Source organism: Spongiactinospora sp. 9N601 (assembly GCF_044326295.1).
Taxonomy (GTDB): domain Bacteria; phylum Actinomycetota; class Actinomycetes; order Streptosporangiales; family Streptosporangiaceae; genus Spongiactinospora; species Spongiactinospora gelatinilytica.
This window is the reverse complement of record NZ_JBIRBB010000031.1, coordinates 1-54,677: the sequence shown is the minus strand read 5'-3', so window position 1 is coordinate 54,677 and position 54,677 is coordinate 1. Positions and strand designations below refer to the sequence as shown.

Annotated in this window: 28 protein-coding genes; 20 read left to right on the top strand and 8 right to left on the bottom strand. The window is 72.6% G+C overall.

Annotated features, from left to right (window positions below):
• Window positions 1–32 precede the first annotated feature (32 nt).
• From ACH34R_RS42120 to ACH34R_RS42090, 7 genes are all read left to right on the top strand, one after another.
• Window positions 33–7,070 carry an SDR family NAD(P)-dependent oxidoreductase gene (locus ACH34R_RS42120; RefSeq protein WP_397567224.1) on the top strand — a complete coding sequence of 2,346 codons (7,038 nt, stop codon included), beginning with the start codon at window positions 33–35 and terminating at the stop codon, window positions 7,068–7,070.
• Window positions 7,071–7,098: 28 nt separating this feature from the next.
• Complete coding sequence (locus ACH34R_RS42115) at window positions 7,099–12,441, top strand: type I polyketide synthase (RefSeq protein ID WP_397567223.1); 5,343 nt, start codon at window positions 7,099–7,101, stop codon at window positions 12,439–12,441.
• Window positions 12,442–12,487: 46 nt separating this feature from the next.
• Entirely contained in the window at window positions 12,488–13,753 is a 1,266-nt protein-coding gene (locus tag ACH34R_RS42110; RefSeq protein ID WP_397567222.1) for an activator-dependent family glycosyltransferase, read from the top strand.
• Window positions 13,750–14,964 (top strand): glycosyltransferase, encoded by a 1,215-nt coding sequence (locus ACH34R_RS42105; protein ID WP_397567221.1) that lies wholly within the window; start codon window positions 13,750–13,752, stop codon window positions 14,962–14,964. The genes ACH34R_RS42110 and ACH34R_RS42105 overlap by 4 nt, the downstream gene beginning before the upstream one ends.
• Before the next feature lie 101 nt (window positions 14,965–15,065).
• Complete coding sequence (locus ACH34R_RS42100) at window positions 15,066–15,899, top strand: glycosyltransferase family 8 protein (RefSeq protein WP_397567220.1); 834 nt, start codon at window positions 15,066–15,068, stop codon at window positions 15,897–15,899.
• 30 nt (window positions 15,900–15,929) lie between these two features.
• Window positions 15,930–17,153 carry a cysteine desulfurase-like protein gene (locus ACH34R_RS42095; RefSeq protein ID WP_397567219.1) on the top strand — a complete coding sequence of 408 codons (1,224 nt, stop codon included), beginning with the start codon at window positions 15,930–15,932 and terminating at the stop codon, window positions 17,151–17,153.
• 48 nt (window positions 17,154–17,201) lie between these two features.
• Complete coding sequence (locus ACH34R_RS42090) at window positions 17,202–17,957, top strand: thioesterase II family protein (protein ID WP_397567218.1); 756 nt, start codon at window positions 17,202–17,204, stop codon at window positions 17,955–17,957.
• A gap of 42 nt (window positions 17,958–17,999) precedes the next feature.
• Here ACH34R_RS42090 and ACH34R_RS42085 read toward each other — a convergent pair whose 3' ends face one another.
• Both ACH34R_RS42085 and ACH34R_RS42080 read right to left on the bottom strand, forming a co-directional pair.
• Window positions 18,000–20,087: an MMPL family transporter gene (locus ACH34R_RS42085; protein ID WP_397567217.1), complete on the bottom strand. Its 2,088-nt coding sequence runs from the start codon at window positions 20,085–20,087 to the stop codon at window positions 18,000–18,002.
• 14 nt (window positions 20,088–20,101) lie between these two features.
• Complete coding sequence (locus ACH34R_RS42080) at window positions 20,102–21,280, bottom strand: aromatic ring-hydroxylating dioxygenase subunit alpha (protein ID WP_397567216.1); 1,179 nt, start codon at window positions 21,278–21,280, stop codon at window positions 20,102–20,104.
• Window positions 21,281–21,594: 314 nt separating this feature from the next.
• Here ACH34R_RS42080 and ACH34R_RS42075 point away from each other — a divergent pair, with 314 nt between their 5' ends.
• From ACH34R_RS42075 to ACH34R_RS42050, 6 genes are read left to right on the top strand one after another with little or no spacing between them, the layout of a single operon-like run.
• Window positions 21,595–27,117, top strand: coding sequence for an SDR family NAD(P)-dependent oxidoreductase (locus ACH34R_RS42075; RefSeq protein WP_397567215.1), 5,523 nt, complete (start codon window positions 21,595–21,597; stop codon window positions 27,115–27,117).
• Between the two features lie 15 nt (window positions 27,118–27,132).
• Window positions 27,133–36,018 carry an amino acid adenylation domain-containing protein gene (locus tag ACH34R_RS42070; RefSeq protein ID WP_397567214.1) on the top strand — a complete coding sequence of 2,962 codons (8,886 nt, stop codon included), beginning with the start codon at window positions 27,133–27,135 and terminating at the stop codon, window positions 36,016–36,018.
• Between the two features lie 10 nt (window positions 36,019–36,028).
• Window positions 36,029–37,366 (top strand): crotonyl-CoA carboxylase/reductase, encoded by a 1,338-nt coding sequence (gene ccrA, locus ACH34R_RS42065; RefSeq protein WP_397567213.1) that lies wholly within the window; start codon window positions 36,029–36,031, stop codon window positions 37,364–37,366.
• 45 nt (window positions 37,367–37,411) lie between these two features.
• Window positions 37,412–37,996 carry a DUF308 domain-containing protein gene (locus tag ACH34R_RS42060; RefSeq protein WP_397567212.1) on the top strand — a complete coding sequence of 195 codons (585 nt, stop codon included), beginning with the start codon at window positions 37,412–37,414 and terminating at the stop codon, window positions 37,994–37,996.
• Between the two features lie 3 nt (window positions 37,997–37,999).
• Entirely contained in the window at window positions 38,000–39,082 is a 1,083-nt protein-coding gene (gene pdhA / locus ACH34R_RS42055) for a pyruvate dehydrogenase (acetyl-transferring) E1 component subunit alpha (protein ID WP_397567211.1), read from the top strand.
• Entirely contained in the window at window positions 39,079–40,050 is a 972-nt protein-coding gene (locus tag ACH34R_RS42050) for an alpha-ketoacid dehydrogenase subunit beta (protein WP_397567210.1), read from the top strand. Before pdhA ends, ACH34R_RS42050 begins: the two co-directional genes overlap by 4 nt.
• Before the next feature lie 134 nt (window positions 40,051–40,184).
• Here ACH34R_RS42050 and ACH34R_RS42045 read toward each other — a convergent pair whose 3' ends face one another.
• A complete protein-coding gene (locus ACH34R_RS42045) occupies window positions 40,185–40,343 on the bottom strand; it encodes a hypothetical protein (protein WP_397567209.1) in 159 nt (52 codons plus the stop codon).
• Between the two features lie 515 nt (window positions 40,344–40,858).
• Between ACH34R_RS42045 and ACH34R_RS42040 the strand changes: the two genes are divergently transcribed.
• Window positions 40,859–41,077, top strand: a complete 219-nt coding sequence (locus tag ACH34R_RS42040; protein ID WP_397567208.1) for a hypothetical protein — start codon at window positions 40,859–40,861, stop codon at window positions 41,075–41,077.
• Here the strand turns inward: ACH34R_RS42040 and ACH34R_RS42035 are convergent.
• Together ACH34R_RS42035 and ACH34R_RS42030 are read right to left on the bottom strand one after the other, a co-directional pair.
• On the bottom strand, window positions 41,064–45,590 hold the full coding sequence (locus ACH34R_RS42035) for an AAA family ATPase (protein WP_397567207.1): 4,527 nt from the start codon (window positions 45,588–45,590) through the stop codon (window positions 41,064–41,066). The two genes, ACH34R_RS42040 and ACH34R_RS42035, sit on opposite strands and share 14 nt — an antisense overlap.
• Before the next feature lie 14 nt (window positions 45,591–45,604).
• Window positions 45,605–45,910: a trypco2 family protein gene (locus tag ACH34R_RS42030; protein ID WP_397567206.1), complete on the bottom strand. Its 306-nt coding sequence runs from the start codon at window positions 45,908–45,910 to the stop codon at window positions 45,605–45,607.
• A 626-nt stretch (window positions 45,911–46,536) separates the two neighbouring features.
• Here ACH34R_RS42030 and ACH34R_RS42025 point away from each other — a divergent pair.
• From ACH34R_RS42025 to ACH34R_RS42015, 3 genes are all read left to right on the top strand, one after another.
• Window positions 46,537–46,938, top strand: a complete 402-nt coding sequence (locus ACH34R_RS42025; protein ID WP_397567205.1) for a hypothetical protein — start codon at window positions 46,537–46,539, stop codon at window positions 46,936–46,938.
• A gap of 301 nt (window positions 46,939–47,239) precedes the next feature.
• Window positions 47,240–47,419, top strand: coding sequence for a PspC domain-containing protein (locus ACH34R_RS42020; RefSeq protein WP_111168830.1), 180 nt, complete (start codon window positions 47,240–47,242; stop codon window positions 47,417–47,419).
• A gap of 274 nt (window positions 47,420–47,693) precedes the next feature.
• The gene (locus ACH34R_RS42015; protein WP_397567204.1) at window positions 47,694–48,092 is read left to right on the top strand and encodes a transposase; all 399 of its coding nucleotides are present in this window, start codon (window positions 47,694–47,696) and stop codon (window positions 48,090–48,092) included.
• Between the two features lies 1 nt (window position 48,093).
• Here ACH34R_RS42015 and ACH34R_RS42010 read toward each other — a convergent pair whose 3' ends face one another.
• Together ACH34R_RS42010 and ACH34R_RS42005 are read right to left on the bottom strand one after the other, a co-directional pair.
• Entirely contained in the window at window positions 48,094–48,312 is a 219-nt protein-coding gene (locus ACH34R_RS42010; RefSeq protein WP_397567203.1) for a DUF4240 domain-containing protein, read from the bottom strand.
• Between the two features lie 195 nt (window positions 48,313–48,507).
• A complete protein-coding gene (locus ACH34R_RS42005) occupies window positions 48,508–49,101 on the bottom strand; it encodes a TetR/AcrR family transcriptional regulator (RefSeq protein ID WP_397567202.1) in 594 nt (197 codons plus the stop codon).
• An 83-nt stretch (window positions 49,102–49,184) separates the two neighbouring features.
• Here ACH34R_RS42005 and ACH34R_RS42000 point away from each other — a divergent pair, with 83 nt between their 5' ends.
• The 3 genes from ACH34R_RS42000 to ACH34R_RS41990 all read left to right on the top strand — a co-directional run bounded on the left by ACH34R_RS42000 (window position 49,185) and on the right by ACH34R_RS41990 (window position 52,532).
• Complete coding sequence (locus ACH34R_RS42000; protein ID WP_397567201.1) at window positions 49,185–50,135, top strand: NADP-dependent oxidoreductase; 951 nt, start codon at window positions 49,185–49,187, stop codon at window positions 50,133–50,135.
• A gap of 531 nt (window positions 50,136–50,666) precedes the next feature.
• A complete protein-coding gene (locus ACH34R_RS41995; RefSeq protein ID WP_397567200.1) occupies window positions 50,667–51,140 on the top strand; it encodes a MarR family winged helix-turn-helix transcriptional regulator in 474 nt (157 codons plus the stop codon).
• A gap of 129 nt (window positions 51,141–51,269) precedes the next feature.
• A complete protein-coding gene (locus tag ACH34R_RS41990; protein ID WP_397567199.1) occupies window positions 51,270–52,532 on the top strand; it encodes an amidohydrolase family protein in 1,263 nt (420 codons plus the stop codon).
• Between the two features lie 880 nt (window positions 52,533–53,412).
• On the opposite strand, the gene ACH34R_RS41985 is transcribed toward ACH34R_RS41990, so the two are convergent.
• Entirely contained in the window at window positions 53,413–54,006 is a 594-nt protein-coding gene (locus ACH34R_RS41985; protein ID WP_397567198.1) for a YdcF family protein, read from the bottom strand.
• Window positions 54,007–54,677: the final 671 nt, after the last annotated feature.

The window sequence follows — 54,677 nt, the reverse complement described above, 5'->3', positions numbered from 1 at the left end:
TGGAGGTGTCGGGTCCGGCGCGGTTGCCGTTCGTGTGGGAGCGGGTGTCGGTGGTGGCGTCGGGGGCGACGTCGGTGCGGGTGTGGTTGCGGCCGTCGGCGGATGGGTTCTCGGTGGTGCTGGCCGACGGTGAGGGCGCCCCCGTGCTGTCGGCGGGATCGGTGGTCTTGCGGCCGATGCCACGCGACTTCGAGATGGCTGACGTGCCGTTGCTCCAGGTGGAGCCGGTCGCGGTCGAGCTGCCGCAGGCCGTCCCGCTGTCCGTGGTCAGGGTCGGCGAGGTCGCCGACCTGGCTCTGGCGGGCGAGATCGCGCCCGATGCCGTGCTGCTGACCGGCGTCGCGGACGTCACCGCCGCGCTGGGTGTCATCCAGGCGTGGCTGGACGACGAGCGGTTCGCATCGTCGCGGCTGGTCGTGGTGACCGCGAACGCCGAGCTGGATCCGGGGCAGGCGGCGGTGTCCGGGCTGGTGCGCTCGGCCCGGTCCGAGCACCCCGGACGGCTGCTGTTGGTGGACACCGAGATCGACCCGGCCTCCGACGCCGACCTGAGTGTGCAGCTCCACGGCGACACCGCGGGCGGGCTGATCGCCGGCCTGCTGGCCCTCGATGACCCGGAGGTGGTGCTGCGCGGGGGTGAGGTGCTGGTTCCCCGGTTGCGGCGGGTGTCGGTGGGCGGGTCGGTGTGGTCGCCGGACGACGTGGTGTTGATCACGGGTGGGACGGGTGCGCTGGGTGGGGTGGTGGCCCGTCATCTGGTGGTGGCGCATGGGGTGCGTCACTTGGTGTTGGCCGGTCGGCGGGGCGGGTCGGCTCCGGGCGTGGACGGGCTGGTGGCGGAGCTCGCGGATGCGGGTGCGCGGGTGGATGTGGTGGCGGCTGATCTGTCGGTGCGGGAGGCGGTCGCGGGGCTGCTGGATGCGTATCCGGTGACGGCGGTGGTGCATGCGGCGGGGGTTTTGGACGACGGGGTGGTCGGTTCGCTGGATGCGGATCGGCTGGCGGGGGTGTTCGGGCCGAAGGTGGATGCGGCGCGGCATCTGGATGAGTTGACGCGGGGCCGGGGGTTGTCGGCGTTCGTGTTGTTCTCCTCGGCGGCGGGGGTGTTGGGGACGGCGGGGCAGGGCAGTTACGCGGCGGCGAACGCGGCGTTGGATGCGGTGGCGCGGTCGCGCCGGGCGGCTGGGTTGGCTGCGACGTCGATCGCGTGGGGGGTGTGGGGTGCGGCCGGGGGGATGGCCGGTGAGTTGTCGGCGGTGGATCGGGCACGGCTGGCCCGTTCGGGGCTGGCGGCGTTGGACACGGCGGACGCGCTGGCCATGCTCGACGCCGCGACGACCGCCGAAGCGCCCGCCGTCGTGGCGGTCCAGTGGGACAACGCGGCGCTGCGCGCCCGTGCCGCGTCAGGAGACCTGCCCCGGCTGCTGTCCGGTCTCGTCCGGACGCCCGTCAGGCGCGCCGCGGCGGAAGGGGCCACGGCCGGCGGGTCGTTCGCCGACCGGCTCGCGCGGTTGCCCGTCGAAGAGCGCAGGGGCGCGCTGACGAAGCTGGTGACCGAGCAGGTGGCCGGGGTGCTCGGGCACCAGAATCCACAGGCTGTGGACACCGGCAAGGCGTTCCAGGACCTCGGCTTCGACTCGCTCACCGCGGTCGAGCTGCGCAACCGGCTGAACACCGCGCTCGACCTGCGGCTCCCGGCGACCCTGGTGTTCGACCACCCGACCGCCGACGCGCTCGCCGCCCACCTGCTGGAGCGGATGTTCGACGACGTGGCCCGGCCCGCCGCCGCGCCGGTCCCCGTGGCGCCGTCCGCAGACGAGCCGATCGCGATCGTGGGGATGAGCTGCCGTTATCCGGGCGGGGTGGAATCGCCGGACGATCTGTGGCGGCTGCTCGCCGAGGGCCGCGAGGGGATCACCGGCTTCCCCGACGACCGGGGCTGGGACCTGGCGAACCTGTTCGACGACGACCCCGACAGCCACGGCCACAGCTACGTCCGCTCCGGCGGCTTCCTGCACGACGCCGACCTGTTCGACGCGGAGTTCTTCGGCGTCTCGCCGCGCGAGGCCGTGGCGATGGACCCGCAGCAGCGGCTGCTGCTGGAGGCCACCTGGGAGGCGGCGGAGCGGGCCGGGCTGGACCCGGCGGCGCTGCGCGGCAGCCAGACCGGCGTGTTCGTCGGCGTGATGTACGGCGACTACGGCTCGCGGCTGCGGCAGGTCCCCAAGGACATGGAGGGCTATCTCGGCAACGGCAGCGCGGCCAGCGTCGCGTCCGGCCGCGTGTCCTACACCTTCGGCTTCGAGGGCCCCGCGCTCACCGTGGACACCGCGTGCTCGTCGTCGCTGGTGGCCATGCACCTCGCCGTCCAGGCGCTGCGCCGGGGCGAGTGCACGATGGCCGTGGCCGGCGGCGTGACGGTCATGTCCACGCCGGGTGTCTTCATCGAGTTCTCCCGGCAGCGGGCGGTCGCGGCGGACGGCCGGTGCAAGTCGTTCGCGGCGGCGGCGGACGGCACCGGCTGGTCGGAAGGCGTCGGCATCCTGATGCTGGAGAAGCTGTCCGACGCCCGGCGCAACGGTCATCAGGTGCTCGCGGTGATCCGGGGCAGCGCGGTGAACCAGGACGGCGCGTCGAACGGGCTGACCGCGCCGAATGGTCCCTCCCAGCAGCGGGTGATCCGGGCGGCGCTGGCGGACGCGGGGCTGTCTCCGGCCGAAGTGGACGTGGTGGAGGCGCACGGCACCGGCACCAGGCTGGGCGACCCGATCGAGGCGCAGGCGTTGCTGGCGACTTATGGCCAGGGTCGTGAGACGCCGCTGCTGCTCGGTTCGTTGAAGTCCAACATCGGTCACACGCAGGCCGCCGCCGGGGTGGGTGGTGTGATCAAGATGGTGCAGGCGATGCGGCACGGGGTGTTGCCGAAGACCCTGCACGTCGATGAGCCGACGCCGCACGTGGATTGGTCGGCGGGTGCGGTTTCGCTGTTGACCGAGGCGACGGTGTGGCCGTCGGTGGACCGGCCCCGCCGTGCGGGCGTGTCGTCGTTCGGGGTGAGCGGCACTAACGCGCACGTGGTGCTGGAGCAGGCCCCCGACCAGCCCGTGACCGAACCCGAGCCGGTGGACGGCCCGCTGCCGGTGGTGCTCTCGGCGCGGGATGCGGCGGGTTTGGCGGGGCAGGCGGCGCGGTTGCGGTCGCTGCTGGATGAGCGGCCGGAACTTTCCGTCCGGGATGTGGCCTGGTCGCTGGTCGCCCATCGTTCGGTGATGGACCACCGCGCGGTCGTGGTGGCCGCCGATCGTGATGAGCTGCTGGCCGCCCTGGAGGATCTGGCCGCGGGCACCCCGGGTGCGGGTGTGGTGCGGGGAACCGCCACCGCGTCCAGGCCCGTGTTCGTGTTCCCCGGTCAGGGTTCGCAGTGGCCGGGGATGGCCGTCGAGCTGCTGGCGTCCTCTCCGGTGTTCCGGGCGCGGATGGAGGAGTGTGCCCGGGCGCTGGGCGTTTTCGTGGACTGGGACCTGTTCGCCGTGTTGGAGGACGCCGAGGCGTTGGAGCGGGTGGATGTGGTGCAGCCGGCGTTGTTCGCGGTGATGGTGTCGCTGGCCGGGTTGTGGCGGGCGCACGGGGTGGAGCCTGCGGCGGTGGTCGGCCACTCCCAGGGCGAGATCGCCGCCGCCTGCGTGGCGGGGGCGTTGAGTCTGGAGGATGCGGCGCGGGTGGTGGCGCTGCGCAGCCAGGCGATCGGCCGGTCGCTGGCCGGGCGGGGTGGGATGGTGTCGGTTCCGCTGCCGGTGGCCGAGGTGGAGGCCGAGCTTGCCCGGTGGGAGGGGCGGGTGTGTGTGGCGGCGGTGAACGGGCCCTCTTCGGTGGTGGTGGCGGGTGATCCGGCGGCGCTGGATGAGGTGCTCGTGTTGTGGGAGCGGGCGCGGCGGGTGGCGGTGGATTACGCGTCGCATTCGCCGCAGGTGGACGCCATCGCCGAGGAACTGGCCGGCCTGCTGGCGCCGGTCCGCCCCCGCGCGGGGAGCGTGCCGTTCTTCTCCACCGTCCGTGGCGGGTTCGTGGACGGGACGGAGTTGGAGGGGGGGTATTGGTTTGCGAATCTGCGGCGTCCGGTGCGGTTCGATGTGGCGTTGGAGGCGTTCGCGGATGCGGTGTTGATCGAGTGCAGTGCGCATCCGGTTGTGGTGGTGGGGGTGGACGGCCCGGTGGCGGGGTCGTTGCGGCGGGGTGAGGGGGATCGGCGCCGGTTCCTGACGTCGCTGGGGGAGGCGTTCACCGCTGGGGTCGGGGTGGATTGGGCGGGGGTGATCGGTGGCGGCGGCCGGGTGGATCTGCCGACGTATGCCTTCCAACGCCGCCGTTACTGGCTGCGGGACGGCGCCGCCACCGACGTCTCCGCGGCCGGGCTCGACTCCGCCGAGCACGCCATGCTGGGCGCGGCGGTGTCCCTCGCCGCCTCCGACGGATACGTCTTCACTGCGCGACTGTCCACGCACACCCACCCGTGGCTGGCCGACCACGTCGTACGCGACACGGTGCTCGTGCCCGGCACGGCGTTCGTCGAGTGGGCGATCCGCGCGGGTGATGAGACCGGCTGTCCCGTGGTCGAGGAGCTCACGATCGTGGCGCCGCTGGCCGTACCGGGCTCCGGAGCCGTGCAGGTGCAGGTCACAGTGGAGGACCCCGACGCCTCCGGCCGCCGGCCGATCGCGGTGCACGCGCGCGGCGACGGGGGCGGCGAATGGCGGCTGCACGCCACCGGGGTGATCGGCCCCGAGGCATCCGGACGGACCGGCGACCTCACCCAGTGGCCGCCCCCGGGCGGCGAGCCGGTGGACGTCACCGGCCTGTACGGCGAGCTGGCCGCCACCGGCCTGCGCTACGGCCCCGCGTTCCAGGGCGTCCGAGCCGCCTGGCGGCACGGTGCGGAGATCTACGCGGAGATCGAGCCGCAGGTGGATCTCCCGGCCGCCGGATTCGGCCTGCACCCCGCCCTCCTGGACGCTGCCGTCCACGCGGCGGCGCTCACCGGCGAGCTGGGCGACCCCAAGCTCCCGTTCTCCTGGAACGGCGTCTCGCTGCACGCGTCCGGCGCGTCCGCGCTGCGGATCCGGGTCACCCCGGCCGGGACCGACACCTTCGCGATCCTCGTCGCCGACCCGGCCGGCGCGCTCGTGGCGACGGTCGAATCCCTCCAGGTACGGCCCGCCGCCGCGATCGCCCCCGTCCGTGACCACCTGTACCTCGCGGAGTGGACCGAGATCCCGCTTCCGGACGCTCCGCGCCGCCCCGGCGCGACGGCGGTCGTGGGCGGCGCGCTCTGGCCGGACGTTCCGTCCTTCGCGGACCTCACCGCCCTGGGCGCGGCGATCGGCGGCGGAACCCCCGTCCCTGAGACGGTGTTCGCCGTGCTGCCGCCCCGGCCGGAGCCGGATCTCGCGGCGGCGGCGAACGCGGCCACCCGGCACGCGCTGGAACTGGTCCAGACCTGGCTGGCGGACGCCCGTTACGAGTCGTCGCGGCTGGTGCTCGTCAGCTCGGGAGCCGCCGGAGAACGACCGGACGACCTCGCCAACGCCGCCGCCTGGGGGCTGGTCCGGTCGGCCCAGGCCGAGCACCCCGGACGCTTCCAGCTCGTGGACCTCGACACCGCCGAGCCGCCGACGGGACTGCTGCGGGTCGCGTCGGACGTGGACGAGCCACAGCTCCTCCTGCGCTCGGGCACCGCGTTCGCGCAGCGGGTGGTGCCCGTGCAGGCATCGGCGGAAGAGGCCGGGTGGCGTCCGGGCGAGACCGTGCTCATTACCGGGGGCACCGGGGCGCTGGGCGGGCTCGTCGCCCGGCACCTGGCGGCCGAGCACGGGGTACGGCGGTTCGTGCTGGCGAGCAGGCGTGGCCCCGGCGCGCCGGACGCCGGCCGGATCGTGGCCGAGCTGACCGCACTCGGCGCCGAGGCGACGGTGGTCGCGGCCGACCTGTCCGACCGGACGGCGGTGGCCGCCCTCCTGGACGCCCACCCGGTGACCGCGGTGGTGCACAGCGCGGGCGTGCTCGACGACGGGCCGGTCGCCTCGCTCACCCCGGAGCAGATCGACGGCGTGTTCGCCGCCAAGGTGGCCGCCGCCGTCCATCTGCACGAGCTGACCCGGGACCGGGGGCTCGACGCGTTCGTGCTGTTCTCGTCGGCGGCCGGGCTCTTCGGCACGCCGGGGCAGGGCAACTACGCCGCGGCCAACGCCTTCCTGGACGCGCTGTCCGCGCACCGCCGGGCCGCCGGGCTGCCCGCCGTCTCGGTGGCGTGGGGGCTGTGGGCGGAGACCAGCGAACTGACCGGCCGGATGAGCGGCCAGGACCTGCGGCGCATGGCGGGCGTCTCACCGTTGACCGCGGCGCAGGGGCTCGGCCTGTTCGACGCCGCCGTGGCGCTGGACGAGCCCGCGCCGCTCGCCGTCCGGCTCGACCCGGGCGGACTGCGCCGCCGCGCCGAGGCCGGGACGCTGCCCGCGTCGCTGCGCGGCCTGGTGCGCGCCACGACCCGCCGGACGGCGGGCACCGCCGCCGCCCAGGACGGCCTGCCCCGGCGGCTCGCCCGGATTCCCGCCGAGCAGCGCAGGCAGGTGGTGGTGACGGCGGTGCTCGCCGAGACGGCGGCCGTACTCGGTCACCGGGCGGGTGACTCGATCAAGGCCGGGCGCGACTTCAAGGAACTGGGCTTCGACTCGCTCACCGCAGTGGAGCTGCGCAACCGGCTGGCCGAGGTCACCGGCCTGCGGCTGCCCGCCAGCCTGGTGTTCGACTACCCGAACCCGGCCGCGCTCGCCGACTTCCTGCTGACCGAGACGGCCCCCGCCGAGGCCGCGCCCGAGACCTCGGACGCGGCGCTGCGGGAGACGCTGGCCGCGATCCCGCTGGCCGTACTGCGCGAGAACGGCCTGCTCGACCGGCTGCTGCGGCTCGCCGGACAGGCGGACGGCGGCACCCCCGCCGCGAGCGCCGACGACACGATCGACGCGATGGACGCCGAGGCGTTGATCGCCAAGGCGCTCGGCACCACAGATCTCTGACCGACTGCCGCTGGTGGAGGACACGTACATGACTAACTCGGACAGCCGCGTCCTGGAGGCGCTGCGGGTGTCGGTCAAGGAGACCGAGCGGCTGCGGGCGCAGCTCGCGGCGGCCCGCGAGCCGATCGCGATCATCGCGATGAGCTGCCGCTACCCCGGCGATGCCGGCTCGCCCGAGGACCTGTGGCGGCTGGTGGAGACCGGGACGGACGCCGTCGGCGAGTTTCCCGGCGACCGGGGCTGGGACCTGGCGAACCTGTTCGACGACGACCCGGAGAGCCTGGGCCACAGCTACGTGCGGCGGGCGGGCCTGCTGCCCGCCGTGGCCGACTTCGACGCCGGGTTCTTCGGGATCTCGCCGCGCGAGGCGGTGACCATCGACCCCCAGCAACGGCTGCTGCTGGAGACCGCGTGGGAGCTGTTCGAGCGGGCCGGGATCGTCCCGGCGTCGCTGCGCGGCAGCCGTACCGGCGTGTTCGCGGGCGTCATGGCGGGCGGCTACGGCGTCCGGCAGATGATCACCCCCGGCGCTGCGGGCGAGCACGAGGGGTACCTGCTGTCCGGCAACGCGGTGGCGGTCGCCTCCGGCCGGGTCTCCTACACGTTCGGGCTGGAGGGCCCGGCGATGACGGTGGACACGGCCTGCTCCTCCTCCCTGGTGGCGATCCACCTGGCGGTGCAGGCGCTGCGCCGGGGCGAGTGCGCGCTGGCGCTCGCGGGCGGTGTCACGGTCATGTCCAATCCATCGTTCTTCACCGAGTTCAGCAGGCAGCGCGGGCTCGCCCCGGACGGCCGGGTCAAGGCGTTCGGCGCCGCCGCGGACGGCACCGTCGGGTCCGAGGGCGCCGGGCTGCTGCTGCTGGAGAAGCTGTCCGACGCGCGGCGCAACGGCCACCAGGTGCTCGCGGTGATCCGCGGCAGCGCGGTGAACCAGGACGGCGCGTCGAACGGCCTCACCGCGCCGAACGGTCCCTCCCAGCAGCGGGTGATCCGGGCGGCGCTGGCGGACGCGGGGCTGTCTCCGGCCGAGGTGGACGCGGTGGAGGCGCACGGTACCGGTACCCGGCTGGGTGATCCGATCGAGGCACAGGCGCTGCTGGCCACCTACGGCCAGGACCGCGACCGGCCCCTGTGGCTGGGCGCCCTCAAGTCGAACATCGGCCACGCCCAGGCGGCGGCGGGCGTCGGCGGTGTGATCAAGATGGTGCAGGCGATGCGGCGCGGGGTGCTGCCGAAGACCCTGCACGTGGACGAGCCGACGCCGCACGTGGACTGGTCGGCGGGCGACGTGTCGCTGCTGCTGGAACAGACCGCCTGGCCTCCGGTGGACCGGCCGCGCCGGGCGGGGGTGTCCTCGTTCGGGATCAGCGGCACCAACGCGCATCTGATCCTGGAACAGGAGCCCGAGCCCGAGCCGCCCGCCCCGTCGCCGGTGACCGGTCCGCTCGCGTGGCCGGTGTCGGCACGCGACGAGGCCGCGCTGCGCGCGCAGGCCGGGCGGCTGGCGGCCTTCGTGCGGGAGACGGACGCCTCGCCGGTCGATGTCGGCTGGTCGCTGGCCACCACCCGGGCGGCGCTCGACCACCGGGCGGTGGTGCTCGGCGACGACCGGGACGAGCTGCTGACCGGCCTCGCCGCGCTGGCCGGCGGCGAGCCCGCCGCGAACGTCGTGCAGGGCCGCGCCGTCGAGGGCGGCGTCGCCTTCGTCTTTCCCGGCCAGGGCGCGCAGTGGCCGGGGATGGCGGTGCGCCTGATGGACACGCCGGTCTTCGCGGCCCGGGTGCGGGAGTGCGTGGCGGCGTTCGAGCCGTACCTGGACTGGTCGCTGATGGACGTGCTGCTCGACCGGCCCGGCGCCCGCGACCTCACGCCCCTGGACGTGGCCCAGCCGGCGCTGTTCACCGTGATGGTCTCGCTCGCGGAGCTGTGGCGGGCGCACGGTGTGCGCCCGGCGGCGGTGATCGGGCACTCCCAGGGCGAGGTGGCCGCCGCCTGCGTGGCCGGCGGCCTGTCGCTGGAGGACGCGGCGCGGGTGATCGCCCTGCGCAGCCGCCTGATCGAGGAGGAGCTGGCCGGGCGGGGTTCGATCGCCTCGGTCGTGCTGTCCCCGGACGAGGTCGCCGGACGGCTCGCCCCGTGGGGCGGCGCGCTGTCGATCGGCGGCCTGAACGGCCCGCAGGCCACCGCCGTCGCGGGCCCCACGGAAGCGATCGGCGAGTTCATGGCGGCGTGCGCGGCCGACGGCGTCCGGGCCAAGGTGGTGTCGCCGCGGGCGGCGACCCACTGCGCGCTGGTGGACCCGCTGCGCGAACCCCTCCTGGCCCGGCTGGGAACGTTGACGCCCCGGACCGGGCACGTGCCGTTCTACTCCACTGTCACGGCGGGCCTGCTGGACACGGCCGAACTCACCGCCGAGTACTGGTTCGACAACGCGCGGCGGCCGGTGGACTTCGCGGGCGCGGTCGGCGCCCTGCTGGCCGACGGATACCGGTTGTTCGTCGAGTCCAGCCCGCACCCGGTGCTGGGGATGGCGGTGCAGGGCATCGCCGAACAGGCCGGGGCCGAGGCGGTGACGGTCGGCACGTTGCACCGCGACCGGGGCGACCGCTTCCCGGTATCGCTGGCCGAGGCCCACGCCCGCGGTGCCGCCGTGGACTGGGGCGCGCTGTCCGGCGGCGCGGGCAACCGCGTGGACCTGCCGACGTACGCCTTCCAGCGGCGGCGTCACTGGCTGGACTCGGCCGACTCGGCGGCCCAGGACGCCTCGGCGCTCGGGCTGACACCGGCCGGGCACCCGATGCTCGGCGCGGCGGTGGCGACGCCGGAGAACGGCGGCTTCCTGTTCACCTCCCGGCTGTCGGCGGACACCCATCCCTGGCTCGCCGACCACGCCTTCCACGACACGGTGCTGCTTCCCGGCACGGCGTACGTCGAGCTGGCGCTGCGCGCGGGCGACCAGGCCGGCTGCGCGCTGCTGGAGGAGCTGACGATCCAGGCGCCGCTGATCTTCCTGGAGGGCCGCGGGGTGCGGGTGCAGGTGGTCGTCGGCGGAGCCGGCGAGCGGGGGTCGCGCCCGGTGAGCGTGTACTCCCAGGACGAGCAGGCGTCCGGCGACGACGGCTGGACGCTGCACGCGACGGGCGTGCTGCTGCCCGGCGCGCGTTCCGCGGGCGTGTCCCTGGCCGAGTGGCCGCCACGGGCCGCGGAAGTGGACCTCACCGGCGTCTACGAGACGCTGGGCGACCGGGGCTTCCACTACGGGCCTGCCTTCCAGGGGCTGCGGCGGCTGTGGCGGTCGGGGGAGGAGGTCTTCGCCGAGGCGGTGCTGCCGGAGGACGCCGACCCGCGCGGCTACGGGCTGCACCCCGCGCTGTTCGACGCGGCATTGCAGGCCGCGGTCGCCGCCGACGCGGCGGACGGTACGGCCGCGCCCCGCCTGCCGTTCGCCTGGACCGGGGTCGCGCTGCACGCCGTTGACGCCCGGGCGGTCAGGGTCCGCATCGCCCCCGCCGGGCCGGATGCCCGCTCGGTGGACGTCTGCGACACCAACGGCGCGCCGGTCGCGTCGGCGGCGGCCGTCGTGACCCGGCCGGTCACCGGCGACCAGCTCGGCACCTCCCGCGCCCCGGCCGCCGCCGCGCTGTTCCGGCTCACCTGGACCCGGTTGCCCGCCCAGCCGTCCGGCGCGGCCCTCGTTGTCGGCGACCTCGCTGACGTGCCCGAGGAGGTGCCGGAGATGGTCGCGGTGGAGCCGCCCGCCCCGGCGGGCGACGGCCCGGCGGCGGCGCGGATCCACACCCGCCGCGTGCTGGACCTGCTCCAGCGGTGGCTGGCCGACGAGCGGTTCGAGGCCGCCCGGCTCGCCGTCGTCACCCGCGACGCGGAGGCCGATCCGGCGCAGGCGGCGGTGTGGGGCCTGGTGCGGGCGGCGCAGGCCGAGCATCCCGGCCGGTTCGTGCTGGTGGACGTGGACGACGACACCGCGCTCGTCGGGGCCGCGGCGGCGACCGGGGAACCGCAGGTCGCGGTCCGCGCCGGCGAACTGTACGGCCTGCGCCTGGCCAAGGCCGCCGCGGAGCCGGCCGGCCCGCCGCCGGCCATCGACCCCGAGGGGACCGTGCTGATCACCGGCGGCAGCGGCGGGATCGGCCGGGTCATCGCCCGCCACCTGGCCACCGCGTACGGCGCGCGGCACCTGATGATCCTCTCCCGGCGCGGCGCGGAGGCCCCCGGAGCCGGCGAACTCGCCGACGACCTGTCCCGGACCGGCGTCCACGTGACATTCCAGGCGTGCGACGTGTCGGACCGCGTGGCGCTGGCCGGGGTGCTGTCCCGGCTCGACCGCCCGCTGACCGCCGTGGTGCACGCCGCCGGGGTGCTCGACGACGGCTTGGTGGAGACGCTGACCCCGGAGCGGTTCGAGAAGGTGTTCGCCGCCAAGGTGGACGCCGCCGCGCATCTCCACGAGCTGACCCAGGACGACGACCTGGCCGCGTTCGTGCTGTTCTCCTCCGCCTCCGGGACGTTCGGCGCACCCGGCCAGGCCAACTACGCGGCGGCGAACGCCTACCTCGACGCGCTGGCCCGGCGGCGGCGCGCGGCCGGGCTCACCGCGACGTCGCTGGCCTGGGGGGCGTGGACGCTGGACAGCGAGATGGCCGGGCACTTCGACGACGAGGCCCGGCGCGGGCGGCTGGCCCGCGGCGGCATCCTGCCGATCTCCCCCGAGCTGGGCGTGGCGCTGTTCGACGCGGCGCTGACCCGCGAGGAGCCCGTGCTGGTGACCGCCCGGCTGGACCTCGGAGTCATGCGCTCACCGCTGCTGGGCGGCCTGACCCGTCGCCGCGCCGCCGCAGCGGCCGACGGTGTCCCGCTGGCCGACCGGCTGGCCGCGATGCCCGCCGCGCGCCGCGACAACGCGCTCGCCGAGGCGGTGTACGCGCAGGTGGCGGTGGTGCTGGGGCACGAGTCGGCGGCGTCGCTGGAGCCCGCGCGGCCGTTCAAGGAACTCGGGATCGACTCGCTCACCGCGGTGGAGCTGCGTAACCGGCTGGCCGCGGCGACCGGGCTGCGGCTGCCCGCGACGATGGTCTTCGACCATCCCACCCCGGCCGCGCTGCTGGCCTTCGTGCGCGGGCGGCTGCTCGGCGCGGAGCCCACCACGGCCGAACGGATCATGGACGGCCTGACGCGGCTGGACGAGGAGTTCGGCCTGCTCGACCTGCCGGACGCCGAACGGGCGGCGCTGGTCGCCCGGCTGCGGGCGGTCCTGGCCAGGCACACCGGCGAGCCGTCCGGGCGGGACCGGATCGAGGAGGCCACCGACGACGAGATGTTCGCGCTCATCGACCGGGAGATCGGCGTCCAATGACCCGATCGGACCACGTCACCGACCGGGAGGCTTGATCACCTTGCGGGTGCTCTTCACATCGTTCGCCATGGAGTCCCACTTTCTCAGCATGGTCCCGCTGGCCTGGGCCATGCGTACGGCCGGCCACGAGGTCAGGGTGGCCGGTCAGCCCGCCCTGACCCGCGCCGTCACCGCCGCCGGGCTGACCGCCGTGCCGGTGGGCGAGGACCACAGGCTGCTGGCCGCGATGGAGGGGGCCGACGTCGGCGGGGACGGGACGCCCTGGCACTCCGTGGACCTCGACCCGGCGCGCCCCGAGGCGGACAGCTGGGAGTTCCTGAAAACCGTCAATGGCCTGCTGCCCGAGACGTTCTACACCCACGCCAACAACGACTCCATGATCGACGACCTGGTGGCGTTCGCCCGCTGGTGGCGGCCCGACCTGGTGATCTGGGAGCCGTTCACGCTGGCGGGCGCGGTCGCGGCGCGGGCCGTCGGCGCGGCACACGCCCGCCTGCTGTGGGGCGCGGACCTGCTGCTCGACCTGCGGACGCGGTTCTTGCGCCAGCTCGCCGACCGGCCGCCCGGCGCGGCGAGCGACGCCCTCGCCGACTGGCTCGGCGGCGTCCTGGACCGGCACGGGCTGTCCTTCGACGAGACCACGGTGCGGGGCCAGTGGACGATCGACACGCTGCCCGCCAGCATCCGGATGGACCTGGGCGAGCCCACGGTCGCGATGCGCTACGTGCCCTACAACGGCACCGCCGTGGTGCCCGCGTGGCTGCGCGAGCCCCCGGAACGCACCCGGGTGTGCCTCACCATGGGCCTGACCGCCCGCAGTGGCGCCGACTACCTCCTCGGCTCCCTGGACGGCATGCTCGACGCCGTCGGCGACCTCGACGTCGAGATCGTCGCCACGCTCAACGCCGCGCAGCGCGCCCAGGTCTCCCGGCTGCCGGGCAACGTCCGCGCGGTGGACTTCGTGCCGCTGCACGCCCTGCTGCCGACCTGCTCGGCCGTCGCCCACCGCTGCGGGGCCGGGGGCTGGTCCACGGCGGCGATCTACGGCGTGCCGCAGCTCATCTCACCGATGGTGTTCGAGAACTCCTACCGGGCGCGGCGGACCGCCGAGGTGGGCGCGGCGCTGGTGATCCCGCAGGGCGAGCTGACCCCGCAGGCGCTGCGGGACGGGCTGCTGAGGGTGATCGAGGACCCAAGGTTCGCCGACGCCGCGGACCGGCTGCGGCGGGAGTCGCTGAGCGATCCCACCCCGAACGACGTCGTGCCGGTCCTGGAGAAGCTGACGCTTGAGCATCAGGAGTATCTGTCATGAGAGTGCTGATCGTGGCCCTGGGGACGATGGGCGACGTCGCCCCGTACACCGGGCTGGTGGGCCCGCTGCGGGCGGCCGGGCACGAGGTCGCGATGGCCGCCTTCGGGCGGTTCGCGGCGCAGGTGCGGGCCTGCGGGGCGGAGTTCCGGGAGATCCCTGGCGATCCGGCGGCGGCCGGTGGATGGACGCAGGCCGCGAACTCCTCGCGGGGGATCAGGAGCGTGGCCGCGCAGGCGCGGCGACTCGGCGAGGCGGTCCTTGCCGTGGCCGAGCGGGGCGCCGACGTGCTGCTGCTGTCGATGCCCGCCCAGTCGGCCGTGCACGTCGCCGAGCGCCTGGGCATCCCGAGCATCGGCCTCTTCCTCCAGCCGATCTTTCCCACGGCGGCGCATCCGCCGTCCTTCATCGGGGTGGGCGGATCGCTCGGCGGGTGGGGCAACCGGGCCGCGGGCGGCCTGCTCGTGGCGCTGATGGGCCGCCTGACCTCGGGCCCGGTCAGGGAGCTGCGCGCCCGGCTGGGCCTGCCCCCCGCGAACCGGCGGGAGCTGGGTGAGCGGATGGCCGCCTGGCCGGTGCTGCACGCCTACAGCCCCGCCGTGCTGCCCCGCCCGGACGACTGGCGGCCGGGGCTCACGGTGTCGGGCTACCTGTGGCCCGCGGTTCCGGCGGACTGGGAGCCGGACGCCGAGCTGGCCGACTTCCTCGCCGCAGGGCCGCCGCCGGTGTACGTCGGGTTCGGCAGCCGGCGGATCTCCGACGGGCCGCGGATCGTCGAGATCGTGGAGGAGGCGCTGCGCCGGGCCGGGGTACGCGGCGTGCTGCACGCCGGGTGGGCGGGCCTCGCGAGCCGGTCCGGCACCACGTTCACCGTCGGCGAGACGCCGCACGAGTGGCTGTTCCCGAGGATGGCCGCGGTGGTCCACCACTGCGGGGCGGGCACTACCGCGGCGGGACTGCGGGCGGGCGTCCCCACCGTGGGCGTGCCGATCCTCGGCGACCAGCCGTTCTGGGCGGGCCGCGTGGCGGCGCTGGGCGCGGGGCCGAAGCCGGTGCCGTACGGCGGGCTGTCCGCCGACCGCCTCGCCCGTGCCGTCGCCGACGCGGTGTCCGACGCGTCCTACCGGAAGGCGGCCACCGCGCTCAGCGAGCGGATCGCCGCCGAGGACGGCGCGGGAAAGGTGGTCGCGGCGCTCGCCGCGCTCGACCACTGAACCGCCATCGGCATTTCTCCGCCGTTTCTGCCTGGTTCCGGAAGACGTGTGGTGCGGATGATTCTCACTGGAGGATGCGGCCCCCGGCGAAGGGTGATTCGATGCACGTTTCCTTGGCCTTCGACCTGGCGTTCGCCCGATATGCGATGGCGACGATGAGGTCGATCCTGGATAAGGGGATTTCCGATGGCGAGGCGGTTTCCTGGTGGTTCACGCCTGCCCCGGACGTGCCCCAGGCGGTGCTCGACGCCTTCGTCCGGGAGGGCGAGCGGCGGGGCGAGGTGCACCTGCTGCGGGTGCCGGAGGAACTCGACGCCCTGCCGCTGTCCTCCTGGCGGATCATGTCGTCGCGAATCACCCACGCCGCGTACTACCGGCTGTTGCTGCCCGAGCTGGTGCCCGACACCGTGCCGCGCATGCTCTACGTGGACGGCGACGTGCTCTGCATGGGCGGCCTCACCGAACTCTGGGAGACCGACCTGGGGGACGACCTGCTGGCCGCGGCGGTCGACATCGGCTCGCCCACGGTCAGCGCGGCCGGCGGGCTGCCGGGGTTCGCGGCGGGCGCGGGCCGGCTGACCTTCTGGAGCGACTACTTCAACTCCGGGGTGCTGCTGATGGACCTGGCGCGCTGCCGCGAGGAGAAGATCGCGGCCAGGTCCCTGGACTATCTCAGGGACAACGCGCCCCGGCTGCGATTCGCCGTACAGGACGCGATGAACATCACCGTTGACGACCGCTGGGTCCGCCTCGACCCGCGCTGGAACGACATGGATTTCGCCGCCTGTGAGCGGGAGGGCGAATCGCGCGGTGCCCGGCTCATCCAATTCGCCGGGGCGAAGAAGCCGTGGCAGGACGCGTTTCCCGAGGGCGAACTGAAGACGTTGTTCGGGAAATATCTGCCCGCGGCGACGGACCTGGGCATCGCCCGGTGACGATTCGCGGGATCTACATCTGGAGCGTTCGTGACCATTCTCCGTCACTATGACGTGCAGGCCCTCCGGTCGCGGATTCCCGCGCTGAAGGCCGGGTCCGCCCACTTCGACGGCGCCGGCGGCACCCAGATCCCCGACCTCGTCATCGACGCCATCGCGCACGCGCTGTCCAGCCCGCTGGCCAACCGGGGCACGGTCACCGCGGGCCAGCGCAACGCCGAGGCCATCGTGGTCGAGGCCCGGCGGGCGATGGCCGACTTCCTCGGCGCTGATCCGGCCGGCATCGTGTTCGGGCGGAGCACGACCCAGCTCGTCTTCGACTTCGCCCGGACGGTGTCGGACGGCTGGAAGCCGGGCGACGAGGTGGTCGTCACCCGGCTCGACCACGAGGCCAACATCCGGCCGTGGGTCACGGCCGCCGCCCGGACCGGGGCCCTCGTGCGGTGGGCGGACTTCGACCCGGTGACCGGCGAGCTGACCCCGGACCACGTCCGCGCGGCCGTGTCCGAGCGCACCCGCCTGGTCGCGGTCACCGCCGCGTCCAACCTGATCGGCACCCGGCCGGACGTTCCGCGCATCGCCGAGGTGGCACACGCGGCGGGGGCGCTGGTCTTCGTGGACGCCGCCCACTACAGCGCGCACGCGGGCGTGGACGTCGAGGCGCTGGGCGCGGACTTCGCGGTGTGCTCGGCCTACAAGTTCCTCGGGCCCCACGTCGGCGTCCTGGCCGCCCGTCCCGACCTGCTGCGCGGCCTGCGCCCGGACAAGCTGCTCGCCGCGATCGACGACGTCCCCGAGCGCTTCGAGCTGGGGATCCTGCCGTACGGCGTGCTCGCCGGGCTGCGCGCCACCGTCGAGTTCTTCGCCGGACTCGGCACCCTGCGCGAGGGCACCCGCCGGGACCGGCTGCTGTCCGGGATGGCCGCCGTGGAGGGCCACGAGGACGCGCTGCGGGCCCGGCTGGAAGGCGGGCTGGCCGTCCTCGACGGGGTCATCGTGCACTCGCGGGCCGCCCGCCGCGCGCCCACCCTGCTGCTGACGGTGGCCGGCCACGACGCCCGCGACGTGAGCGACTTCCTCGCCGCCCGAGGCGTGGACGCGGGGCACGGGTCGTTCTACGCGGTCGAGGCGTCCCGGCGGCTCGGCCTCGGCGACCACGGCGGCCTGCGGGTCAGCCTGGCCCCCTACAGCTCCGCCGACGACGTGGACCGCCTCCTGGAAGGGCTCTCGGACTACCTGCACCTCACTCGATGAGCCGCGCGAGGTCCCGTCCCACCCCTCACCCGACGAACGGAGCACCTGATGACCGAGACCGCGCTTGACCCGGTGTGGATCCGCCGCTTCCACGACGGCCCCCAGCACGGCACGCCCCTGGTCTGCTTCCCGCACGCGGGCGGGGCGGCCAGCTACTACACCGCGCTGTCCAACACGCTGAAGGCCGACGTCCAGGTGTACGCGGTGCAGTATCCGGGACGGCAGGACCGCCGCGCCGAGCCCGCGCTGTCCACCATCGGCGAGCTGGCCGACGCGGTGTTCGCCGCGCTCCGGCCGCTGCTCGGCGGCCCGGTCGCGTTCTTCGGGCACAGCATGGGCTCGATGGTCGCCTTCGAGGTGGCCGACCGCATGCGGCGGCGGCTCGGCACGGCCCCCGCGACCCTGTTCGCCTCCGGCAGGCGGGCGCCCTCGGCCTACCGCGACGAGAGCGTGCATCTGCGCGACGACGACGGCCTGATCGAGGACCTGAAGCGGCTGAGCGGCACCGACCTGCGCATCCTGAACGACGCGGAGCTGATGGAGATGATCATTCCGCCGATGCGCAGCGACTACAAGGCGGTGGAGACCTACCGCTGCGTCCCCGGGCTGCGGCTCGACTGCCCCCTCGTGGTGCTGGTCGGCGACGACGACCCCACGGTCGACCTGGACGAGGCCAAGGCGTGGAGCGAGCACACCACGGGGCCCTTCGACCTGCACACCTTCTCCGGCGGGCACTTCTACCTCGCCGACCATCAGGAGGCCGTCGCCGGCCTGATCCGGGAGCGGCTCCGGGCGCGGTGGTGACCGCGGGGACGCCCGCCCGTCCGGCGGCGGGCATCCCCGCGCTCAGCGTTCGTCGGCCTCCACCGGGACGTGGGGCCGTTCCGGCTCGGCCGCCCGCGGCACGCGGCCCGGCCACCAGAAGCGGTCGCCGAGGATCAGCGCCAGGGCGGGCACCAGGACCGTCCGCACCAGGAGCGTGTCGAGCAGTACGCCGACGCCGACGATGACGCCGATCTGCGCGGCGAGGATCAGCGGGATCACGCCGAGCACCGCGAACACGGCCGCGAGCAGGATGCCGGCGCTGGTGATCACCCCGCCGGTGACCCGCAGCGCGTTCAGCATGCCGGCCCGGGAACCCATCTCGGCGGCGTCCTCCCTGGCCCGGGCGACCAGGAAGATGTTGTAGTCGACCCCCAGGGCGACCATCAGCACGAACGCCACCAGCACGACGCCGGGGTCCAGCGCCGGATAGTCCAGCACGTGCCGGAACAGCAGCCAGCTCGCCCCCAGGCTGGCCAGGAACGACACGCCCACCGTCACGACCAGCAGCAGCGGCGCGACGAGACAGCGCAGCAGCGCCACCAGCACCAGGCCGACGAGGGCCAGGATCACCGGAAGAATCACGCCGGAGTCGCGCTGGTAGGCGTCCAGGGTGTCCAGGGCGGAGACGATCCCGCCGCCCACCACCGCGTCGGCGTCCGGTACGGCGGCGACCGCCGTCCGCAACTCGCGGATGGCCCGGTCGGACGCCTCCGTCCCGGGTTCGGGCCGCAGCACGACCGAGACGCGGGCGAGCGCCGGAGTGCGCTCGGCGACCTCGGCTCCCGCCACGTCCGGCACGGCCCTGGCCGCCTGGACGACGCGCTCGGCGGCGGCCGGGGCGGTCAGTACCGCGACGGGCTGGGATGCCCCCGCGGGGAACACGCGGGCCAGCGCCTCGGCGCCGAGCACCGCCTCGGGCTTGTCGCGGAACTGCTCGTTCTGCGACAGGCCGACCTGCACGCCGAAGGCGCCCGCCGTCATGCCGCCGAGCAGCACCACGCTCGCCACCGTCACGAGACGCGGACGGCGAGCCACCGCGTCGCCCAGCCGTCCCCAGACCCGCCCCACCGAGGTGACCGCGCCCACCCGGGGTACGAGCGGCCAGAAGATGCCCCGCCCGCACAGCACGATCGCGGCGGGCAACACGAGGAGCGCGGAGATCACGGCGAGTACGACGCCGATCGCGCAGGCGATGCCGAGCGCCCTGGTGCCCTCCGCCGACGCCAGGAGCAGGCTCAGCAGCGCGACGAAGATGGTGCCGCCGCTCGCCAGGACGGCCGCCCCGGTACGGCGCAGCGCGGTGCCCATCGCGGCGAACCGGTCGGCGGTGCCGAGCAGTTCCTCGCGATAGCGGGCGATGAGCAGCAGCGCGTAGTCGGTCGCCGCGCCGAAGACCAGCACGCTGGCGATGGCGAAGGTCGCGCCGTCAGGGGCGAGGTCGAGGCGCGGCAGCACATGCTTGACGACGTGCAGCGTGACCTGCTCGGTGACGGCGACGACGAGCAGCGGCACGATCCACAGGATCGGGCTGCGGTAGGTCACCAGCAGCAGCACCGCGACCACGAGCACGGTGGTGAGCAGCAGGGTCGTGTCGGTGCCCGCGAACATGGTGGACAGGTCGGCGGCGAACGCGGGCGCGCCGGTCACCTGGGCGCGCACGCCGTCCGGGAGGCGGCCGGTGAGCGCGGCCCGCAGTGCGGCGACCCGCTCGGCGGTCTTCGCCTGGTCGCCCGCGGGCAGCGGGACGGTGAGGACGGCGACCGTGCCGTCCGGAGCCACCTGCGCGGGCGCCACCGGGCCCCCGGCGGCGACCCGGCGCAGCGCGGGCGCCTGCGCCTCCAGCGCCGACCGGTCGGCCGGGGACAGCGCCGCGCCGTCCGCGCGGCTCGCCACGATGAGCGCCGGCTGTGTCCGCGCGGAGGGCAGCCGGGCGAGGAGCGCCTGCGCGCGCACGGACGAGTACGAGTCGTCCAGGTTGGCCACGCCGACCTGGAACGGCTCGGGCTCGGGGGCGGGCACCATCAGCACCCCGACGGCCCCCGCGACCGTGAACAGCAGCGCCAGCCAGGCGCGCAGGCGGGACAAACGCGGTACGGAGCGCGTGGCCATGACGTCGGCCGGCCTCACCGGTTCTGCGCGCTGAGGTCCCGCTCGGGCTCCAGCCCCAAGCCGTCGCCGCCCGCCAGCATGTCGTCGCAGACCCGGTGGAAGTGCGTGAGCAGGCACTCGCGCTCGCTGAAGACGTTCTGCCGGTAACCGGACGACCGCGCGACGGCGGCCACGTCGGTCCACTCCATCACGTCCTCCTGGATGACGCCCTTGAAGAGAGTCCAGAACAGGTCGACGGTCTCGCGATACTCCTGGTCGCCCGCGTCGTCGTACTGGAGCTCCCACGCCTCGAAACGGGTCTTGTCCACGCTGAGCGGCACCGCCCGGAAGAGCTGGGTGTGCAGCCGGTGGGCGTTGAAGACCGCGGTGGGGAACAGGGCGTAGTTGCAGATCGCCAGCGCCGTGTGGTCGAGGGTCTGGCGCAGCTCCTCCAGCACGCCGATGAACGGCACGACCATCATGCCGTTGCGGCCGAACACGTCCATCGTGGACTGGCGGCCGTCCTTGGCGTCCTTGGGCGGGACGTTGTGCAGCGCCTGGGCGTGGTAGTACTCGCTGAACGCGTCGATGACCACCTTCCAGTTGACGTCGACCTCCCACTCCAGCTTCTCGACGAGCTTCATGTCCTCCATGCGGAAGGCACCCAGGTCGGCCGCGATCTCCTGGCCGATCCAGTCGATCAGCGGCCCGGCCACGCCAGGGCCGGCCAGGACCGCCCACACCCAGCCGCCCCACTCGTCCACGTCCACGGCGGGGGCGCACAGCCCGGCCAGCACTTCGGGATCGAAGTCGGGGCGGTCGGGAACCCCGGTCACCCTGCCCTCGGGGGTGTAGGCCCAGTTGTGCCACCGGCAGGTGAACCGGCGCGCGCCCTTGCCGCTCGCCGGGACGATCCGCGCGCCCCGGTGCTGGCACACGTTGTGGAAGGCGGACAGCCCGCCGTCCTCGCGCCGGGTGATGACGATGCTCTCGCCGTGCCCCTGCCAGACGTGGTGGTCGCCGGGCTCGCCGATCTCCGCCGAGCGGCAGATGACCTGCCAGCTCCGGTTGAGGATGCGGAACCGCTCCTGCTCGTACCGCTGGGGGTCGCGGTAGACGTCGGCGTCGAGAGTCGAGGGCCCGATCGGCGGCACATGGGGAACGCCGGGCCCGAAACGGACCGGCAGATCGCCGCGAGTGGGGTTGAAGACCATGTCGACCTCCTGCGGGTCAGCGCAACGTAAATCGTGGGTTATTCGTCAAGGCCGGTCGAATGAAAATTGTGGGAGAGTCGCCGTCATCGGAATCGCCGGGGTCGCATAACGCATGCGACGGCACAGGCACTGGCACCGTACCATCGATTCTGTGCGGCCGGGCAGGCGAAATTCCGCCGTCGTTTCTGCCTGGACCGCGACTGCTCGGCTCTCCATCATTTTGAGGGTGACGCATCGCCCACCTGCCACGTCGCCGTGCGGGAGCGGAGGAAGAGGAGCCAGGTGACACGTGACCAGGACCGGGCAGGCGTCCGGTGAGTACCGAGCAGAAGCTCCGCGATTATCTGAAACGGGTCACCGCAGAACTGCTGGAGACCCGTGAACGGCTGGCCGACGCGGAAAGCGGCGGCGAGCCGATCGCCATTGTCGGAATGGCTTGCCGATTTCCCGGCGACGTGAACTCGCCGGACGACTTCTGGCGCCTGATGATACGCGGTGGAAGCGGAATCTCCGATATTCCCGGCGACCGCGGGTGGCGCCTCGCGGATGACGTTCCCCGGCGCGGCGGATTTCTCCGCGACGCCGCCGGCTTCGACGCCGGCTTCTTCGAGATCTCGCCGCGTGAGGCGCTGGCGATGGACCCCCAGCACCGGCTGTTGCTGGAGACCGCCTGGGAGACCCTCGAACGGGCCGGTATCCCGCCGGACTCGCTGCGTGGCTCGTCCACCGGCGTGTACGTCGGCATGATCAGCGGCGACTACTCGACCATGCTGAACGCGTCGGCGTCCGGCGTCGCCGGGTTCGGCGGCTACTACCTCAACGGCAACAGCGGCGCGGTGGCGTCCGGGCGGATCGCCTACACGCTGGGCCTGCACGGTCCCGCCGTCACCGTGGACACGGCCTGTTCCTCCGGGCTGGTGGCCCTCCACCACGCCTGCCAGGCGCTGCGCCAGGGCGACTGCGCGACGGCCCTGGTCGGCGGAGTGGCGGTCACCGCGACGCCGACCCTGCTGACGGAGTTCACCCGGCAGGGCGGGCTCGCGCCGGACGGCCGGTGCAAACCGTTCGCCGCCGCCGCGGACGGCACGTCGTTCTCCGAGGGCATCGCCATGCTCGTCTTGCAGCCGCTGTCCGAGGCCCGCTGCGCGGGGCGCGAGGTGCTGGCCGTCGTGCGCGGCTCCGCGCTCAACCAGGACGGCGCGTCCAACGGCCTGACCGCCCCAAGCGGGACGGCCCAGCAGCAGGTGATCCGGCAGGCGCTGGCCGCCGCCCGGCTCACCCCCGACCAGGTGGACGCCGTCGAGGCGCACGGCACCGGCACCACTTTGGGCGACCCGATCGAGGGCGAGGCGCTGCTGGCGGTCTACGGCGCGAGGCGTCCACCGGACCGCCCGCTGCTGGTCGGCTCGGTGAAGTCCAACATCGGCCACACGCAGGCCGCGGCCGGCCTGGCCGGGGTCATCAAGACGGTGCTCGCCATCCGGGCGGGTGTGCTCCCCGCCAGCCTCGGCATCGACGAGCCGACCCCGCACGTGGACTGGTCGGCGGGCGGCGTGCGGCTGCTCACCGAGGCCACGCCGTGGCCCGAGACCGGGGCTCCGCGCCGGGCGGGGGTCTCCTCCTTCAGCTTCAGCGGCACCAACGCGCACGTCCTGGTCGAGCAGGCGCCCGCCGAGGATCACGCGGAGACCGGCGAGGCGGTGCCCGCGGCGCCGATGCCCGCCGTACCGTGGGCGCTCTCCGCCAAGTCCGCGACGGCGCTGCGCGCCCAGGCCGCCCGGCTGCTGGACCACCTCGACCACTCGGACCACCTGGACACCGGGCCGGGCGTCACCGCCGCCGACGTCGGCTACTCCCTGGCCACCACGCGGACCGCGCTGCGGCACCGCGCAGTGGTGGTCGGCGCGGACCTCGCCGAACTGCGGGCCGGGCTGGCCGGGCTGGCGGCGGGGGAGCCCGCGGGGTACGCGGCCCAGGGAGTGGCCCAGGCCACCGGCCGTCCCGGCGTGGTGTTCGTGTTCCCCGGCCAGGGCGCGCAGTGGGCGGGCATGGCCGGGCCGCTGCTCGCGTCGTCGCCGGTGTTCGCCGGCCACGTGGCGGAGTGCGCGCGGGCGTTCGAGCCGTACCTGGACTGGTCACTGATGGACGTCCTGCTGGACCGGCCGGGGGCGCGCGGCTTCGACGAGGTGGACGTCGTCCAGGTCGCCTTGTTCACGATGCTGGTCTCGCTCGCCGCGACCTGGCGGTCCTACGGCGTCCACCCCGCGGCCGTCGTGGGGCACAGCCAGGGCGAGATCGCCGCCGCCTGCGTCGCGGGCGCGCTGTCGCCGGCCGACGCGGCGCGGGTGGTGGCGCTGCGCAGCCGGTTGATCAGGGAGGAGCTGTCCGGCCGCGGCGGCATGGCCTCGGTCGCGCTCCCGGCGGCCGAGACGGGCGAACTGCTCGCCCGGTGGACCGGCCGGCTGTCCGTCGCCGCCGTCAACAGCCCGTCGTCCACCGTGGTGGCGGGCGATCCGGACGCCCTCGCGGAACTTCTGGCCGAGTGCGCGGCGCGCGACATCCGCGCCCAGCGGATCGCGGTGGACTACGCCTCGCACTCCCCGCACGTCGATGCCATCGAGGGCGAGCTGCGCCGGCTGCTGGCCCCGATCGAGCCCCGTGAGTGCGCGGTGCCGTTCTACTCGGCCGTGAGCCCCGGCCCGATCGACGGCCGCGCGCTGACGGCGGATTACTGGTTCGAGAACCTGCGCCGCCCGGTGGACTTCGCGGGCGCGGCCGGGGCGCTGCTGGACGACGGCCACCGGATCTTCGTCGAGTGCGGCCCGCACCCGGTGCTGGCCCTCGGGCTGGAGCAGGTCGCCCAGCACCGGGGCGTCGAGGTGAGCGTCACCGGGACGCTGCGCCGCAACGACGGCGACCTCGCGCGGTTCCTGACCTCGCTGGGCGAGGTCCACGTGGCGGGCGGGCCGATCGGCTGGCCGTCCGTCTTCGCCGGGAGCGGGGCGCGGCGCGTGCCGCTGCCCACCTATCCCTTCCAGCGCCGGCGGTACTGGCTCGACGCGCAGGCGGACGGCACGGCGGACGTGCGCGCGGCCGGTCTCACCGCCGCGGACCACCCGCTGCTGGCCGCCGCGGTCGAACTGGCCGGCACGGGCAGAGACGTCCTCACCGGCACGGTGTCGCTCGCCGGGCATCCCTGGATCGCCGACCACGCGGCGGCCGGGACGGTCCTGCTCCCGGGCACGGCCTGCGTGGAACTGGCGGCGCACGCGGCGGCCCGGTACGGGCTCGGCGGCGTCGAGGAGCTGACCCTGCACGCGCCGCTCGCCGTCCCGGAGGACGGGGACCTGACGCTGCAACTGGCCGTCGGCGAACCGGACGACACCGGCCGCCGGTCGCTCACCCTCCACTCCCGCCTCCCCGACCAGCCGTGGACCCACAACGCCCAGGGCACCCTGCGCTCCACCCCACCTGCCCCCGGCGCGGACGACATCGGTGGGGTGTGGCCGCCGCCGGATGCGGTGGAGATGGACATCGGCGGGATCTATGACCGGCTGGCGGTCCTCGGCTACCGGTACGGCCCCGCGTTCCAGGGCCTGCGGCGGGTCTGGCGGCGCGGTGGTGACCTGTTCGCCGACGTGGCCCTGCCGGAGACCCCCGCCATCTCCCGGTACGCCCTGCACCCCGCGCTGTTCGACGCCGCGATGCACGCCGTGCTGGCCGACCGAGCCGACTCCGCCCCGGAGGGCGGGGAACTGCGGCTGCCGTTCGCGTGGCGGGGCGTGACCATCCGTCCCACCGCCGCCACGGAGCTGCGGGTTCGCATCACACGCACGGCCGAGGACGAGGTCGCGATGTCCGCCACCGGCCCGGACGGCGTGCCGGTCGTCACGGTGGACTCGCTCGCGCTGCGGCCCGTCTCCGTGGACCGGCTGCGCGCCGCCGCCGGGCGGCACCGCGACGCGCTGTTCCGGCTCGACTGGCCGGTGCTCCCCGCGCCCGCCGTCGAGCCGCCCCGCCCGGAGCGGTGCGCGGTGCTCGGCGGCGGTGACGCCCACCCGGACCTGGCGGCGCTGATCCGCGCCCTGGACGACGGTGCCCCCGCGCCCGACGTGGTGTTCGCGCCCGTGCGCCCCGCGGAATCCGTGCGGGACACCCTCGCCGCGACGCTCGGCCTGCTGCGCGGCTGGCTCGCCGACGACCGCCTCGCCGCCGCCCGACTGGTGATCCAGACCACGGGCGCGGTGTCGGTGGCGGGCGACGGCTCCCCGGACCCCGCCGCGGCGGCCGTCTGGGGCCTGGTCAGGTCGGCCCAGTCGGAGCACCCGGACCGGTTCGTGCTGGCGGACACCGACGACGCCGCTGGGTCCGCCGACGCGCTGCGCGCCGCGGTGGCCGTCCGCGAACCCCAACTGGCGATCCGTGCGGGCACGGTACGGACGGCACGCCTGGTCCGGGCCCTGGAACCGGCGAGCCCGCCGCCCGCGATCACCGGGCGCGTCCTGATCACCGGTGGCCTCGGCACCGTGGGCGGCTTGGTGGCCCGGCACCTCGTCGCCGAGCGGGGCTGCACGAACCTGCTGCTGCTCGGCCGCCGGGGCATGGACACGCCCGGCGCGGCCGAACTCGTCGCGGAGCTGACCGCGCTCGGCGCGGCCGTCGAGGTGGCCGCCTGCGACGCGGCCGACCGCGCCGCGCTCGCCGCGCTCCTCGCCGACCGGCCGCTCGCCGCGGTGATCCACGCGGCCGGCGTGATCGACGACGGCATCCTCGCCGCGATGACCCCCGAACGGCTGGACCGGGTGCTGCGCCCCAAGGTGGACGCGGCGGTGAACCTGCACGAGCTGACCCGCGGCCACGACCTGGTGGAGTTCGTGCTGTTCTCCTCACTGTCCGGCGTGCTCGGCCGAGCCGGGCAGGCCAACTACGCGGCGGCCAACGCCTTCCTGGACGCGCTCGCCGAGCAGCGGCGCGCGCTGGGCCTGCCCGGTCTCTCGCTGGCCTGGGGGCAGTGGGCGCGGGGCAGCGGGCTGACCGGCGAACTCCGGGCGGCGGACCTGCGCAGGCTCGCCGCCGTGGGCGTCGTGCCCATGCCGGCCGAGGAGGCGCTCGCCCTGTTCGACGCCGCCCGCGCGGGCAAGGACGCCGCGCTGGTCACCGCCCGGCTTGACCTGCCCGCGCTGCGCGCGGTGGCGGACGACCTGCCGCCGGTGCTGCGCTCGCTGGTGCGGGTGCCGGGCCGGGCGACCGGCCCGGAGGCCGAGGACCTCGCGGGCGCGGACGCTTCGCTGCGGCGCGAGCTGGCCGGGCTCGGCCCGGCCGACCAGGAGAGCCGACTGGCCGACCTGGTGCGGTCGAAGGTGGCGGCCGTGCTCGGCCACCCCGAGGGAAACGGCGGCTCGATCGATCTGGACCGGCCGTTCAAGGAACTCGGGTTCGACTCGCTGACCGCGGTCGAGCTGCGTAACCGGCTGGGGTCGGCGACCGGGCTGCGGCTGCCGGTGACCCTGGTGTTCGACCATCCGACGCCGGGCGTCCTGGCGGCGTACCTGCGCACGGAGCTGACCGGCGGCGACGCGGCGGCGGACGACGCCGACCAGGTGTCCGCCGCGATGCTCCGGCTGCGCTCGGCGATGGCCGGGGCGGCGCTCGACGACGCCGCCCGCGGCCGGCTCATTACCGGGCTCAAGGACCTGCTGCGGGAATGGGGCGACGCGCGGGAAGAGCCCGCGGTCGCGGTGGAGACCGCTGGTGTGGACGAGCTGTTCGTGCTCCTCGACGAGGAGTTCGAGGCGTCCGACGTGGGCGGGAACCCGCACCCGTGGCACGACAACTAACGCGAGGTGCTGGCTGTGGATACCTCTCCCGAGTCGTTGGTGGAAGCGCTGCGCGCGTCGCTGATCGAGAACGAACGGCTAAGGCGGCGCTCTGACGACCTGACGGCCGCGGCGCACGAGCCGCTGGCCATCGTCGGCATGGCCTGCCGGCTGCCGGGCGGCGTGACGGCCCCGGCGGAGCTGTGGCGACGCCTCCTGGACGGCATGGACGCCGTCGGCCCGTTCCCCGCCGACCGCGGCTGGGACGTCGAGGCGCTGTACCACCCGGAGCCGGGCCACCCGCGGACCTCGTACGTCCGCGACGGCGCCTTCCTCTATGACGCCGCCGACTTCGACGCCGCCTTCTTCGGCATCTCGCCGCGCGAGGCGTTGACCACGGACCCGCAGCAACGGTTGCTGCTGGAGTGCTCCTGGGAGGCGCTGGAACACGCCGGGCTCGACCCGCACTCCCTGGCCGGCACCAGGACCGGCGTCTACATGGGCCTGATGTACCACGAGTACCTGAACAACACCAGTTCCGGCAGCGTGGCCTCCGGGCGGATCTCCTACACGCTGGGCCTGGAGGGCCCGGCCATGACGGTGGACACCGCGTGCTCGTCCTCGCTGGTGGCGCTGCACGCCGCGGTGACCGCGCTGCGGCTCGGGGAGTGCTCGCTCGCGCTGGTCGGCGGCGCGACCGTGATGGCCACCCCGCAGGTCTTCGTCGAGCTGTCACAGCAGCGGATGCTGGCCCCGGACGGCAGGTGCAAGCCGTTCGCGGCGGCGTCCGACGGCGTCGGCTGGGCCGAGGGCGCGGGCGTCGTCGCCGTGGAGCGCCTGTCCGACGCCCGCCGGCTCGGGCACCGGGTGCTCGCGCTGATCCGGGGCTCCGCGGTGAACCAGGACGGCGCGAGCAGCGGCCTGACCGCGCCCAACGGCCCGTCGCAGCAGCGGGTGATCCAGCAGGCGCTGGCGAACGCCCGGCTGTCGGCCGCCGACGTGGACGTGATCGAGGCGCACGGCACCGGCACCCGGCTCGGCGACCCGATCGAGGCGCAGGCCCTCCTGGCCGCCTATGGCCGGGACCGGGACCGGCCGGTGCTGATCGGGGCGCTGAAGTCGAACATCGGGCACACCCAGGCGGCGGCGGGGATCGCGGGCGTCATCAAGACGGTGCTCGCGCTGCGGCACGGGACCGTCCCGGCCACCGTCCATCTGGACGCGCCCTCGCCGTACGTGGACTGGTCGGCGGGGGCCGCCGAGCTGGTGACCGAGACGCGGCCGTGGCCGCGGACCGATCGCCCGCGCCGGGCCGCGGTCTCCTCCTTCGGCCTGAGCGGCACCAACGCGCACGTGATCCTGGAGCAGTCCCCCGAGCCGTCCGCCGAGCAGGATCCGGAGCCCGAGGCGGACGGGCCGGTTCCGTGGGTGGTCTCGGCGCGGTCCGCCGCCGCCCTGCGCGGGCAGGCCGCCCGGCTGCTGGACTTCGCGACGGACAACCCGGGCGTACCGCCCGCCGAGGTCGCCCGCGCGCTCGCCGTCCGGTCGTCCTTCGAGCACCGCGCCGTCCTGGTCGGGCGGGACCGCGCCGAGCTGCTGGACGGGCTGCGGGCGGTGGCCGAGGACGGTGACGCCCCCGCCGTGGTGCGCGGGGCCGGGCGGGCGACCGGCCGTACGGTGTTCGTGTTCCCCGGGCACGGGTCGCAGTGGGTCCGCATGGCGGCGGACCTGCTGGACGACGAACCGGAGTTCGCCCGCGAGCTGGAGACCTGCGACCGGGCCCTGCGCGAGCACCTGGACTGGTCGGTGGCGGACGTGCTGCGGGAGGCGCCCGGCGCGCCCGCGCTGGAGGGCGTCGAGGTGGTGCAGCCCGCGCTGTTCGCCGTCATGGCGGGGCTCGCCGCGGTCTGGCGGGCGCACGGCGTCGAGCCCGCCGCGGTGCTCGGCCACAGCCAGGGCGAGATCGCCGCCGCCTACGTCGCCGGGGCGCTCACCCTGCCCGACGCGGCGCGGATCGCCGCGCTGCGCAGCCGGGAGATCGCGCGGTCGATGGAGGGCCGCGGCGGCATGGCCGTGGTCGCGGCGACCGAACAGGTCACCGCCGATCACCTCGAAGCCTGGAGCGGCAAGCTCGCGGTGGCCTCGGTCAACGGCCCGGCCTCCACCCTGGTCTCCGGAGACGCCGCCGCGATCGACGAACTGCTGCTGCGCTGCGAGACGGACGGCCTGCGCGCCCGCCGGGTGGCCGCGAACTACGCCCCGCACTCCCACCACGTGGACGCCATCCGCGACCGGCTGCTGACCGACCTGGCCCCGGTACGGCCCGGCCGCGCGGTCGTGCCGATGTTCTCCTCGGTGACCGGCGACTGGCTCGACACCACCGGTATGGACGCCGGCTACTGGTTCCGGGTGCTGCGCGGGCAGGTGCGGTTCGCCTCGGCGGTGACCGCGCTGCACGAGGCGGGCTTCGATTCCTTCGTCGAGGTCAGCCCGCATCCGGTGCTGGTGACGGAGTTGCAGGAGACGCTGGAGGCGACCGGCCGGCCGTTCACCGCGAACGGCACGCTGCGCCGCGGTCAGGGCGGGCGGGAACGGCTGCTGCGGTCACTGGGCGAGGCGTACGCGGGCGGCGTGCGGGTCGACTGGCGCTCGGTGCTGCCGGACGGCCCGCACCCGGCCACCGACCTGCCGACGTACGCGTTCCAGCGCAGGCGGTTCTGGCTCGACACCCCCTCGCCCGGCGTGACCACCGGATCCGACCCCTTCGCCGAGCTGCCGGAGGAGGACGAGTCCGCCGGTGACCCGCGCGAGCCGTTGCTCACCGGCTCGCCCGAGGAGCGCCGCGCGGCGGCGGCCGGGCTCGTCGTCCGGGTGGTCGCCAACGTGCTCGCCCACGACTCACCCGGCGACATCCCGGTGGACGCGGCCTTCCTGGATCTCGGCTTCGATTCGCTGACCGCGCTGGAGACGCGCAACCGGCTGAACCGGGCGACCGGGCTGACCCTGCCGGTGAGCATGGTGTTCGACCACGCCACCCCCGCCGCGCTGGCCGAGTTCCTGGTGTCCCGGATGGCTGCGGAGGGCGGCGACGACGCCCCGGACGACGCGCTCGACCTGCTGCGGATCGCCGAGAGCCGGCGCCGCTCGCGGTCCGGGGAGCCGATCCCGCTGTCCTTCGCCCAGCAACGGCTGTGGGCTCTGGACCGGCTCGTGCCGCACAGCCCGGCCTACAACGCGGCCTTCTCCCTGGCGCTGGACGGCCCGCTGCTGCCCAAGGCGGTCGAGCTGGCGGTCAACGAGATCGTTCGGCGGCACGAGAGCCTGCGCACCACCTTCCCCAGCGAGGCGGGCAGGGCGCGGCAGGAGATCGCACCGAGCCTGCACGTCCCGGTGCCGGTCGTCGATCTGTCGGGGGTGGGCGCGGAGGAGCGCGCGGCCGAGTGCGCGCGGCTTGTGGACGAGGAGGCCCGGCGCGGGTTCGACCTCGCGACCGGCCCGCTCGTGCGGGTGGTGCTGTTCCGCCTCGGCCCGGAGACCCACAAGATCCTTTTCGTCATGCACCACATCGTGGTGGACGTGCTGTCCGGCGGGATCTTCGCCAGGGAGCTGGCCGTCGCCTACGAGGCCTACGCGAACGGCCGCGTCCCGGCCCTGCCGGACCTGCCCGTGCAGTACGCCGACTACGCGATCTGGGAGCGGCGCCGGCTCGACGGCGACGCGCTCGCCGCGCGGCTGGCAGGCTGGCGGCGGCTGCTCGCCGACGGCCCGCCCGGCGTGGAGCTGCCCACCGACCGGCCCCGGCCGGCGATCCAGCAATTCCACGGCGGCGGCCTGAGCTTCGAGGTGGGTGCGGAGGTCACCGCCGCGCTGCGCGCGTTCAGCGCCGAGCACGGGGTCACGCTGTTCACCACCCTGCTGGCGGCGCTCAAGGTGGTGCTCTACCGCTACGCGGGCGACACCCAGGGCACCGGCGCGGTGGTGGTCGGCACGGCGATGGCCAACCGGCAGCACGAGGCCGTGCGCGACCTCGTCGGCTTCTTCGTCAACACGGTGGTGCTCCGGACCGAGCTGGGCGACGACCCGACCGTGGCCGACCTGCTGGCCCGGGTGAGCGGGGCGGTCAGGCACGCCTACGACGAACAGGACCTGCCGTTCGAGGCGCTCGCCACGGAACTGGGCGTCGATCGCGGCCCGGCGGGCAAGCCGCTGGTCCAGGTCGTCTTCGACATGAAGCGGTACAGCACCGAGACCGGCCCCGCGGGCATGGCGCTGGACGTGGTGGAGGTCCACACCGACACCAGCAAGTTCGACGTCGAGATCTCGGTCAGCGAGCAGCCGGACTCACTGCTGGTGGACGTCGAGTACAACAGCGAGATCTTCGACCACGACACCGTCGATCGGTTCCTCGCCGGGTACCGGGTGCTGGTGGAGGCGTTCGCCGGCTCGGCCGAGCGGCGGGTGTCGCGGCTGCCGGTGCTGCCGCCGGACATGGAACGGCGGCTGCTCGCCGAGTGGAACGACACCGACGTGACGTATCCGCCGGAGCTGAACCGCTGCCTGCACACCCTGATCGAGGACGCGGCCGACCGGTGGCCGGACGCCGTCGCCGTGGTGTTCGAGGACGAGGAGGTGACCTTCGCCGAGCTGGACCGCCGGGCCAACCGGGTGGCCCACCGGCTGCGCCGGATGGGCGTGCGGCCCGATCAGCCGGTCGGCATCTGCGTCGAACGCTCGGTGGAGATGGTGGTCGGCCTGCTCGGCATCCTCAAGGCCGGCGGCGCCTACCTGCCCATCGACCCGACCTACCCGCGCCAGCGGGTGGCGTTCATGCTCGGCGACGCCGAACCGGGGCTGCTGCTGGTGCAGCGGCGGCTGGCCGGACGGCTACCCGAGCACGGGGCGGTGACCGTGCCGCTGGACGCGCCGGGCGAGTTCGACGATGAGCCGGACACCCGCCCGGACAACGTCACCGGCCTCGACGACCTGGCGTACATGATCTACACGTCCGGCTCGACCGGGCATCCCAAGGCGGCGATGATCACTCATCGCGGCGTCGTCAACCGGCTGCTGTGGATGCAGGACGCCTTCGGCCTCACCCCGGACGACCGGGTGCTCCAGAAGACCCCGTTCAGCTTCGACGTCTCGGTGTGGGAGTTCTTCTGGCCGCTGCTGACCGGCGCGCGGATGGTGGTGGCCCGCCCTGAGGGGCACAAGGACCCCGAATACCTGACCACGCTGATCCATCGGCACGGGGTCACGACGCTGCACTTCGTGCCGTCGATGCTGCGGGTCTTCCTCCAGCACCCCGGGATCGAGCGCTGTGCGTCGGTCGTCCGAGTGATGGCCAGCGGCGAGGCGCTGCCCCCGGCGTCGATCCGGTCGCTCTACGAGCGCTGGCCGCAGGCCACGATCCACAACCTGTGGGGGGCGACCGAGTGCTCCGTGGACAGCACGTGCTGGGAGTGCCCGCGCGCCCCCGACGTCGTGTCGCTGGGCACGCCGATCGCCAACACCCAGATCTACATCCTCGACCGGCACCTCAACCCGGTGCCGATCGGCACGCCGGGCGAGGCGTACATCGGCGGGGTCGGCGTCGCCCGCGGCTACTACCGCAGGCCCGAACTGACCGAGCAGCGGTTCCTGCCCGACCCGTTCCGCCCCGGCGCCACCCTGTACAAGACCGGCGACCTCGCCCGCTTCCTGCCCGACCGCACGATGGTGTTCCTCGGCCGGAATGACTTTCAGGTCAAGGTCCGCGGCATGCGGATCGAACTGGGCGACATCGAGACGGCACTGGCCGAGCACCCGATGGTCGGCGAGGTCGTGGTGCTGGCCCGGGAACTCCCGCAGGACGCCGAGGACAAGCAACTCGTCGCCTACGTCGTCCCCGAGGACGGCGCGGCGCCCCCCGAGGCGTCCGCCGACACCCGCGTGTCGCAGTGGCAGGGCCTGTTCGACCAGAGCTACCGGCGCGATGCCGCCACCGACGAGGCCGACTTCAACATCATTGGCTGGAACTCCAGCTACACCGACGAGCCGATCAGCGTCCCGGAGATGCGGAGCTGGCTGGACGCGACGGTGGAGCGGATCATGGCGCTGCGCCCCCGCCGGGTACTGGAGATCGGCTGCGGCACCGGCATGCTGCTGGCGCGGATCGCCCCGCACACCGAGCGCTACTGGGCGACCGACATCTCCGCGGCGGTGCTCGACTCCACCCGCGCCACCCTGCTGCCCCGCCTGCCCGAAGGCGTGGACGCCCGCCTCTTCCAGCGCGACGCCAACGACTTCACCGGCCTCGCGGACGAGCGGTTCGACGTCGTGGTGCTCAACTCGGTCGCGCAGTACTTCCCCGACGCCGACTACCTGTCCGAGGTGATCGGCAAGGCGCTCGCCCGGCTGCGGCCCGGCGGCGCGCTGTTCCTTGGCGACCTGCGCAACCTCGCCATGCTCGACGCCTTCCACGTGGAGGTCGAGCTGGCCAGGGCCGAGCCGGGGCTCACCCTCGGCGGGCTGCGCGGCCGGGTACGGCAGCGCGCCTGGCACGAGCGCGAGCTGGTGATCGCGCCGGAGTTCTTCAGCGCGTTGCGCACCGAGATGCCGGAGATCTCGCGGGTCGAGGTGGCCGTCAAGCGCGGCGACCACCACAACGAGCTGACCCGCTACCGCTACGACGTGGTGCTGCGCACCGGCGAGGTCGTCGGCGACGGGCCCGAGCCGGTGCTCGCGCCCTCGGCCTCGCCGGAGGAGGTCCGCCGGACGCTCACCGCCGGACGGCCGGACGCGCTGCTGGTGGAAGACGTCCCCAACGCCCGCGTCGCCGAGATCAACGGCTTCCTGGCGGCGGCGAAGGACGCCCCCGACGACGCCGTGATCGACCGGTTGCCGGGCGCCCGGGCGGGCGGCGTCGAGCCCGAGGTGTGGTGGGACATGGCCGGGGAACTGGGCTACCGCGCCGACATCGCGTGGACCGGCGGCGCCGCCGACGGCAGGTACCGGGTGCTGTTCCGGCGCGCCGACCTGCCCGGGGTCGCCGAGTACGGCCCCGACTGGACCGGCCCCGCCGAACCCGGCCGCGCGCTTCGGCACTACTCCAACGAGCCGATGCTGGCCGAGCTGAGCCGCTGGCTGAGCACCGACATCCCGCGTTTCGTGCGCGACAGCCTGCCCGACTACATGGTGCCATCGGCCGTCATCGCGGTGCCGGAGTTCCCCACCGACGCCAACGGCAAGCTGGACCGCCGGGCGCTGCCGGCGCCGGTGCGGTCCGTGCGCCCGGCCGCGGAGGTCGTCAAGCCGAACACCGAGGTCGAGGAACGGCTCGCGGCCATCTGGCGCGATGTGCTCGGGCTCGCGGAGGTGAGCGTCGACAGCGGCTTCTTCGCCCTGGGCGGCGACTCCCTGCTCGGCATCCAGATGATCAGCCGGGCCACCGCGCAGGGCATGGACCTCAGCCCTCAGGACGTCTTCAACAGCCCGACCATCGCGGAACTGGCCGCGCTGGTGGAGTCGCGCGGCTCCGTGACGGCCCCGGCCGCCGTGGAGCGGGACCTGAAGCTGCTGGACTGGGCCCGCATGCGCTACCCCGAGGCCGAGGACGCCTACCCCACGACCGGCATGCAGACCCGCATGATCGAGGCCGCCCTCCGCAACCCGGGCATCGGATTCAACATCACCCACCAGCGGTTCCGCTTCGAGGGCGCCGGGTTCGACCCGGTGGCGCTGGAGCGCGCGTGGCAGCACACCATCGACCGGTACCACTCGTTCCGCGCGAGCTACGTCCGGCACGACGACGGCCGGTGGATCCAGGTGATCCACCCCGGCGTACGGCTGACCATCGACACGCACGACCTGCGCGGGCTCTCGGAGCGTGAGCAGAACCGCCGGATCGAGGTGTACGTGGACGCCGCCCGGCGGCGCGGCTTCGGCGGCCCGCCGCCCCAGATGGCGCTGTCGCTGTTCCGCCTGGCCGACGACGTCTACGAGCACGTGCACATGTTCAGCCTCCCGGCCCAGGACGGCTGGAGCTACCAGATCATGGTGGTCAACCTGCTGGAGGCGTACCGCGCCCTGGTGGCGGGCCGGGAACCGGCCGTGCTGCCGCCGTCCCGGGCGTACGGCGACTTCTGTACCGAGTATGCCCGGCGGGACACCACGGCGGCCGAGGAGTTCTGGCGGCAGGAACTGGCCGGAACCGCGTTCCCGCCGCCGGCCATCACGCTGCCCGCCGACCTGCGGCGCACCGACCTCGCGCCGACGCTGCTCCAGGCGAGCTTCTCCATCCCGCCGGAGGTCGCGACCAGGCTGTCCGGGCTCGCCAAGCGGACCGGGATCAGCATCAACACCATCCTGCACGGCGCGTGGGCGATCATGCTGAGCGCCATCACCAAGTCGCCCGAGGTGGTGTGCGGCGCGGTCTTCTCCGGCCGGAGCACCACGTCGGTGGACGTGGACCAGGCGGTGGGCATGATGTTCAACGTGCTGCCGGTGGTCGCGCGGGTGGACCACGCCGAGCCGCTGCCGTCCTGGCTGGCCGGGCTGCACGAGAAGATCTCCGCGATCAGCGACCACGAGTACATCTCCCCTGCGGCCCTGCACGAGATCACCGGGGCTCCCGAGGAGGAGCCGCTGTTCGAGAGCTACTTCGTCAGCGAGACGCTGCCCGGCTTCGGGTCCAACCTGGACACGTTCATGTCCGTGCTCAACGCGGTACCGGTGCAGGTCCTGGCCCAGACCGAACATCCGCTGCGGGTCGAGGCGGCCGTGGCGTACGACACCGTGTTCGTCTCGATCAACTACCGGTCCGGCTTCTTCCCGGACGGGGCGGTCACCCGCTGGTGTGAGCAGTTCGAGCGACTGCTCACGGCCGTCGCGACCGCGCCCGAACGTTCCGTGGGCGAACTCGTGCCCGACCTCGCCGAGTGAACGGAGTGACATGGATCTGCTGAGTGAGGCCGTGCTGTCCGGCGCGTCCCCGGACGAACTGGCCGCGGCCCCGGTGCCCGACCGGTACCTGGCCGCGCACCTGCGCATCGAGGACGCCGGGATGTTCACCGGCGTCGAGGACAAGGACGTGCGCAAGTCGCTGCGGGTCGGCCCGGTGCCGATGCCGGAGCTGGCACCGGACGAGGTCCTGGTCGCGGTGATGGCCGGCGCCGTCAACTACAACACGGTGTGGTCGGCGATGTTCGAGCCGCTGCCGACGTTCGGCTTCCTGCAGCGGTTCGCCAGGACCGGCGGGTACGCGCGGCGGCACGATCAGCCGTACCACGTCGTCGGGTCCGACGCGGCCGGCGTGATCGTGCGGACCGGCTCCGGCGTACGGCGGTGGCGGGTCGGCGACCACGTGGTGGTCAGCGTCGCCTACGTGGACGACCAGGAACCCGCGACGCACGCCGACGGGATGCTCGGGGCCGAGCAGCGCGCCTGGGGCTATGAGACCAACTTCGGCGGTCTGGCTCACTACGCCGTGGCCCGCGCCAGTCAGCTCCTGCCCAAGCCGGCGCACCTGACGTGGGAGGAGGCGGCGACCATCACGCTGTGCGCGGGCACCGCCTACCGGATGCTGGTGAGCCGCCAGGGGGCCGGCATGAAGCAGGGCGACGCCGTCCTCATCTGGGGCGCGACCGGGGGGCTCGGCGCGTACGCCGTGCAGATGGTCAAGAACGGCGGCGGCATCGCCATCGGCGTGGTCAGCTCGGAGGAGAAGGCGGCGGTGCTCCGCCGGCTCGGCTGCGACGTCATCATCAACCGCGCGGAGATCGGCGTGGACCTCGCGGCCCTGGAGCCGCAGGACACGATCGCGGTCGGCAAGCGGTTCGGCAAGATCATCCGCGCCGAGATCGGCGAGGACCCGCACATCGTCTTCGACCACGTCGGCCGGGCGACCTTCGGCCTGTCGGTCTTCCTCGCCCGGCGCGGCGGCGTCGTGGTCACCTGCGGGTCCAGCACCGGCTACCAGCACCACTACGACAACCGGTACCTCTGGATGAACCTCAAGCGGGTGATCGGCAGCCACATCGCCAACCTCCAGGAACAGGCCGAGTGCATGCGCCTGTTCGCGCTCGGCAGGCTGTCGCCCGCGTTGTCCACCCTCTACGACCTCGCCGACGTCGGCGAGGGCGTCCGCCTGATGCAGACCAACTCCCACATCGGCAAGGTCGGCGTCCTGTGCCTCGCGCCGAAGCCGGGGCTCGGCGTCACGGACCCGGCCACGCGCGCCAGGATCGGCGAGGCCCGCATCAACCCGCTCCGCGACCTTGGCGGCCGGTAGATGGTCCGCCCGCCGGGGGCGGCCACGCCCCGAATCCCGCCGTGGTTGAACATCCGGCTCGGCGTGGTCGACGTGCTGACCGGCGTCCTGCTGATCGCTCTGTCGGCCGACCCGATGTCCACCATCCGGGTGATCATCGCCATCTCGCTGCTGGTCTCCGCCTTCAGCGAGTGGTACACCGCCGTGTTCGCGGTACGGCGGCGCACCCTGCACGGCCTGCTCGGGTTCGCCTGGACCGCGGCGGCGGTGCTGGTGGCGGCCTGGCCGGGGATCACCGTCGGGGTGCTGGCGACCGTGCTCGGCGTCGTCATGGTGGGGGAGGGTGTGCTGCGGATGTACCGCGACCGCGACGACCCCGACGACCGGACCGCGCTGCGGGTGAACGGCGTGGCGACCGTCCTGGCGGGACTCGCCCTGCTCGCCCTGGCCGTGGCCGGTGCGGCGGCCCTGACCCTGACGGCCGTGGCGGTCGTCTACGCCGCGCGGACGGTGCTGGCCGGGGCGGAACGGCTGGTCGCGCGGCTGAGCGCGGGCGGGCGGGTGGCCCGCTGGGCGCGGATCGCCGGCCCGCTCGCCGTGACGCCGCCGCTCGTGCTGGCGGTGCTGCTCGTGGCGGTCCTGGTCAGGTAGCGGATGAGCCTCGTACGACTGCTCACCCCGGACGGCGAACGGGTGGAACACCCCGGCTACGACCTCGACGTCACGCCGGAGGAGACCCGTTCGCTCTACCGCGACCTCGTCATCGTCCGGCGCCTGGACCAGGAGGCCACCTCGCTCCAGCGGCAGGGCGAGCTCGGCCTGTGGGCGCCGCTGCTCGGCCAGGAGGCCGCGCAGGTCGGCTCCGGGCGGGCGCTGGCCGCGGCGGACATGGTGTTCCCGACCTACCGGGAGCACGGCGTCGCCTGGTGCCGCGGAGTGGACCCGCTGAACCTGCTCCGCCTGTTCCGCGGGACGACTCACGGCGGCTGGGATCCCGCCGGGCACAACTTCCACCTCTACACGCTGGTGATCGGCAGCCAGGCGCTGCACGCCGTCGGTTACGCGATGGGCGTGCAGCGCGACGGCGGTGACGACGCCGCCACGCTGGCCTACTTCGGCGACGGCGCGACCTCGCAGGGCGACGTCAACGAGGCGCTCGTGTGGGCGGGCGTGTTCAACGCGCCGATCGTGTTCTTCTGTCAGAACAACCAGTGGGCGATCTCCGCGCCGACGGAGCGGCAGAGCCGCGTCCCCCTCTACCGGCGAGCCGAGGGCTTCGGCATCCCGGGCGTCCGGGTGGACGGCAACGACGTGTTCGCCTGCCTGGCGGTGACCCGCAAGGCGCTGGCCGACGCCCGCTCGGGGCGCGGTCCGACCATGATCGAGGCGCTGACCTACCGGATGGGCGCGCACACCACCTCCGACGACCCCACCCGCTACCGCGACGCCGCGGAGGTCGACGAGTGGCGGCGTCAGGACCCGATCGAGCGGGTCCGGGCCCATCTCGTGCGTGACGGGCACGCCGGCCCGGACTTCTTCGCCGAGATCGAGGCCGAGGGCGACGCGCTCGCCCTGGACCTGCGCGAGCGGTGCCGCGCGCTGCCCGACCCGGCACCCGAGGCGATCTACGAGTACGTCTACGCCGAGCCGCACCGGCCGCTGGCGGCCGAGCGTGCGGCGTTCGCCGCCTACCTGGCGGGATTCGACGACGACGCGGCCGGAGGCGAGGCCCGATGACCACGCTCAGCCTGGGCAGGGCGATCAACGAGGGCCTGCGCAAGGCCATGGAGGACGACCCGAAGGTCCTGGTCATGGGCGAGGACGTCGGCAGGCTCGGTGGCGTGTTCCGGGTCACGGACGGGTTGCAGAAGGACTTCGGCGAGGACCGGGTGATCGACACCCCGCTGGCCGAGTCGGGCATCGTGGGCACCGCCATCGGGCTGGCGCTGCGCGGGTACCGGCCGGTGTGCGAGATCCAGTTCGACGGTTTCGTGTTCCCGGCCGCCGACCAGATCATCACCCAGCTCGCCAAGATGCCGATGCGCTCGCTCGGCGCGGTCAGGCTGCCGGTGGTGGTCCGCATCCCGTGCGGCGGCGGCATCGGGGCGGTGGAGCACCACAGCGAGTCGCCCGAGGCGTACTTCGCGCACACCGCGGGCCTTCGGGTGGTGGCCTGCTCCAACCCGGCGGACGCCTACGCGATGATCCAGCAGGCGATCCGCTGCGACGACCCGGTCATCTTCTTCGAGCCCAAGCGGCGCTACTGGGACAAGGCGGAGATCGACCCCTCCGCCGCGCCGCCGTTCGACCGGGCGCGGGTCGTGCTGCCGGGCACCGACGTCACCCTGCTCGCGTACGGGCCGATGGTGAAGACCTGCCTGGAGGCCGCCGCCGCGGCCCGGGAGGACGGCCGTTCGCTGGAGGTCGTGGACCTCCGCTCGCTCAACCCGCTGGACGTGCCGGCGATCGTCGCGTCGGTGCGGCGCACCGGGCGGTGCGTGGTGGTTCATGAGGCCCCCGTCTTCTGCGGGTTCGGCGCCGAGCTGGCCGCCCGGGTCACCGAGGAGTGCTTCTACCGGCTGGAGGCCCCGGTGATCCGGGTGGGCGGGGCGGCCACGCCGTACCCGCCGGCGCGGCTGGAGGAGCACTACCTGCCCGACCTGGACCGCGTCCTGGACGCGGTGGATCGCACGTTCGCGTACTGACCACGGCCCACGGCGAGTGGTGAGGAGCGGCGCGAACGCCTCATGAGGACCGGCGGGCAGCCCGGTCGCCGGCTACGCGGGGCCGATTCCTGGTCAGCGTGAGACAGCTGAAAACCGCTTGCTGCTGTGGCAATTCAGTGCCAGGTGATCGCTCCGAGGTTGTAGTACTTGTTGAACTTCGGCTTGGGGTCGTCATCGAAGATGCTGCGGAGTTCCTTGCCGTAGGGCGGGTCGTCGTGGCGGACCTCCCCGAGGGTGGTGTACGACGAGGCGAGGCCGATCGCACTCGGCACCCTTGTAGTCGAAGGAGTCCGGGAGGGCTCCTCACGACAGTTGGGCAGGTCGCCGCCGATCAGGTACGTATCGGACTGCCGACCGCCGCTGCGGCGGACATCGAAGACGGGCGAAGGCAGAGACATGGCATTGCCGCTTTCGTTGGTGATGACCACCTTGGTCATTCCGACGGCGGAGATCAGGCGGCCGGCCGGAGGGGGGTCACGGCCAGGCGTGCAGGACGGAACTGCGCGTGATCATCGACGTTATCGGCGCTCATGGGGGTAACGTACGGCGTCTTCTGCCGGGCTTTATAATGGGCGACCGAATACGCGAGAAGGCACAAAGACGGCCTCGCCGCGGGTGTGGCCCGGATGGAGGCGGTGCACCGCCGCAGGTGAGCCGGGCCACTGTCCTGCATACCTGGTGGGCCGGGTTCCCTGCTGCGAAGACGACGGGGACCGGAGGGTTCCAGGTGTCCCGGCGCGAGGGATCTATCGAGCTGCTCTGGAGGGTGGGCCCCGCCCTCGGCCAGATGACCATCGGCGGGGATGACGACCATCCGGCGGCGCGCTTCTGGCTGGAGGTCGTCAACGCCGTGGCGACCGCCTTCGCTCACATCCTGGTGAAGGCGGGCTACACAGGGCGGCTTGAGGTTCTGGCCCTGGTTCGTCGCCGACCATACCGCTGTCATCGCCATGCGGCAGCTCTCGCCGAGCGCCGTGCCCCCCACATCGTCATCACCGCGACGTAATGGTCGCAGCAGAGGTCGGCGACCGGGTGGTTCGGCCCGGCGGCGGCCAGCCGGGCCAGGGTTCGGGCGTAGCCGAGGCGGGTGGTGGCGACGTCGAGAGAGTCGAGGAACGTCTCGACGGCTCCGGCGACGGTTTGTCCGCCGGCCCGCTCGGCTGGGCGGACGCGGCCCGCGCGGGCCTGGGTGTGACAGATAATGCGAAATACAATTCCGCTGCCTGAAGGCGGCTTTCAGTAGCGGGACAGCTAGGCCGGTATGGCGCATTGGGGATGTACTGCTGCCATTCCTGAGGCGTGAACGGACGAACCGCGATGCTACAGACCGCTCGAAGAAGATGAGGAAGATCAGTCGGCAAGGCGACGTTCCATATCCGCACTGTCTTATCGTCGCCGGCGGTGGCCAGGCGCTTACCGTCCGGGCTGAACGCCGCCGAGTTCACCGGGTCGGTGTCGCCAGTGAGGGGGGCGCCGAGCTGGCGGCCGGTGTCCACATCCCATATCCGCACCGTCTTATCGTCGCCGGCGGTGGCCAGGCGGGTGCCGTCCGGGCTGAACGCCGCCGAGACCACCGGGTCGGTGTGGCCGGTGAGGGGGGCGCCGATTTGGCGGCCGGTGTCCGCATTCCATATTCGCACCGTCGCGTCGTAGCCGGCGGTGGCCAGGCGGGTGCCGTCCGGGCTGAACGCCGCCGAGACCACCGGGTCGGTGTCGCCAGTGAGGGGGGCGCCGAGCTGGCGGCCGGTGTCCACATCCCATATCCGCACCGTCTTATCGTCGCCGCCGGTGGCCAGGCGCTTACCGTCCGGGCTGAACGCCACCGACCACACCACGCCGATGTGGCCGGTGATGGGGGCGCGGATTTGGCGGCCGGTGGCCGCATCCCATATCCGCACCGTCGCGTCGTCGCCGGCGCTGGCCAGGCGCTTACCGTCCGGGCTGAACGCGACCGAGTTCACCGGATCGGTGTGGCCGGTGAGGGTGCGGACCGTGCGGCCGGTGGCCGTATTCCATATCCGCACCGTTTCGTCGTAGCCGGCGCTGGCCAGGCGCTTACCGTCCGGGCTGAACGCTACCGAGGACACGATGTCGGTGTGGCCGGTGAGGGTGCGGATCGTGCGGCCGGTGGCCGCATCCCATATCCGCACCGTCGAGTCCCAGCCACCGCTGGCCAGGCGCTTACCTTCCGGGCTGAACGCCACCGAGGACACGATGTCGGTGTGGCCGGTGATGGGGGCGCGGATTTGGTGGCCGGTGTCCACATCCCATATCCGCACCGTTTCGTCGTTGCCTGCGGTGGCCAGGTGCTTACCGTCCGGGCTGAACGCGACCGAGTTCACCGGGTCGGTGTGGCCGGTGAGGGTGCGGATCGTGCGGCCGGTGGCCGCATCCCATATCCGCACCGTTTCGTCGTCGCCGCCGGTGGCCAGGCGCTTACCGTCCGGGCTGAACGCCACCGAGGACACGATGTCGGTGTGGCCGGTGAGGGTGCGGATCGTGCGGCCGGTGGCCGTATTCCATATCCGCACTGTCGCGTCGTTGCCTGCGGTGGCCAGGCGGGTGCCGTCCGGGCTGAACGCGACCGAGGACACGATGTCGGTGTGGCCGGTGAGGGTGCGGATCGTGCGGCCGGTGGCCGTATTCCATATCCGCACTGTCGCGTCGTTGCCTGCGGTGGCCAGGCGGGTGCCGTCCGGGCTGAACGCCACCGAGACCACCTGGCCGGTGTGGCCGGTGATGGGGGCGCCGATTTGGCGGCCGGCGTCCGCATCCCATATCCGCACCGTTGCGTCGTTGCCTGCGGTGGCCAGGCGGGTGCCGTCCGGGCTGAACGCTACCGAGGACACGATGCCGGTGTGGCCTTTAAGGACGCCTCGCGCAGGGCGGCTGAGTAACGCGGACATGCTCGCTCGGGCGTCGCCGGTCTGGGCAATCGCCCATGCCGCCGCTGCCAGGCGGGCCGACGTCAGCGGGTCGTCGTTGGGCCATGATTGGCTCCAGGCGGCTATCTCGCTGGAGAGTGCCGCGGTGCTTTTCCGAGCCGCGTCCTGCGCGAGGTACGCGGCAACTACCGCGGCGATGACCGCGATGACCAGGAGTCCGGCCAGGGCGGAGAACAGGGCCCGCCAGCGGCGCCGGTTGCGGGTGGCGGCCCGGGCGCCGGCGTGCAGGAAGGCGGTGGCGGTCTCGGGCAGCTTGAGATGGCGGCCGGGGTCGGCGTGCCAGCCCGCCGCAGCGTGCTGGGCCGTTTCCAGCCGGGTGCCGCGATAGAGGAACGACGCGTCCTGGCCGGTCTGCTGCCATTCGGTGGCGTCCTGGCAGATCTCGCCGTGCAGCCGGCGGTCGGCTTGGTTTTCGGCCAGCCAGGTGCGCAGGCGCGGCCAGGCGCTCAGCAGGACGTCGTGGGCGAGTTCGACGGTGCCGGCCCCGACCGGGTCCGCCCGCCTTGCCGGGAGATCTACCGCCACCGTGGTGGAATCGCTGCTCGCAGCGGTGGAGACGGAGGTGCCCGATGCGTCGGCGGGTGCGGGGGCGGGTGGTGCGGAACCGGTCACCATCAGCCGGGCGCGGGTGAAGGCCGTCACGACCTGGCGGACCACCTCGGGCTCGGCCCGCTCGCAGCGGGCGGTCAGCTCACCGACGGTCGCGCGCTGCCGCACGGGCTGCCCGTCGGCGCCGATGAGGGTCAGCGCCAGCAAGACCCCTTGGACGGCCTCCCGCTGCCGCGGAGAAAGATCGCGGTAGGCGTCCTCGGCGGCGTCCTCCACAGCGGAGGCGACGCCACCGGAGCGGTCGTAGCCGTGCAGGGTCAAATGTCCGTCGTGGCGGTTGTTCCAGGTGCGCACCATCGCCATCGACAGCAGTGGCAGCGCCCCCACCACCGACCTGCCACCCGCCGCCCCGTCCGCGGTGGCCCGGGTGTGGGCGATGAGGTCGCGCACCACCTGCTCGGCCAGGCCGTCCTGGAGGCGCAGCCCGGCCGCCGCGGCCGGTCCGGTGATCGCGCGGCGCAGTTCCGGCTCACTCATCGGGCCCAGCACGAACGCTCGCCCCTCCAGCGCCCGCGCCAGCGCCGGATGTGCGGCGCACCGGTCGATGTAGTCGCCGCGCACCGCCAGCACCACGATCCCGGCCGGCTCCCGATCGTGACGGTCCGTGTCCTTCCGGCCGGCCGCCTCCATACCCGGACCTGGCGGGCCGGATGGGGTGGCGATCGCATCCAGCGCGGCCACGAACGCGGCCACCTCCTCGGCGTGCCCGCTGAAGGAGGAGGTGAACAGCTCCTCGAACTGGTCCACCACCATGATCAGCCGCCGCGGGGGCTCGCCGGACCCGCCCAACTGGCCGCGGCGGATCGCCTCGGCGGCCAGCGCCTGCCGGGCCCGCGCCCGGGCCTGGGCCGGGTCGGCGCGCAGTTCGCCCAGCACCACGTCGGGGTCGGCGCCGCACCGCACCGCCAGCTGTGTGGCCAGCTTCTGCAGCGGCTGCTCGGAGGGGGTGAAGCGCACCTGCGGCCACGACGAGCACCCGCTGGGGTCGCCGGAGGCGGCGGTCAGGGCGGGCAGCAGCCCGGCATGCAGGAGCGAGGACTTGCCCGCCCCGGAGGCGCCGGTCACCATGATCAGACCGCCGTCCGGGCGCTCGGCGGTGACCATCGCCTGCAGCCGGGCGGTGGCCTGGCCCCGCCCGTGGAACAGGACCGCCTGCTCCGGGCCGAACGGCGCCAGCCCCTGATAGGGACAGCCGTCGGCCCACCCCCTGCCGCCGCCCGCCGCGGGCAGCGTGCGCAGCAGGCCAGGACGGGTGCCGAGCATCTCCCACCAGGCATCACGGTCGGGGAGGGTGTTGATCAGGGTGATCGGCACGATGGTGAGATCCGAGGTGCCCTGACGCGGCGCGTGTTCCGACACCACCCCGACCACGCAGTCGCCGGCCAGCACCGCCGACCCGGACATGCCCGACCAGACCGACCCGGCCAGCGTCGTTCCGGCCGCCGGCAGCGGCGGCCCCTCGGGCCGATGCCCGGTCTGCAGGGTGAGCAGGCCCGGCCCCGGCCGCTGCGAGACCGGGATCCTGCCACTGACCTGGGCGGCCTGCCGGACCGCCGTCGCGCCGTGACCGCGCTCCAGGAACCGTGGGAACCCCACCGCGCCGCAGTCTTCGACCACCTCCAGCCGCTCCGTACGATCGGCGACGCGCGCGAACCCGATCATCGGCAGCAGCCCGATCTCCGTCGGTGTGTCCTCGGTGACCTCCAGCACGGCCAGATCCGCGTGCCCGACATCTCCGCGCAGCAGCACGCGCGCCCGCCAGCTCGTCTTCGGGCCGTCGGGCCAGGGGATGGCGCGCCGGACCTCGATGTCGCCGTCGGCGACGGCGTGCAACGAGGTCAGAACGTGGCGGCCGTCGATCAGGAAACCCGAGGCGACCTGCCACTCCGTCCGGGTCCCCGAGCCGCGGCCAACGGTGACCTCGGCGATGACCTCGACGAACCGGTCCTGGATCGCCACCAGCACGGCTGCCCCCTTGGCTAACCCGGCTTGGCGGACGAGTGACGGGATACCTTGACCGGGTTACCGTGCGGATCGACTGGCGGCTGCAGGACGACGGTCACCTTCTGCACCCGGTCGTGCTCGACCTTGCCGCCGACGCCGGCTTCCAGCACCCATACATTGACCTTGCCACTGCCCTCGCCGGTCTTGGTCAGCCCGACCTGGAACTCCAGCGTCACCTCCCCGACAGGGAACTGGATCTCCGCATCACCGCCCGCGGCGATCGCCTCCCGCAGCTCCTGACGGATCTGCTCGATCGCCTCCTGCAGCCCAAGCTCCGCCACACGCCCTCCCACCACACCACAGAATCGGCCAGGACCCGATCGTAGGCCGCCGAACACCTGCGGCGCCGCACTTCCCACCGATCACCCACAAACCGACACCACATGACGATGGTCGCCGGTACGGCGACGCCGCCGGCAAGCCTGCGCCACCACAACCGGCCGGCCCGAAAACCCGATCGCGACAGGCCACGCGTGCCGGCCACCGCCGACCCCTTGCCGCGGCCACCAGACCGGGCACCCCCGAACGCCTGACCAAAACGGCCCGCCCCGCCGCCACCCTTCACCTACTGCCGGTGAGCTGGGCGAACGGGCTTATCGTACGGCGCCGTTCGTCCACACTCTGAGCGCCGAAGCCGCCCGGGAGAGCCTGATCATCGGCGTCATGCGAGGCTCCCGCCTCGAACTCGCGACCCACCACATCGACAACCTCGGCCCCGCCACGGCGGGGCCGTACTCGTACCGCCACGGGATCACGTCCGGCCACATTGCACTGGAGATCCCGGCCATTTACCGCCGGAACTTACAGCTCTGCCAGGCCGTCTCGCCGCTGGCGTGCCAGAGGTCCACGATTCGAAGATGGCGTTGGCTAGTTCTTCTCGGGCTTTCCAGATTCTGGGAGATCCTGAATGCCCTCTGACGGCTACGTACTCGACACCAGACTCCTCATCGAGGCAGGGCGCGGCGACAGCGACGTGGTCGCGCTCCTCCAAGTCCTCGACGCCGCGGACATGACCATCGTCGTTCCGGCGCTGGCCGTCACCGGCGCCATCGTGGACGCCGCCACCGATGACCAGCTCGCGCTGATGCGAGGAATCGGCCGGCTCGACTCGGCGACCTTCGCCGGGCTCGCCGAGTACGACGACGCCGCCGACCTGGGCGCGATGCGCAGCGAACCGCACGGCGACCACGAACTGTGGGACGTGCAGACCGTGCTTCGGGCAGCGCTCCGCGGCTGTCCCATCCTTACGGTGGACGCCGCGCGCGCTGGGCGGCCACCGTGCGGGAACTCACGGGGCAACTCCAGGTGATCGAGGTGGCTCAGCTCGACGGCTGACCGGGCTCGCCCGTGTCACCGTGACTGGCACGAAGATCCGATGCCAAGCGCCCCTCCGCCGGCCATCCAATACCTATGACCGGATCAGCGGTTCGGTCGTTCCGGGCCATATATGGACAAGGTCACCTGGTTCTGGCTGATGAAGTCGCCGCTTCAGGTGGTATCCACAACACCATGTCAGCACCCGCGAACCGCGCACTGCCCCAGCTTCAAACAGAAGTTGACCGGCGGCTCGGACTACTATAAAGGTGGACCGTTGCCCACGGAGGAGCATCATGTACCGCTCACGAGAGCACAGGATCCTGGCCGGTGTCTGTGGCGGTATCGCCGATAAGACTGGCCTGCCGCCTACGTTCGTACGGATCCTGTGGCTGCTTTTGTCACTTATCCCCGGCCCGCTGTGGGTGGTTTACGTCATCATGTGGATCTTCGTTCCAGAGGAGCCGGCCCGATAGGAGCACGACGACCCGACGATGATCGCTCGGCAATGCCTGAGGGCGGACACGGAGACGCTGCCATCTGTTGGGCATCATAAAGGCGGCCGAACTTGCCGGATGAGGGCCCGGCCCGCCTTCGTCAAGGTTTCTTGGGATGGCACACCCTTGGCTTGGTCTTTATCCTCCGGATTGTCATACCGAGCGGCGAGTTGATCGTTTCGCGGACAGCAAGACGGCCTTGAGTGATCATGTGCGGTGTCGAGTCGCTGCCGATCGCTACAAGGCCGTGAGGGTGAGTCGGCTGAACGATGCCGCCTGTGTCGAGTCCTCCAAAGTGCTGTCCCGGTTCCGAAACGATGTCCACGCCTGCCTGACCAGGCGGGCCGATGCGTTGTTCGAGCTGACCGACGTGCTGTTGTGCGCGCCGGGGCCGGTGCGCTCACCAGTGGGCCTGACCTTGTCACCGGAGTACCGGCGCGGCCACGGCGCCTTGTACAGCGGGCTCAGCCACGGCCGGATCGACGTGGAGCACCTGTGCAATGTACTGGCCAGGTTGCCGTTACCGCGCTGGCCGGAGGGGCGGCTCGTGCCGGCGGTGGATGTGTCGCCATGGCTGCGCTCGGACGCCGCCTGCTCGGCCGAGCGGCTGTGCTGCCCTGTCCACGGCCGGGCCAAGGTCCTTCTCGACTGAGTCATCGTGGGCCGGTTCGGCCAGGGTCAGCCGCGATCCGATCCACCGCCGCGCGTCCGTGACGGATGATCCAGGCGCGCACATCGCCGAAGAAGTCATCGCTCACGAATCCGAGCAGCACACAAGCGGCATCCCAGGCGGGCCAGGAGAACAATCGATCCTCGACGGCCTCCCACCGGTCACGAAACGCCAGCAGGACTTCCGTCGACGACGACGGCATCGGCGTTCTGCAGGGTCAGGTCGGAGCCGGCGCCGTCTATGGCGACCCCGGTGTGTGACGGCGGCCAGGGCGGGGGCGCCGTTGATGCCGTCGCCGACCATCGCTGCCCGCTCCCGCTGCCCGCCGGCTTCCAGATCACGGACTGCGGCGACCTTGTCGTCGGACAGGTCCGCGCTCGATCGTTTGCGGGACGGCTCAGTCGAGAGGCTTTCCTTGGCGGCGGGTCGTCGGAGCCGACGGCATGACCGCCTCGCGAAGCTCGGCGACGGCCTGGGCCATGAGCCGGGAAAGGGTGGTGTCCGGCTCGGCCAGCCAGCGGGGCATGGCACGCCGGTGGATCGACAGGACCACGTCGATGATGAAGCGTGCCTTGCCGGGCTCAACGCCGCGGCGCTCGAGCGCCGGCGCCAGCGCGTCGGCGATGTCGGCGAGCTTGATCAGGTCGCGCTCGGCCAGTGCCGGGTTGGCGGCGATCACTCGGCCCCGGCGCAACAGGAACTCGCGCGGGCGGAAGATCTCCTCAGCGGTTCCCAGCGCGCTCAGCAGCACCTCGATCGGTGTGAGGCCCGGGTCGGCCGCCTCGACCTGGGCGACGAGGTGTGCCTCGAGCTCGTCGCCGGCGAAGAGGACTTCCCGCTTGTCGGGGAAGTAGCGGTAAAACGAGCGCTCCTTCAGGCCGGCGGCACCCGCGATCTGCGCGACCGAGGTGCGCTCGAATCCCTGCGACTCGAACAACTCGAGTGCCGCGCGCTCGAGCCGGCCCTGTGCGTCGGATTCCCATCTAGGCATACGCACCAGCGTACGACAACAGCATCTGTTGTCACGATGTAAGGTAAGCGACAACAGATGCTGTCATCGCAGGAGAGGGTGCCATGAAGGCTCTTCAATTCGATCGGTTCGGCTCCCCGGACGTGATCGTGCTCCGTGACGTCCCTCGGCCGGAGCCGGAACCTGGCCAGATCCGGATCGCCGTGCGGGCGTGCGGCCTGACACCGGCCGACTGGCACCTCGTCGACGGTCTGCTCGCCGATCATCTGCCGCCGCTGCCGCGCGGGCTCGGCCTCGAGGTCGCGGGCACCGTCGACGCGCTCGGTGCGGGCGTCAGCGGAGTCCGGATCGGCGACCGCGTGTTCGGCCCGGCCACCTTCGACGGCCAGACGGCCGGCGCCGCCGAGTACACGCTGATGCCGGCCTGGGCACGCATCCCCGAAGGCGTAACCGCCGAGCAGGCCGCCGCGCTGCCGATGGCGGCCGAGACGGCCTGGCGCGCGCTCGACGACCTCGGGGTCCAGCCGGGCGAGCTGCTGCTCGTCCACGGCGCGGGCAGCACCGTGGGCGAAGCGGCGGTGCGCTTCGCGCTGCACCGTGGTATTCGGGTAATGGCCACCGCTGGGCAGACCCGTGCAGCAGCACTGGAAGAGATCGGTGCCCAGGTCACCGCTTACGGCGACGGCATGGCCGAACGCATCAGGACACTGTCCGGAGGCCACGTCGACCGCGCCCTGGACACGGCGCCGACCGGCGGCCGGATCGACCGCGCCGACCAGCCCAGCCCGGCCGGCGGCTCACTGCCGACCCTGATCGAGCTGACCGGTGACCCCGATCGTGTCCTCACCGTCTCGGACTTCGCCGCCGCGGCCGATCTGGGCGCCCGGATCACCACCGAGATCCGCTACGACCGGATGGACGAGTTCGCCCGGCTCGCCGGCGAAGGCATCCTGGTCATACCAGTCGCCCGCACCTACACGCTCGACCAGATCCAGGAAGCGGCCGAACTCAGCCAATCCCGCCGACCCGGCGGCAAGCTCATCCTCGTCCTGTGAGCTGTGATCACCCCGCCGGCCTGGTAGGCGAGACGGACCCCGGACGAGGGCGGCGCGGGTGCGTGCCAGATCGCTTCGCGCGATTGGGTGCCCGCATGACGCCCAGGGGGATACTACGGCGACCCCTCGAGGCCAGTCGCGTGCCTGCGACTCTGCCTCGTCGGCGTGTCGCCTTGGGTAGTACAGAGAAGTTTCCTGTGGGCCGTTGATGTCCTGTGGGGTCAGGCGACCCGAACCGAGGCCCGCGACTTCTCCACCTGGATCCAGTTCGCCGACAAGCGACGACAAGCCGACGTCCTCGGACCGGGCCGCGACACCGGCCCGGCAGAACCCAGTGACGGGCAAGCCCAGGCCAGGCCCCCAAGTACGCGCCGACGACGCGAGGCCACAGCGAGAGCGTCCTGCGACATTTCTACGACTTCCACCGGGACGCGAGCTCGGGACCGCTCCCCCCCTGCAGAGCTCGCCCAAGGGGTGCTCAGCAGGCGAACCTCACCGAAACGGTCCGTACATCGGGACTAGGCTGAGAGCGTGGTAGACGGATCTCGGTCGGCTGATGACGAACTACTCAACTCGGTCGGTGTGGCGTTCGCACGGCTTCGGCGGCGTACGCATCTGGTGAAGACCGAAGAACAGCAGTTCGATCGTAAGGACTTGTCCCGGAACCTGATCATCAACGCCATTGATGAGGCGGCGGGTGAGATGACGGTCGGTGGTATCGCCGAGCAGCTCGGCTTCGACGCGTCGGTCGCCAGCCGGATCGTCTCGGACATGATCTCCCGTGGCTACCTGGAGCGGGCGGCTTCCCAGCATGACGGGCGACGGACCGTGGTGCGCCTCACCGGGGAGGGCATCGTGCTGCGTGACCGATATCGCAGTCAACACCGGCAGGCGTTCGAGCACATCACCAAGGACTGGCCTGCGTGGGAAAGACTGGAGTTCGCACGCCTGCTGCTCAAGTACGCCGATGCGACCAGTGCCCTAGGCCAGAACGACGTGCCGTGACAGCCGACCTCGCCCCCGTTCTCAGCGTGTTCTCAGCTCCAATATGTATGCTTTAGGTCATGCATGTGCTTTACATCATGCATATGGCTGCGCGGGACTCGCCCGCGCGGCTTGCCTAAGGGAGACCCCATGGCTACTGCCATCACGAATGCGCGGATCTTCGACGGCGAACGCGTCCTTGGCACGGGGACCGTGGTCATCGATGGAGCGACGATCCTGGCTGTCGACGGCCCACGCGATCACGGCGCCGGTCCGTCGCGGCCGGTCGCGGAGTGTTCTGAGACCATCGACGCGCGCGGCATGACGCTGCTGCCGGGCCTGTTCGACACGCATGTGCACACCTCGATCGAGTCTCTGGCACTCGCCTTGACATTCGGGGTCACGACGGAGCTCGAGATGCAGGGAGGATTGACCGCCGGCCACCGTGCGGACATCACCGACAACGACGCCGTGGCGGACGTTCGTTCAGCGGGATTCGGCATCACGCCTCCCGGCGGCCATCCCGAGGAGCTGTTCCCCGAGGGCGAGGGCTCAGGCGACGGTCCCCCTGGTGGCGGCGACCAGGGGGATGGAGCGGACTTTGTCATGCCGTTCTGCACCACGCCGGAAGAGGCGGTCGCCTTCGTTCCGAAACTGATCGCGGGCGGCTCCGACTACATCAAATTCATGATCGACGACGGAACGGTCCTGGGGGAACCGGGGTTACCGATGCTCAATCAGGCGACCCTCGACGCCGGGGTCGCCGAAGCCCACCGCCACGGCAAGCTGACCGTCGCACACACGCTGACCATCGACGCCACCCGGATGGCGATCAAGGCCGGCATCGACGGCCTCGTGCACCTGTTCATGGACAAGCCCCACACCCCCGAGATCATCGACCAGATCGCGAAGTCCGGCGCATTCGTCGTGCCCTGCGTGGTCCTGGACGCCTCCATGATCGGCATCACCGGCAAGACCTTCTCCGCCGACCCCCGAGTGCGCTCCAGGCTGAGCAAGGAATGGCTGGCGACCCTGAACAGCAGCTTCAACCGTTACCCGAAAGGCAACCTCGCGGACATCCTGGCCTCGGTCAAAGCCCTGCGGGACGCCGGCGTGGACATCCTTGTCGGCACCGACGCCTCCGTGGCGGTGCCGTACCTCGGTGGACTCGCTCATGGTGCGAGCGTCCACCACGAACTGCAGATGCTCGTGAAGGCCGGTCTCAGCCCCACCGAGGCACTGTCCGCCGCCACCTCCGTGCCCGCCCGCCGGTTCGACCTCCGCGACCGCGGGCGCATCGCCGAAGGCATGCGCGCCGACCTGCTCCTGGTTCAGGGCGATCCCACCACCACCATCTCCGACACCCTGAACATCCAGGCCGTGTGGCGCCGCGGTGCGCGCGCCAAGCTCTGACCAAGGCCGACCGAGCAAGGATGTCCCAATTCGTGGCATGGCGGCCGAGACCCGGCCGCCCTCGCCCGAGGCGACAGCGATCATCCCCGGAACGCGGATGATCGCACTGAACGAACCGGCCAGCTGGCCAAGCCGATTCCGGCACAGAACCCTCACCGGCACAGTACAGACCGATCCCGGAGGATACTCATGCCCGACCACGACCGACCAGGCTCCGCCCCGGCCGAACCTTCCCCCGAATCCGGCGCCGGCACGCCGACCAAGGCGCCCGCCACCCCGCGATCTGGCGTTCCACGTCGCAGCGCTTTGACCGCCCTGGGTGCGCTGGGTGCGCTGGGCGTCACCGGATTGATCGGCGGGATCGTTGCCGCTCGCTCTGACCCCGCCGCTCCGGCCGCCACCGCCTCCTGTGCGCCAACGAGCACCGTCACCATCCGCCCTGCCGCTGTGACGCGGAGCATCTCCTCCTGCCACATGAGAAAACCGACGGTGCAGACCATGGCATTGTGAACACGGACCCGGTAAGCGGTGCTGAAGGCGAACAGGACCCGAATCGCACTCGCTCACTGCAATGGGCCGCTCATTGTATTGACTCCAGCGTTGTTAACGTGGTGATCGGTGGGTGGCCGCCAGTGCGGTATGGCATCGGTGGCGGTTGTAGGTGAAGGAAGTCTTGCAGGATGGTGTCCCGCTCGGAAATATGGTTTCGTGCGGGGATCTGGCCCAACTCGCCGATCGGATCACTATCGACTCGGCTGGATCCTGACCACCCACGACCGAGGTGATCCACGAGCTGATCGCCTAAGGCTGGAAGGTGACCGCCGAACTGCCGGCGCAAGCTTTCGCCCTACTTCACCGAACACATCAACCGGTTCGGGATCTACCCCACCGACGACCTGGCCATCCGGCGCAGGTTTCGCAGGCCGAGCAGCGCGAGGGCCGGCTTGACCAGGATCCACTCTCCGAGGCGGTAATCTCGCGCTCTTACCAGGCGGGTCGCGAGGTCGGGGCGCTGTCGCCAGAGGTATGCACGCGCCTTCTCGGCGTGCAGGGAATGGGAAACAATCTTGATGCTGTCCGCGTCTTCGATCAGCGGTATGACATTCCTGACGTTCTCCCAGGTAGAGCGGCTTTCGGTTTCGACAAGCAGCTCGCCACGGTATCTACATATCCCGCGTGCATAGTTCGCCATCAGTTCCGCTTCCGGTCGATCGCCACCCGCCGGGCCTCCGCTCAGGACGAGACGGCCCTCCGCCCTGTCGAGTGATCGCAGCCCGGCACGAACGCGCCACCGATTCACTGCGTTGATCCGGTTTCCTCGGTTGCGGAACCCGAGCACGACAACAGCTTCGCTCGTCCCATGCCCAGGTGCGGCGGAACCGAGCCGACGTTTGGACGCACGCCAGTGCTCTGCTTCACCCCATCCAAGCAATGCCAGAACCAGCGCGCAGGTGCCTGTCGTGATCGTATTCACGAGGGTCACACTAACTTGAATCCAAGCGAGTCCAAGGTCAGATATGACAAATGATGCCCTGGGCCGTCATCGGCCGGGCTGCAGGTCATGGCCTGGCGGTCGGAGGGCGAGCAGGTGCACGCGATCGACTTCACCTCCGGGAAGGTCATCAAGACCACCTCCCTGCCCCAGCCCTCGAACGAGCTCACCGGCACCGCCGACTGACCCCGACGGCCGCCTGGGCGCTCCGTGGGGCGGCGCCCAGGTCCATCCGTGGCTTGGTTCATCGAGCTCGCGGTTCAGCCAGGGGACGCCGTGAGAGCGGCCACCACGGCGCGTAGCCGATGTACAGCGCCTTGGCGGCCAGTCGCCGCGCGGCTGTGCAGGCCAGGGCCCCGCCATTAGGGCCCGGTGAGCCCAGCCCGCTCCGCTGTTCGTCATTCCCGCCTCCACCTGCCGAAGATCCCATGTCAGAGCCGGAAGGGTGACCCTCCGGTGATCCTGACCAATACTTCGGCCGGACTCTGGTAGACGCTCGATGGATGCTGGGCTGAGGTCACACTTCCTAGTGCTGTGACCGGAAACGATCACCGGGTTGGCGCGTAGGACGCTGCTGCCGGTTGGATGGTGCTGATCACGTTCGATTGGCGCTCGGGAGGTCAGGTGACGCAACCGGTCAGGGTCCGCAGGCT

Excerpts from the sequence above, each read along its gene's own strand:
- ACH34R_RS42115 (WP_397567223.1), top strand. The coding sequence starts at position 7,099 with ATGACTAACTCGGACAGCCGCGTCCTGGAGGCGCTGCGGGTGTCGGTC.
- ACH34R_RS42105 (WP_397567221.1), top strand. The coding sequence starts at position 13,750 with ATGAGAGTGCTGATCGTGGCCCTGGGGACGATGGGCGACGTCGCCCCG.
- ACH34R_RS42040 (WP_397567208.1), top strand. The coding sequence starts at position 40,859 with ATGACCATCGGCGGGGATGACGACCATCCGGCGGCGCGCTTCTGGCTG.
- ACH34R_RS42010 (WP_397567203.1), bottom strand. The coding sequence starts at position 48,312 with ATGCCGTCGTCGTCGACGGAAGTCCTGCTGGCGTTTCGTGACCGGTGG.
- ACH34R_RS42005 (WP_397567202.1), bottom strand. The coding sequence starts at position 49,101 with ATGCCTAGATGGGAATCCGACGCACAGGGCCGGCTCGAGCGCGCGGCA.
- ACH34R_RS42050 (WP_397567210.1), top strand. The coding sequence starts at position 39,079 with ATGACCACGCTCAGCCTGGGCAGGGCGATCAACGAGGGCCTGCGCAAG.
- ACH34R_RS42025 (WP_397567205.1), top strand. The coding sequence starts at position 46,537 with ATGCCCTCTGACGGCTACGTACTCGACACCAGACTCCTCATCGAGGCA.
- ACH34R_RS42090 (WP_397567218.1), top strand. The coding sequence starts at position 17,202 with ATGACCGAGACCGCGCTTGACCCGGTGTGGATCCGCCGCTTCCACGAC.
- ACH34R_RS41990 (WP_397567199.1), top strand. The coding sequence starts at position 51,270 with ATGGCTACTGCCATCACGAATGCGCGGATCTTCGACGGCGAACGCGTC.
- ACH34R_RS42020 (WP_111168830.1), top strand. The coding sequence starts at position 47,240 with ATGTACCGCTCACGAGAGCACAGGATCCTGGCCGGTGTCTGTGGCGGT.
- ACH34R_RS42080 (WP_397567216.1), bottom strand. The coding sequence starts at position 21,280 with ATGGTCTTCAACCCCACTCGCGGCGATCTGCCGGTCCGTTTCGGGCCC.
- pdhA (WP_397567211.1), top strand. The coding sequence starts at position 38,000 with ATGAGCCTCGTACGACTGCTCACCCCGGACGGCGAACGGGTGGAACAC.
- ACH34R_RS42085 (WP_397567217.1), bottom strand. The coding sequence starts at position 20,087 with ATGGCCACGCGCTCCGTACCGCGTTTGTCCCGCCTGCGCGCCTGGCTG.
- ccrA (WP_397567213.1), top strand. The coding sequence starts at position 36,029 with ATGGATCTGCTGAGTGAGGCCGTGCTGTCCGGCGCGTCCCCGGACGAA.
- ACH34R_RS42000 (WP_397567201.1), top strand. The coding sequence starts at position 49,185 with ATGAAGGCTCTTCAATTCGATCGGTTCGGCTCCCCGGACGTGATCGTG.
- ACH34R_RS42100 (WP_397567220.1), top strand. The coding sequence starts at position 15,066 with ATGCACGTTTCCTTGGCCTTCGACCTGGCGTTCGCCCGATATGCGATG.